Genomic DNA, 49,008 nt, shown 5'->3' with positions numbered 1-49,008 from the left:
CTCCATGCCAGGAGTTGCGCGATCAGTTAGAAGGTCCTGCATCACAAACCTGGTTGATCTTCAGTGCTAGCTCGGTGAGCATGTTGATGGCTTGTGGTGGCAAGCGGCTTGCACTGCGCATGACTCAGGACTGTTCGTTCTGCCGCTGTTTTGCGTATTGCTGTCCGGGCCAGAAAAGTAGTTTGAAGTTTGGATAAATCGACAGGATCCCGAGGGTGATGATCAGCGACTGCACCCCTACAAAAGGGAACACTTCATATCCCGGCATCAGGCTGCTCACAACAGAGATGTAGAGCCAGTTTTTCTTTAAGCGTGGTCCCAGATCTCGCCATCGTCTCCAGGTAATCGGCAGGAATAGAAAGATGTTCAAAATCTCACCAAGCAACCACACTCTGACGGCGTGATCTGTAGCCCATTGTGAGATTGCTGCTGATAACTCTTCGTAAGAGCTGCTGAAATAACCTCTAAAAACAAAGGCAAGAGCAACGAAGAAAATCAGGCCTGCAATCAGCGACCTGAAGATGGCGCTACCCCAGTAATCAATGCGACCCATCTCTCCTTCGAAAGAGAAGAAAGAAGGCTTCTCATGCGTCATATCAATGAGACTTCAGATGAATGAACGCTACCTGAATCAACGCTGACAAGCCCACTGCTGCCTTGCTTGCTGCTTGTTTCTGCGTTGTCGCTTAGGCAGATGTTGCCTGAATCGGCAGAGGCTGTCTGGAGAAGACCGGTATTGAAGCGGTGATTGATGTCTTCTCCCGAGCCACGCTGTCGTTGGACTTTATGGGTCTGCATCACGTCTGGAGTGCTGAGAGACACAGCGCCTATCAGTGTGATGGCGGCGCCGAGTAGGCCTGACTGGAAAGACATGGAACAGTTTGCGGTGGAGGGAACTCCGTTGCCATCACCATCCGCGACCACACCGGTTCACTCGTTGACCTGAGGCAGCCAGACCTGTGATGTTGCTCACAACTGAGCAGTGTGCTCACTGGTCTCCATGGATAGAGGTCAATCGTTGTGCGCCATCTCTGATCCACCCAAGGGCCGCCCACCCGTGGCGAGTTTGTACATTTCCTCGTGAATATCCTCAGACTCTTTTGCAAACCAATTCACGTCATGAGTGGTTGGCATTGCCTTAGGCCCAAGGTCTAAAACTTGATACTCAAGAGTCATGAAATCGAGACCACTCTTGTAACCAAGATCGACAAGAATTTTACCGCTTTTAAATGGTAAGTTGATTCTGGCTTTTTCTTGATTCAAAGAGACTTGTACTATTTTGGATGATATCGAATGATCCCCGCTGATATCTTTCATTCTGATGAAGAGTGCAGATTCAAAGTCCCTTTGGATCATTGACTTGCTTTCATCTCTGATCTTCCAATTGCAGATCAACTGATCGGTATGGACGTTAACTGCAAGAAAGGATACGTGTGAATTGTTCTGCTGATTGGGCTGTTTGCTTTTGCTGGCAAATCCAAGTATGGATAACAACCATCTCATATTCTTGATTTTAATCTTATTTCAGCACTTTATGTGTTGAAGTCGACCTGGATTTCTGATACACACGATACTTAATGCCTGCATGCAGGCTCGGCATGATTGAATCTCACGTGCCATGCCATGAGATCAGTTCATTCAAACGGGCATGAGCCGTCAGGAACTTGAATCCCGATCAGCCATATCGCTGATGCCAAGGGCTTACTGCGGCTCACTGGTTTGTGATTAATGCATGATTTCGTGGAAGCCGGAGGAATAGGGATAGTCAAAGCCTTCATCTAGTTCCTGCACTAGTTCTTCGGCTTTGTATAAATCACCACAAAATTGACATTGCCCGTCTGGATCGCAAACAACAAAGCCCTCGTGATGTTTGAGCAAGGCAGTTCCCCTGGCAGTTCTGGCAAGAAGTGTCTGGACATCCATGGAGTTGGAGCGGGTTGCCTTTTTGTCATGGCATTGGCGAATCAAGCCGTGTCGTAACGATTCCTACCGGAACGAAAATTCAGTTGCAGGACTCATCGCGGCTATTCGTGACGGCAGATCGCGTGCTGATTTTGAGACCAAAATGAAGTTCAGCCTTGGCGAATATCAGAAAGCAACGATTGTTGGCGCTCAATGCGCCTCAAGCCAGGGCTAAGGCTTTCTTGTTTTCGTCTTGCACGCTTGTTTCCACAACCGGTGGGAACAACATGAACACTAGACAGGTGAGAATTTCATCGAGACCGTCGTCATCCAGGGCTTGCCGCGATGATTGTCCGGAGATCGAAAGCCAGGCCAGGAGCGTTGCTCCATCGCTGTGATCCACCCTGGTCATGTCGCCCTGATCGTTGTCGACCGTTTCCATGCCATGACGGTCCTCCAGGATTGCCACCACTCTCTCCAGTAGATGCTGGCGGTTGAGACCCTCCTCCGCCTCCATTTCCACAAAGAGGTCTGCACCCTCGGTTTCAAATCGAACGTTATAGAGCTTCGCTGCCATTCGTCGCTCCTTGAAGGGTCCCTGTGCAGGGTGTGCATGCAGTATCGGTAGGTCCGGCCTTTACGGCAACGGCAGTCGGTGTTCAGCTCAATGTCAGTTCCAGAAAAGCGTCGTCCACCTCAACCATTTCGCTCTCGTCCGCATGGCTGCTGCAGCGGTAGAGCAGGTTGATGATGCGCCCTATCTCAAGGTTTCGATCACCCACCTCTTGCCAGAGCCTGCGTGTCAATTCCTGATCGGCCAGAACAAATTGTGCTTCGACCAATTCACGGGCAATGCAGAAGTAGGTCTGACGGTCATTGCGAGCACGGCATTCCTCTCCTGCCAGGACGGTTTCATTCAGCAGCTCCCGGTCACTGACCAGTTTCTGGGAGACCTGTTCTTCGCTCAGACCTGAGGGCATGGCATCAACCTGTTGGTCTTTCATGCTTGTCTTTCTCTTCGCTCACTCTTCAGTCTGATTGCCTTGCTGGGCGCGAGAATCGGTGTTCCTACTCAGCTCAGCTGTGGTGAAAAGCGACCGAAACCATCTGGTGAGGGTGATTCGCGACGATGGCGTTGAAGACGACCTCACGCGCAGGTGCTTCAGCACGTATGACGAGGCGTATGACGAACTCGAACGTTTTTATGCCGATCTCTGCTGTTCTGATGATCGGGTGGAGTATTCAATAATGCCAGCAGAATTGGAGAGTGATAAGTAGTGAAAATGTCCCTTGGTTAATGAGTTGTATTGATCTTGTTAGCTTTAGTATTGAGTTTCATCTGATGATAGTTTAGATCGATTGTCGATTCTTGTTGTTACTGATTGGTTGTTCTAAATTGATGCAAGAAGCTTTGGCTTGTTCAATATTTTTTCGATTATTGATCTGCTCAACCACACAATCGCAAGTTTTGTTGAGTTGGCTTAGCAGTAATTGTTTGCTTGCCTGCTGATATTGTTTTCGCATCGCTGCGGCGCAGCCGCTGAAGATGATGTTGTTCTTCAAATTAGCTTGAGCAGGGCGTGGCGCAGTAAGTGCAATGACTACAAAGACGATCACTCCCCACCGTGCTTTCATGGCAACGTCATTTTTGTTTCAGCAGCAGCTTAAACCGCAATGTGTGGTGATGGCTGATTCACATTCGGTCGTCAGTTTTTTTCACCAATCACTCACTTGTTGTGGGTATTGGCGTTCTACCTTTCATCGTCAGTGTCATTCCTGACGTGATGCTTGATCAGAAGTGCTGCGATGTCGACGTCTTTCGAAATGATCCTTGAAGGCTCGTCTTGATTTCTCAGATGATGCAAGTCTGCTCACGAGAAGTGCTGCGTCGTGTGCCGACAACTCTCCGTCGATCCCCCACTTCAGGCAAGACAGTGGTGCCGGAGATTGGCCTCTCATCTGCACGACAAACGGTTTGACCTTGTCACCTTAATGTCAGCGAACCCAGACAAATAAGCAGACAAGCTGAAGAAGTGAGGTAATCCCTGGGTATAAATCACCAAGAGATTGGCTTATTTGGCTGAACTGGTCAGCAAAGTCCAGCGAATCGTGCGTCCACGTCCTGCCGGCCCTGCTTGCGTGTTCATGCCTGCCGCCATCTGGCTGGTTTCAATCTGATCGATGCAGCCACAGCACGGTTGCTCAAGCTGGCTTGGCAGCGTGTTGCTGTTTGAGACTTGATGTTGTTTATTCTGGCTGAAATCAAGGCTCGGCCAAGGTTTTCGTCCGCGACCGAGTCTCTCCGCTGTTTGTTTATTGCATTACTGGCGACAATAAAACATGCATTAACAGATACAAGCTGACTCCAATCAGAACGGTAGGGAGCGTGAAACTCATCAAAATCCTCCGACTGTCTCGGCTTTATAGGAGTAATTTGTGTGAGTAGTGGTCTTTGCCACACAAAACTTTGTTCAGGTAATAATGCTTAGGGTTATATGCTTAGCCGTGTTTCTAATGCAGTAAGTCGGCGCTTTCCATCATTCATTTCAAATTTTCTGGTCAATCTTTGCCACTAACTAAGTCTGCAATCCCTTGCTATCGATCACTTGTTTGCCAGTCAAGGACTGATTGTCCTTGATCTCTGAGCGAGATCACTTTTAGAGCCATGTCTTATAGATCTGCGCAGCAGAGTCAAGCGACTCATCAAGCTTTGACGACCTTTCGTTTATTTTACAATCTATCTTTCAGCAAAGTGAGCTGCTATTCACGTCCTATGTCTTTCATCTTTTCTCGAACTAACTCCATCGCTCCACTGTGGTTGCTGTAATCAATGTGCCTGTTGGTGTGATGTTCTTGCTGGTGATTCTGTTCCGTTTGATTAGTTTGCGCTTTGCCAACGCTTCAGATCAATGTCTGGGTTTGTCAAAAATCTTGCTACTCGTCTTATGAACTCAGCTCTATTGCTTTGTCTGAGCCTGGGACTGCTTGTCACGGCATGTTCCAACGCTGGTGTTTCTTTGAACAACAATCCTGTTGTGTTGGAACCCGTCTCAATGGATCAAGCGGAAGCAGACCAGGCACTTGTTGATTTTGGTTCGTTGGATGACGCATGACTGGGCTCTGGTCTCTGAAGCTGGATTTGCAGCCGCTTTCGAAGAAGATCTTGCTGTTTTGAGCTGGTGTGCTGAGTTCCTTCGGGCGTCCTCGTTGAAGTGCGATGTCGTTCATGACACCGCGCGATCACAAGATGCCCTTAGGATCAGCACAAATACTTAGCGTGATCGTTGCTCCGATGCTTTCCTTCCTCGTTTTGGGCACGGTCGTTGGTCTCACCATTTTTCTTCGTGCGACCAGCGACTTGGAATCTGAGGCTTGAACACCGAATGTGGTTAATCACCGTTTAATTGCTGACCGGTTTCACGGTTGTTGCCTTTGCTCTCTGAAAACAAGCAGCGTATTGGTTACTGGCTGATTGGTTTCTCCAAGATTTGCGTTGGCGCGGCTCTGCTGAAATCCAAGGCCAGACTTAGCCTTTAAGTCTTATCGCACGAGTCCCATGGGCCTGATCGGTTGGTTGTTGCAATGGCCTGTGCGTGCTGTGGTTCTGCTGCTCGTGGCGGCGATGCCTCTGGGAGTTGAACTGGCTGGGTTCCAGGCAGCTCTTTCATCGGCCGTCACGATTGGTTTGCTGGGCACTCTCCTGATCCTGCCTCTGAAGTTTGTTTTGGCGCTGCCTTGGGCAGTGACCAGTCTTGGCGGTTTGATTGCCCCGGTTAGCTGGCTGTTCGACTGGTTGATCACTGTGATTCTTTTTGGTTTGGCGGCGTCGTTGATAGATGGTTTTCGTTTGAAAGATGGACTGCGCAGTGCCGTGCTCGGGGCTGTGGCCTACAGCGTCATCAGTGCCGTATTCATCCGTGTTCTCGGTCTGGCTGATGTCGGGGTCATCCGTGCTGCTGCAGGAGGCTGACGCCTTGTTGCCTCGGCTCAATCCGGCTTGATTGGCAAGATAAGCAAATACACCTGGTTACACAGCTTTACAAAGTGCCTAGGCTTCTTTACAGAAGTACATGCACAGTGTCCGATTATTCCGCAGCTATCTACGGCCTCATCGCATTTGCGTCTGTGATTACCGCAGGTGTCGTCTACGTCCTGGCTCAGCCTTCGGATCTTCCTTCGATCAAAAAAGTAAGGAGCTGAGTATGTCGACAGCATTCCTACCCCTCGCTTACACCGTTGCTTGCGCGTTTGTGCTGTTGTCGGCATTTCGCGGCATGGCGTTGGCATTCAGGCGTCAATCCCGGACTGGTGACAGAACTGGTTTGAAGACAACTCATCCTGAGTTGATTGATGAGAATGGTTTCATCACTCAAGAGGAATTATTAGTCGTTCACTTTGGTGGGCTCGACGGTAATTCTCTGTCGGTCAGCTCTTGAAGAGTGGATGGTGATTTGATGGAAGTTCTAACAGCAATTGCAATCCTGCCCTTTGTTGCTGCCCTCGCAATTGGTGCACGTCAGGCCGAGCGTGAAGAAGATTAATTCTGGTTCAATCAATTTGAGGTTGGAGTGCCTAGGCGGATCCAGCAACTTCGTCGAGGTTGAACAATGTTGACTCTTGCGTTCTGTGGGGTGTTGGCATTGCTCAATGTAGGCTTTATTATGTTTGTGCTTTTTGTCGATAAGCTGTTTGTTTGACATCTTCTAATATTGACGTAAATGTTGCCCTTGCTTCTGCACACTTATTCTCAATCTTGGAATTCTGAATACAAGCTAAATGGAATCACGTCAATAAAGCTGATTCCAATGTTTAATGCGATGGATCAGGAAAGTTGCGTCTCCATCGCACTGATGTTTGGCTTTGATCCCTGCAACGAATTCAACTTGATTGGATTTAAAGGATGAACTTGTCATTCTTTGTTCGAAACTGCATCAAACATTAATTTGGGGCTGATCGGCTTTAGGCCCGCACGTCCCATTCATCGGCAGATCGTTGGGTGATCAGGCGTTTCCCGGATTTGACAAATGCTTCACCAAGATCAGATGGTTGGATCGCCATAACAAGACTCGAAACGATCTATGGCCTAACGCAGGTCGTGGTGGCTGATCAGTGCGCATCACCGCACACACACAGCTCAATAAAGAGGGCAAGACATCGTGGTTCCTCTTGCTACGGACATGCCGTTCAGCTTGGACAAGCCAATGGCTTGGAAACTTTTGAACCATCGTTCAACAGCTTCCCGCTCTTCTTCATTGCAACGCTCGAGGATTTCTCGTTGCAGGACTTGTCGAATCTGGGAGTCCATTACAAAACTTTATGCCTGCAGATTCTGGCGAGTTCTCCCCCGGCGCTTCGTTGGCTTGATTACGGAAGGATGTTCAAAATGCTTCTGTGGCCTTGGTTTTGAGCATATCTACTCACCTATGAAGCTCAGGCTGTTGCTCATGTCGATACGGCTATCAGTCAAAGCTTTGCTTTGAGCTGTTCTGTCGTGAGGCTTTTGAGGTGGCTGAGATAGGCCTGTTGCATCATCTCGGCTGGTGTAATGCCGATGTCTTTGCAGTAGGAACGATATTTTGCGAAAACCTGTTCGACCAATGTCTCCTTTTCGGTCATTGAGCCTTCCATATGAGCGTTGAAGAATTCGCTGAAGCTGGGTTTGATCTGCAAAAAAGAAACCCCCGCCAAAGGCAGGGGTTCTGAAAGTTCAACGTGAGTGTGTCCTTGTTTCCACCACGTGAGCTTTTCTCCTCACAAAATGAATTTAGCCACCTGACTGGCACAGTGCCACTTGTTGGCATGCCGGTCTCTTGAATGGCACAAAGGAGCTGCTAGAACTCGGTCAGTTGGTTCTCCTCACAGAGATTCCAACTCCTCACACCCCCTGAAGGCCCTTCGGGCCTTTTTTTTTGCGGTTCCTGAAAATGCTGCCCAGCTCGACTCCGGACAGCTGACCCATGGTCATGCCCCACCACTAGTGCTTTCCAATAAAAAAGCCTGCCACTGGGGCAGGCCGGGTGATGGGGTCTCCAAAACTAGGTCGTTGGGACGCTAGATGCAGAGTTTTGCGCCCGAGTGTTTCAAGACTGTTAATAGTTCATTCAAACCTGAAGGGCAGCTTTAGTAACTCCATATATGCCGTTCACGCACTAACATTTTCTCTAAGTACCACAAGATGTGGTGCAAACGGCCGGGTGATGGGGATCGCTTGGCTTGAGGGGTGAACCGCTTCAGTTCTGGAGCGGTTCTTTTTGTTTGCACCTTTCACCTGATACCTGAAACCACGTGGATCTCCCGAGGGCAATGGTCTTAGGCATGAAGGAGGCCTGTTCAGCGTTGATTAAGCAGCTCGCTTGTCGTCTTTGAGCCAGATGTTCCGCCTGCTGTCAGGAAGGCGCACAACTGATCTCTCATAGCGACTGCGGCAGCTCTGTCTGAGGAGATGTTCCTCCGCTTCTTGCAGCAGGATTATCAGTCTTTGATCCGTCATCACTGAGTCACAAAGGGCCTCATCATTGAGGAGCAGGCTGATTGATTGTCAAGGCATTTGATTGTGAGATTTTTGTTAATTCTCCAGCGAAAGTGATATGGGTGTTGCCCTCGGGATCGATGCTGTGCCTTGAACGTAACGCGATCTTTACAACGTAAAGCGAAAGTTACATGGTTGGGGCTTGCGAATCTTTGCTTCTTTGCGTTGCTCTTTCAGGCCATAGGTGGCCAGAATAATCTCATTCAGGAGTAGGTATGGCCCGACGTCGCGTCTTCCCCAGTCCTGAGACAAGGGCTGCCCAGAAACTTTACGAGTCGCTGATTGCCACTGGGGTTGGCATTGCTTTTATCGGTATGGTCACGACCTGCTATCTGGCCTTGTCTGAAGCTGCCACAGCACCCTTTGATTCCTGGATTGCTGGCAAGACGTTCTTTTAGTGCTCGACTTCCGCGTCTTGCTTGATTGATCACTCTTCATCTCGAAGTCTGTGAGAGGGTTCAGCCCCTGATATTCATCAAAGAGAATAATTTAGATGATTAACATTTGATTGATTGGTGTAATTTCGCAGTTGTAGACCAAGAGATGCGAATCTGCATTTCAATGGCTCAATCCAGTCGCATCTGCCTGACATCAAAGGGATCAACCATCGATGCTCTGGGAGGTGGTCAATACAGAGTCTGCGATCAAAGCCGAAGCTGCACAGTCACAGAAGGTCTTTGGGCTGCTTACGAATCCTTGCGTGAGCTAGAGCAAAAACGCATTCAGTGATTCAGTTGTCGGCTTCGAGTCGTTTGAATTGCTCAGAAATCGGTGCGATCAAAGCCTTAGATTCCTCTTCGCTGAGGTTGAGGTTTGCGGCTGCTTTCTCGATCAGAGCTTCAAGCGCTCGTCTTTTGCTGTTATCAGTCATACAACTGGTCTAGCGAGTTCGCCTGATCGATGCACAACGCGCGTTCATTAGATCGCACCAAGATGTCATTGGTCAATCTTTGATCATCGCCTCAACCTTGGGCTTGAACCGGCTCGTAGCGGAGGTTGAGGTCATCACCCAAGACCATCAAGAAGGCGATCTCTGATTGGTAAGAGAGGAGATGGCAGGTTTGTTCCTGCCCATTTTTCCTGTAGCAATAAGTGTCAAAATCTGAAGGATCTCTTTCAGACTCGAAGATCTCACCACTCCCCAGTACAAATCTTGTCATCGTCTTTTGAACCCTTGCTGGTTTGATAGCCAGAGGGAGTGCCTGAGTCAGGTTTTTGTTCAGACCTGGTTCTGATTCTCTGACAAGCTATGCATCCTGGTTGTTGTCATTACTTGCTTTGAGCTGAGTTTGGGCTGTTTGTGATCAGTGCCGAGTGAGCTGATGGTGTCTGGCCTGCACAAGCAAGACAACCTCCATTAATGCGATACGGGGCCAGATGACCTCGCAGGCAAAACGTTCCTCGAAAAAACAGAACCTGACCCAGCTCGCGAGCATGGGCATCAGTGAGAGGAAGTCGTAGCCAGCGATCCGGCACATGCCCCTTCAATGCATCGCGTTGACGCTTTGCGTCCTCCCGTCTCTGACGTTCTTCACGATCGTTCTTGGCGCAGACACCTTCAACCTGCAGTTCTTTGGAACAGAGCAGACAAGCCGTAATCACTGGTTTTTTGCGGGCTGTGTTGGTTGAGAGTTTGTCTCCGGGCACCTCTCTTTCTCTGCCACAGCTGCAACGACACCACCAATAGGCATTGCCACTTTTAGTGCGGCGTTCGGATGAGCGAATGACGGTCAATCGGCCATAGATTTCACCGACACGATCACGGGGTTTAGATGGCATGCCAGTCTCTAGATCTCAATGCATGGGCAGCGTGCTCAGCGTCATTCTTGATTGGCGTCATTCGTCAGGTCGACGCCGATGTCTTTCATGGCACTGACCGTCTCATTGACTGAGGGAACTACGGCAACTCGCCTTTTGAGTTTGTCTAGCGGTTGAAGCAACCATGTCCACACAGACGATTTTTGATTTTGTTTTCGCGTCTCCACGCTCTCAGGTCATCACTAAAGTCAATTTAGCGCTTCTTTCTCTGGCTGCTGTGAATTTTCCAGCCTCCCTCTTGATTCATCCATTGGGTTGAATCTAAGCCTGATCGCTCTTGATCATCTTGTTAAGGCGGTCATTATTGTTTCTGAGGAGTTAACCTCTGATTTGATCAATCACATTGGTTTTCGCATTCAGAAGACGACCAACAATCCTGGTCGTTTCACCTTCTCCCACGTTCAGATCTGAAAGTTCCTGAAATTTATTGAAGAAGAGTTGATCAATCTCTTCGCAGAAATTGTCGTAAAAGATCGATAGAGCCTTTTTTTTATCTTCGCCGTAGAGTCTTTCCACTGTCATCACTCATGCAATCGAATGATCATTGTATCAAAAGTCAGTCTGGATGATTGAAATTGCTTCGTTGCTCCAGTTGGAATTCATCAAAGAGAGCTGATGCAGCCAGAGGCTGTTTCATGGCTATCAGCTCTTCAATGCGATTGGACCACCAAGACTCCAACCTGTCAATGTCATCTCCTGACCAAACAAAGGTTGGCAGCATCTGTCAACTCTCCTTTTACTTTGAGTTTGCTCCATGCTGCCAACGCTTATGACCGTTGAAGTGTGCTGATGCGATCTTCATGAATGATTTCCCATGTCCCATCGGGATGGGTTATGAGGAAATATTCTTCGGACAGGCGTTGTAATCCGGCTTGATTCAATTTACGTTTGCACAAGCCTTCGCCAGTGTGCCTGTTGATACTCTATGCAGATGTTTTTGGTTTCAAGAACCTCAGTTTTTGAGGAGTTCTTCTGGCTCGATGCATTGCTACGCCCGCTCGGCAACTCACGACACCTGATCTGGTCTCATTCATTTCAGTCCAATCTGTTTGTTTGTCCGATGGTTGAAGTACCGATTGCTGGTCCGCAATTGGATTGATTTGATGAAGGGTGGTTTCTCCATTTAATTCGAATCAAGCAGGTTGTGCTGGTGAGCACTAGGGATGGTTTCACCAGCGCACCTCTTTCACTCGTTTTGCCCCCGTGCGTGGTTCGACAACGGACAGGCATTGATCAAGAGTAAGATGATCAGGTTTTAGTTTGCCTGAAAGTCATGAGTGAAGAAACGTCGAATCAATTTTCCTCTGACTTGTGTTTACTGATTCTGCGCGTTTCAGCAGGTTTTCTCATGATTCATCATGGGTTTGAGAAGTTGCAGGATCCTGTTGGATTCACCTCATTTATTGTTGATCAGTACTTTCCTTTTTTACCGTTTGACCATGTCCTTTGGACATACCTTGCTGCATACACACAAATCATCGGATCTGTTGTTCTTGTTTTCGGCATCGCCACTCGTCCAGCTGTGATTGGTTTGTTGTCGACGATGTTGTTCGCGATGACCTTCCATTTTCTCGACACCGGTCTTCAAGGCGCTCCCTTCGGAGTTGTTGAAGCCCACAACTACGAATACGAGACTTCAGCGCTTTATCTGTTCATTTTTCTGGTGCTTGCCATCGCTGGTTCTGGCTCTCTGAGTCTGTCGAGGCTTTATCGCGATCGTTTCCCACAACCTCTCAAGGCCTGGGTTTGATGAAGCGATCGAGAAGCTGATTCAGAATCTGGTGTGACAGCCACGATTCAGTACTAAGTATTTCTACCATGTGCAGGCCCACCTGCAGAGAAAGCCCTCCTTCTGAGAGGGCTTTTTACTGCGCTTCTGCCAGCATCTGGTCAATGGCGCGTCGTGCTGCAGCATCCGCAGCCTTCAGGGATGGATATTCTCTGCCCAGTTGCTTGAGGTGTCCCTTGGGTGAGCCAAGCACGAGATATCCAGGACCACCGGTCATTTCTTTAATGACATAAGCCATGCCTTTGTGCTCGTATCGACCCTGGAGCATTGAACGAGTTGTGCTCATTAATCATCATTTAGCAGATTTGCCGCTCTTTGACCGTCTCATCTGGTGACCGATTGGAACCTCGGCCCTGTCTGCAACGGACTGGGAGCTGAAGTGCCACCTGAGACTGGTTGGATTTGGTTGATTAAAAATTTTACATATGTTCTCGGAACTTTAGCTGGAAGTTTGTCTTCTATAAAGTCTCTTTGGGGTGCTGGATCCTTATTTGCTGCTGATTCGGTCGAGAATATTGGCTTCAAGCCATTGCCTGGTCATAGCTCTCTTCTTTTTTAATGGTGTTGGATTTTCAAGTGCTCTGAGGTCAATATCACTTTTGTAGACGGATGGTATGTAAGAGTCGTCCATCAATCTGCGTATGAGAGTATTTTTAATATATTGGTCTCTTGCGAAGGTGATGACAACTGAAATGACAAAAGCGGGTGGAATTGTGGCGATGATGATGCTTGAAGGGTCAGACGTTTGGGTGAATTTAGGGAGAATGTAGGCCACATTGAAGATCAGTAAAATCGCAGTATATGACTTATTGCTTAGCAGAATTTCTTCGGTCTTCTTTTTTAGGCCCTGCTGTGAGGGAAGGTTGAACTTCATTGAATTTAAATTTTAAATTAATCTAATTAGATCTTTTTGTTGTTGATGCAAAAAACATCACACTCTGGTCAAACATTGGAGCTCTTCAGCGTTTCTGTTTCCGAAGGGTGCCGCTACAGGCGATGATCAGCCTGGTCGCTTATGTCCATGGCTCTCGATCAGTTGAAGGCGTTTCTGGTTCTGATGCAGAGCGATCCAGCGTTGAAGGATGCTGTTTTGGCCTCATCCACTGCTGATGATGTGGCCAAAATTGCTGCCGGCCTTGGCTATGAATTCGCCGGTGATGAGCTGCTGCGTTTCTCAGGTCAGAAGGTGGGGCGTGTCACGGTGTCGAAACGCCAGCCTCCAGGCGAATACAGCTGAATCAACAGCATTCTTGTTTTCTGACCTGATCCTGTGTTCTCCTTGGCTGATTAACCACGCCGCTCCGCAGCGCATGAAGCAACTGCCTGGGCGCAGTCGCCCCACTTGGCTTCAACAGTTGATCAGCTTTGCTGTTCTGGTCATCGTCACGGTCTGGATGGTGACGCTTTTGCCGGTTCTGCTTGTTGTGGGACTGGTTGCCGCAGTTCTGTTGATTCCTGTGCTCAAGCAGCTCCGTCAGGAAATCGATCAGATCGAGCGAACGCAACAGGGGGATAGCGTTCCACCCCAAGATGTGACGCCTTGGCATCGACGTGTTTGGAATCGCTGGAACAGTCGTTGAATCACTAGGGCAATATTTTTTTGTCGCTGTCTGTTGGCATGATCAGTGCAGACCGCATTCTTTTGTTTCGTGGGCTCCAGTGACCTCCTCACCCAGGCCAGCGCTATTGCTGATGCAATCGAACAGTTGGCGGACCAGCTCACTCCATCAGTGATTCGCACTGCCCGGGCTGATCAGCAGGGACGTGCAGATCTCGATCGGATTGAATACGCCCTTGGCACGATTGGTAAGGCGCTGATCCTCACTGACTATTCGATCGATCAGGAAAAAGACATCGACAAACTTCAGGCCTTTCGAGAATCTCAGCAGCGTTGAGAAGACTCAGACTATTGGCCATTTGAGACGTTCACCATGCCTCTGATCACATTGCGCACCTCGCTTGCTTCTGTGGATCGTCGAGACGAGCTTCTGCTTGAGCTTTCAGCCATGTTGGCCGAGCAGACCGGCAAGCCAGAGGCCTACGTGATGACACTGCTCGAGACCGATGTGCCGATGACCTTCGCCGGTACATCCGCTCCTGCCGCATTCGTTGAGGTCAAGTCCATCGGGGCCCTGCACCCATCTGCGATGACAGAGGCATTCTGTGAGCTGATCACGGCTCGAACGGGGATTCCTGCCGACAGGATCTACATCAGCTTCGATGATGTTCCTGCGAGTTTCTTCGGCTGGAACGGAAGGACGTTCGGCTGACGCATTGTCTGTCTTTCGCACTGGCCGCAGAGTCCAGTTGTCCATAACCTGAACGGCCAGACATTCTTTTTATGGCCGTTCTCGGGCGTCAGGCGATCCTGCGGGCGATCGACAGTGGCGCCATCACCATCACTCCGTTCATTCCTGAGCATGTCGGTCCTGCCTCAGTCGATCTCACGCTGGCTTGCAGTTTTCGAGTCTTTCGCAAAGTTCACGAAATTGTCGATGTGAATGAACACACCGACTACCGCTCGTTCACCGACAAGGTCGACATCGCACGAGGAGACCACATTCTGATCATGCCGGGTGAAACCATCCTCGGGATCACCGAAGAGCGTTTGAGGCTTGGCCCTGGCCTTTGTGGATGGCTCGAGGGGCGTAGCCGATTTGCTCGCCTGGGTCTGATGGTGCATATCAGTGCACCCTTCATGGGACCTGGAATCGACAGTCAACAGGTGCTGGAGATGAGCAATTTCGGACCTGCTCCTCTTGCCGTTCATCCTGGTACAGCCATCTGTCAGTTCATCTTCCAAAGTCTTGATGGCGAAGAGAACTATCAAGGTCGTTTCGCCGGTCAGAACCAGAGCAGTTTCTGAATCAGCGTCTGCCGCTCATCCTGCGATACCGCAAGCGATGCGCGCACCTCCACCGCCGAGTGGGGGAACGTCGCTGTAGGTGTCTCCTCCTGCATGAACGATCAGAGCCCTCCCTCGCAGATCAGCAGTGTTCAGCCGCGGAGCCACAACTTCGGTGGTGGTGCTGCCATCGGCATTGACAATCAGGCGACTGAGATCACCACGATGTCCGTCGCTGAACGGACCGCTGTGAGTCTTGGTGTTGTCGGGATCCCAGTGCCCTTTGGCTGCCAGCCCTGCGATGCTCACGTTCTCATCATTGAAAGCTGCCTGGCAGGACGTGCCGGCATGCAGATGAAAACCATGCTCGCCTTCGCTCAGACTGGTGAGGGATGGTGTGATCACAAGTCCGTTCTGACTGTCTCTGGCCAGAACGGTGCCAATCGATTCGCCGATTCCGTCGTTGGAGATGCTGTGGATGTCAATCTCCAAAGAGCTTGCCTGAACCTTGCCCGGCATCAGCAGGGCGATGCAGAGAGCCAACAGCGAAGCAAGCAGACGCATCAATGACATTCATCTGGGACCATTCTGCTGTTGTGACTTGGTTGCTGTGATCGACGGCTGATTGTCTCAACACCATTCAACTTCGGTGCCTTGCGAAAGGGAGGTTCTTTGCGTGCCTCAACTGTTGGTCTTTCAGGGGGCAGCCATGACTCCTTACCTCAACCTGGCTGGGAGCAACCCCAGCCCATCTTCGAGTTCTTTGGTTCACAACACATCCAGTTCACACCAGCGTGATAATCGTTTCAAGATTGAAGGATTAAGCGATAATCATTATCGTTTACTCGTGCAATTGTGTGACTTTCATTTATTCTCAGGTCGACGAACCTCCATTTGCTGTTAGACCTATCTCAGAAGTGAATGTTCGATGATGGCAACAGCCTTGAAATGCGCATGCCCGCACTGCAACTGCGAAGCTGGCGGTTCGTCTGCTGTTCAAAGAAACGGCCAAAGTTTTTGTTCTGATGCTTGCGCCAATGGGCACCCCAACGATGAGCCTTGTCATGATGCCGCAGGCGCTTGTGGTTGTCGTTGTGGCGGATAGTTCGCCAGTCTGCACTTGATTGCCGCGCTGAGCCTGGGGTCTGTTGTCAGGAGTGAGAGTGATAACCATTATCGCTTTTTAACGCTTTTGTGTAACTCTCAGCCATTTTTCAGTTGCTCAAGATCATTCGGCTGTTAGGACGATTGAAGTCGCGATTAAGCCGATGTGCTGCAACAACCCCAACGCTGAACATCACAAGAATCAGCCTGGTGACACAAAAGCTCCTGCGAAGTGAGCTGACACTTCAAGGGCAAAGGCCTGGACCTTCCCGAGCCTAAAAAGGTGGTCTTTTCTTGAAGCCTTGAAGCAAATCATGCCCCTTCTTGTAAGGGGCCTTTTTGATTGGGTCAAATCCATTGGTGCTTGCAAGGCCTGAACCAATCCACTCAGACGCTGCCCTTGCTTGAATGGCCCTTATGGGTAACAAGCCGTTTTTTCAAGCCAACATTCATTCGCCGGGAACGGGAGTGGCGTTGATTGTGATTGCGATCACTCTGATTCCGGTTGGTGTGGCCTCCCTGGCTCAGCTCAGTTGCTTTGGCAGGCCCAGTTCAGAATCTGCCGCCTGGTCGATTGAGCGCATGAGTGCCTGTCATGGCGGCTGAATGGAGTGGTCTGGTGCTCCAATGCCAACCTCAGCACGGCTCTGTGGTTGAGACGGCAAGGTTCAGTGATGTTTGCTGCTTAACGCTGTCCAACCCAGTGGGTATCCCTATCCACTGGGTTGGCAAACGCCCGAAAGCTCGACGCAAATCGGACTTTGACTATGACGACTGCAGTGATCCCTCTGTGGGTCGCCAATCAGAAAGCTGACCCAAGGCAAAAAAAAAGACCCATAGGGTCTTCAGTGGGTGTGAGGAGTTGGGAATCTCGGTGAGGAGAGCCAACTACAAGAGGTATAGCCACCGCTGTGTGGTTCGGTGCATGGAAAACACACCTGGTTGTATTTGCACAGCAAGTTCCGTCGTCACCATGACGTCCAATCAAAAGACCTCATCGCGACTGCCTGCTTGTCTCGAAATGGAGCTTGAATCTCAAGTTCGTGACAACGGATACAAGAACGCCTACTCCGAGGTGATGATCTCTAGCCTTGTTATATCGGCTCGGGTGATGGAGAATATCCGAAATTCCAATTTCAACCACGACTAACGCTGTGGTTTTTTATTGGCGTCGACGAGATAGTGCAATCACAAAAAAAGAGGTTGGATTGCTCCAACCTCAGATTCATCTCGAACTGTGCTGATGATGCCAGTTGCTTGACGGGATGCAAGTCGAGCTTGGTGTAGATCGAAAGAATCGTGCTGAAGCGAAGCCTCATCGCTTTCTTTTTCGGCGATTCGCCTTGCGCGTTCCTCCGTATCTGTAGCCCGATTGGGTGGCAATTCTTGTCCAGCACTTTGCACACACAAGAGTCCACTCTCTGGTTGCTTCGCTGCGCACCCGGTAGTGCACAGAACCGAGACATTCACAGAGCTCACAACACAATCCTGGTTCGGCATGGATCACCGGCCCAACGCTCCATCTCGCCAGGGATAACGCCCATGCTTGATCAATATGTCGCGGTTTCGCCGGGCCACATCGGCCGTTGCGATATCAACCCATCTCTCCAGAAGAGGGATGGCCTTGTTCACCGTCTCGAGGCATTCGGCGTGCAACAGGGGCATTAACCAGAACTGTCGACGTGGTCTCTGAGGCTCATGCTCCAACCAACGTTGATTCAGGGCCAGATGACTCAAACGCTGTGCAAGGAGATCTCCCTGAAAGGCACGGGCTTGGTCCCGCCAGATCTGTCGAGAGAACTGGTCGAGTAACAACACGAGCGCTAAACACGACGTCTGGTTGACCTCCCAGTCGATCAACTTTTGGTCCTGAGCGGCTTCCGCCAGCACCCCGAATCGTTCACTCACAGAACGATCAAATTCGCTGTCACGCCGAAACCATTGCCAGGGCCTGCAGTCTTCAAACCAGAAGCGAAGGATGTCTTCCGCGAGAGGGAGTCCCTCAGCCAGCATTGCGGACCCGTTTAACGGCAAGACCTGCTTCCGCTGCGGTGATGCCAGCCAGCAACAGAAGACCCAGCAGACCCACCAGCTGATTCTGCTGTTCCGCATCAGCTGCGGCCCCCTGTGCCAGTGCAGCACCGGCAACAAACCAGCTCGTCGCAAGAGCGGATGTGATCCAGTAGGCCTTCCAGCGACGCTGATAGAGATAGCCAGCACCGAGGCCCGGCAACACATTCAGCAGCACGGCCACCCAGCCAGCCGATGCGGCGAGAACCTGGTCACGGTTGGGGAAGGTCATGACTTCTGGTGACTGTGAACTCATGGCTTGTTTTGATTAGCCGCATAGGCCACGGCTCCACCTGCCACCAGGGTGAGCAGACCGGTGCTCAACAAAAATCCCGTGAGCATGATCAAGCCGAGCACAGAGCCGAGCAACGACATCTTGACTCGCAGCAGCTTGGATTTGATCAACAGAATTAGCAACAGTGTCACTGTGGCCTTGAGACCGGCAATCTTCGCGGCGCTGATTGGACAGAACGGAACGAAGGGAGAGAGCATTGAACTGGACTTGCATGAGGGTGCGACCATGTCACTCTGTCGTTCTCTAGGCGCTGTTGTGGATCAACCTCTGCGATGGCTCAAGCTTCTGTGCCGCCGATTGTTCCAGCTCCTGCTGGTGTTGACCATGATCGTCACAGCGGAGCTGCCGGTGTCAGCGGCCTGGATTTGTGACGGTGACCTCCTCACCGCGGAACCCATTCAGTTGGGTCGTGACGCTTTCGGTGCTACGGCTGAGCCGATCCCCAACAGTGCTGACGGCACCGTCCCTGGGGATGTAATCCTGCTCAGTTGGCGGGGCGTCACCCTGCAATTACCTCGTACCAATAATGCTGGGGCTCCCAGTTACACCGATGGTCGCTGGTGGTGGCAAGTCGAGGATCCTGAGCAGCCTGATTTCCGCCAACGCAAGGGGGGAATCGTGAGTTATGCCTGTAGCCCTGAAGAATGAACCCGTTGAGTCAGGCCGCAGGCGCTAACCCCTGTACGAGTGAGTACTCATAGGCCGCAGCCGCCAAGAGAAACACTCCGATCACACCAATCAGCACTCGACCGTCAATGCGTTTCAAGGTGAGCTTGTCTGCTGAGCAGAACCAATGGAGACCCAAGCTAGGGGTGATGCCGTTGATGAGCTACAACTCGCCCGCTCGTCGTCGATGTTCCTCCTCTTCGAACCGGTCAGTCTCCACCAGGGTCCAGCCGTCATCTCGAAGCATGGAGTTGATCACTTGGTCGCGATAGTCGACCTCCAGAGCACCATCAACTCCAAAGGCGGCCATGATCTTGCCACGATCAGCGATCAATTCCTCGCGGTAGATCTCGTAAAGGTCGGGGTTTTCGATCAGGCTTGGATCGGGCTTGCCGTCGAGTCGCCACAGCCACTTGTACAGGAACGGTTTGTATCTCGACTTGGTTTGCACGATGGGCATGAGCTGATCGAGCTTCAGCAGGTCGCACCGGGTTTGAGCATCCCAAATCTGCTCATCGCTCAGGGTTTCTGAGCTCTGCTTGCAGTGATCGAAGAGGGCTTTGAGGAACTGCTGAGCTGTGCACTCAAGGCACCGCTCAGCAGGAGCGATACCCTCCTGTGCCAGATAAACCATTCGGTTTAGGTCGTTCTGGCTGAAGTTTCCCTGCAGTGCATAAGTGGCCGCAGCTTTGCGAATGTCCCAGAACAAGCCGGTGTTCTCAGCGCAGGCACGGGTGATGAAGTCGTCAAAAACTCTCTGATCATCGGCAGTGATGTGAATTGAGAGGGCGTGCACCGCTGAAGCGAATTCTTGGTCCAGCCGATGATCGAAATTCTGCTGATGGGATCGATAGAGATCACTGCTGCGCCAGTCATTGAGGTCTCCCGCCCAGCCCGCGGGTGGAGCTGGATCCCTGAACAGCTGAAATCTCTCTTTGCCCTCCAGGCTCCAGTTGTAAGCCGATAAATCCTCAGCTTTCACTCCTTCAACCAGGTGGATATCGTGACCTTGGCGATTGGAAATCAGGCGTACCACCGCCAAAGTGCTGCGCGGCAGGTCAAGGGTGTCAATGGCAATCACCCCTGTCCCCTCGCTGGACAATTCGATCAGCGTGCCGTTGGCGCTGTGGCTGAAGCTTTGCAGACAGCTCTCCGGTCTGCGATCGCTGCGAATCTTCCTCGTGATTGGATCAATGCCGATCGAATACGACTCGATCGGTGCTCCCTTGATCCCGTTCGGTCGCCAAGAGCTTTCGTCTGAACGGCAGATCACGACCACCCGATTATTCAGCTGGTGCGTCAAAATCCCCATCCCGAGGGCTGGCACCTTAATCGTTTCGACCAGCTTTCAAAGCCCGTGGGGTTTGCTGTCTGATGACCTGCCGTCATGAGTGATTCACGTGGCGAATGGGCAGTTCGTCTCACTCAGATCGATGGGCTGTAACTCGACGATCCGCGTGCCACGGTCTTGACGATCAATCAAAAAGAAACCCCCGCCGAAGGCAGGGGTTCTGAAAACTCTGCGGGAGTGTGTCCTTGTTTCCACCCCGTGAGCTTTTCTCCTCACAGAGCCAAACTAGCCACTTGAGTGGCACTGTGCCAGTTGCCGTTCGGTCAGTCCGTTGAACGGCACAAGCCACGGCGCTTCGTCATGTCGTGGGCTTGCCTCAAGGTGGTCTGCAGCTGCTGAATCCTTGCCATCTGCCCTTGGTGCCTGTGCCCCAAGTCACGAATTCTTGTATAAATCTTTGCTCTTGCCTCAGCGTGCTTCCTTGGGCTGGATCCCGCTAACAACAAGGAGGGGCAGTGGGATGCCCCTTTTTCACTTTTCAGCGTGGACGACTGACTGGCCCACTGACGGGTCGACTGACAGAACCGTCCAACGACATAGCCCTCTTTAGGCAGTTGCTTTCACCACGAAGGTCATCACCATGACGGCTAGAGCAACCGTGCATCCGAACAGGGGGAGCGACAGGTGCAGTTCTTTCATGGGGCTCCTTGCGGTTCCTGACTATGGACGCTTTTTTCTTTTCGACGATTAAGGCTTAATGCCTATTTCTCAATCCCGGCTCGAGCAATGTCCCCAGGGATTGCCCTTGTCACATCAGCCAGAATCATGCGATGAAGCGCAATTGGAGTGACATCGAGCCGCATTGGCTGCGACTGAGCAACAGGACTGCGTTTGATCTCAGTGCCGAGTGCGTGGTGATCGATCAGCAGAACGAAGTCATGCAGACGACTCTTTCAGGGCTCTCGACTCATCTCAGAGTTTCGTCTGCGATGTCGAGTCCACTGGTGAAACAGTTCATTGCTCTCGCAAAAGAACGGGGAGCAGAGAAAGCCATGCACAAAATGCTGATGAACTCCGGAGAGGAATTCGCTCAGTTGTGGAAGGAGGCTCAATCAGACTTGCAGAGAGGAGCCATTACGACGATGGATGATGTTGTTGAGGCTGTTGCAACCGCAAAGAAAGGCTATGACGAATCCCCGAGACGAATTCTGGTTATTCAAGTGAATCAGCGCGATTGTGATGTGCTCTTGGTTGGGCCACCCGATGACGACGAGTCAGATTCGTGGAATGCCTAAGAATTGATCATCGTGCTTAGGGCCAACGGGTTAAGTCATGGGCATCCATGACGTCGGCGCATCAATTCAATTGCTGAAACAATGTGTGACTTATTTAAATGTGGAAACGCCGGTGTTTGATCAGCATCAGTAAACGATGTTGGGTTGCAAGTCTTTGCTCTGGCAGTTGTTCGTCCAGGGGTGGAACTCCGCTCCAGCAAGGCGAACAGAACATATGGCCATGGCGAATCCAATACGTTTCCATCGAGCCTCCAACGGATTGACCACAGATGAGGCATTGAAAAGGCTCGGGCATCATCAACTCAGACCAGCGACCTGTCAGGCGACAGTGCTCTTCTTTGTTGATGACGTCTGTTTAGAATAAGCGTCTTGTTTGGTTGGTGAATCCTCTGGCGACATCGGTGTGCCGAACCAACGCCGCTTGCCGCCGATCACAATGTAATCGTCGTCACTGTTTTGATGCTTGCTTGGCATAGAAACACTTCTGATTGGTTAATCGTTGCGAACCTGTGTTTGATTGCCAGACTCCTTAACCAATTTTCAAATACAGCTGCGCCAGTCGTGATGCCATGGCGTCCCTTCAATCAAGATCTATCGCGATCACCAGGCTCCTCACTGATGCGCTTGGTAGCAATATCAGCACTCCTTGATGGATTCAATGCTGAATAACTCGGCGCTATTCGATTTCTGGGCGTCTCCGCCCCGCATGGATGGTTGCAACTTCTGTGATCTCCTCAATCACCAAGTGCTTTCTCCAGTCTTGTGAGCCATTCAATAATTGATCGAGCTCCTCGGCTGTCATCTTTTTGTCTAGGCCTCCGAGAGTTCCCTTGATCGCGCATTTAATGATGATCTCTTGCTCATACGTCATGATTGGAAGGTTGCTATCTTTAGTCTGCTCAATGAATGAGCATTAGCTTGAGATCTGTCGATTTATTTACCATCTGAATTTTTGAATGGGTTTGGCATCGCCTCGAAGTTTCATTAACTCATCGGCAAAAACAGGTTTGTCAGCGTCTGGTAGATCAAACACGTAGCCGATGTATTGGATTTCTTTCTTCTCGCAGAATCGATTGGTTGTTGCACCCTTGTATTCGATACTCTCGAGGTATCCGCTTGGCTCAAGGGTGAATGCAATGCCTTGGCGAGCCCAGTTTTCGCATGCTTTCTCTGCTTGTAGCACTGACTGATAGTTGTTGTCGCATGCCGTCAAGCTGCTCACTACGAACGCTAGAAAAATTGGAAGAGTTTTCATTGCGTTGAGCTGAGCGTGTGCTTCCTGCAGATCAAGCCTAGTTCTTTGGAAATTCTTGAATGGGATGCCTGTGACTCATGTCTTCTGACCTCTTGGCAAGTCTTATTCCCTTGTCGTTCTTGTCTGTTTCGTCTGACGTTGCGTCGTGTTGTATTGCTGCAGTGAGTGACTGTTGTGTCCAGTTTCGGCAGGCGTGATGCCTTCTTCCCTAGAACGATCTAGGTCTTCTGAGTCTTTGAAGCCTGTCCGTGAGCCAGTCTGATCCATCTATTTTGATGCAGGGATCTCAGGTCTCTTGGGCATCTGCAGCCATCGGGTCACCGTTTGGCCAATGGTTGGTCACACTCCCAGTTGAAACAACCGCTTTCCGTCATGCCAATGGATGTCGATGAACTTGCATGATCCCCGCTGGATCCTGGTTGCTTGGGCTGTTGTGGCTGTTGCTTCTGCACTGCGCTTTTGGCGGCTCACAGGTCCGTTTCGTTCCAAACTGAAGGCTCAGCAGCGGTTGGAATCGCTCGACCCTGATCAGGTGCGCGCCTCACTTGAACGGTCCTGGCTTAAGAGCGACACACGTAACCATCGCTGAATAGCATCAGGGGATGGCCAATTCGATGTCATCTCAGCAGTTGGAGCGGGAGCTGAACCACGCTCGCGAAATGGGTCGCTGGCTGAGTGACGACGAACTTGAGCAGCTTGAGCATGAGCAGCGTTTGATCCGACAGGAGCAGGCGAAGGAGTCGCAAAGACGTCTGAAGCTTGGCCTTTTCACCGTCGTCTGTGTGCTGATTCCGCCCCTTTGGCCTGTTGCTCTGGGGCTGAGCCTTTATCTGCTCTTCCCCCAGACATTCCGTCGACTGCTTTGGTTCGCTGGGGGGAGTGTGTTGTTGCTGGCTCTGTTGGCTGCTGGCGTCAGTCTCACCGTTGTGTCGTTGCTTTGGATGCTGATCAGCTGATCGTTAGAGATAGAGGATCAACCAGGCCAAAGAACATCCCACGAGCAGTGCGACAATGCCCAGGAGAAATCTCCAGAAGCGTGGGTCGTTGGGCTCAAACAAAGATTTTTGGAGTCGTCAGGTCAGCCTGATCGATCCATTGTCAACCTGCTTGAGCAGGTCGCTGCGCAGCTTGAGATCCTGGTCGTCGAGATCCTTCAGCGTGAGCACCGATCGGTAAGCATCCTCGGTGATGCAGCTATGCAGCTTTGCGTTCAGGTAAAGCTCAACCATGGGTGAACCGATCTGAGAAAACCCTAATCGTGCTGGTCAGCCAGTTGTGGGGCTCAGGAGGTTCATTGGACACTGAAAACAGGTGATTTTTAGGCAATGGAGGCCAAGACTGGCGGCATCATCCATTCGGCGCCATGAGTGGAGGCATGTCCTGTTTGAGCACCCAGCAGGTTGCCGCTTTCTGGGTCTGCCAGGCCTGCATGAGTTGTCTGGCTAAGTGACGAAGCTGTTCCGGGTCCTGGGTTGTGTCGAGAGCACGATTGAACTGTTCGATCTGAAATTGCTGCTCGGTGGTGAGTTGGATGCTGCCGTTCATGTCAATCACCAATGCGGGATGGTTGCAAGGTATCGGGATCATTCAAACGTTTTGTTGCAGATCACACGGTTCCCCAGGTTTTTCAGTGATCCCTCGCTTACCGGCCTGGACTGCCGCAAGTGTGGTGTCAGGCTCTGCCAAAGCCCAAAAACACCACCAGGAGGATGACCAGCAAGACCAGCAGGATCACCAGACCGCTTCAGCAAGAGTCATCCACATTCTTTTCATCTCAAGCACAGAGCCATTGTCCTGGAGTTCATGGGCTCGGGTATGTCGGTCGCTGGTTTGAGCACAGCCCTCAGTGGAGAACAAATATGGGGTTGTTGGCAGTCATCAAGGAAAGAGGATTTCGAGCTGACTAGTCACATCCATTGGTCCATGCATTATTCGTCAATTGTTGGCACGAATCAGCGTCGTTAAGCAGATGTCGATCCAGTTCAATGGCTCATAATGAACCTCATTGATTGGTCTGTTTGATCACACTTTCGGGTGAATCATGACCTGTTGTGTCTCAAGTCTTACTGAAACCTTAAGCTCCGCTGAAAAAGAGCTGATTCGGTCTTCATCGCAATCATGGCTTCGTTAGGTTCTAGCCAACTTATGGCTACGAGCCCGCCTCAGTCAGCAAAGGAGCCAATTCCATGGCAAATGAAGAGACCGCGAAGTCCAAAGATTTCATTGTTGTGGGTGGAAGGCGCCGCTGGTTTTCTGTACTGGATCGGGATGAGCGCTTTAGTGAGCTTCAACAACGGGTGATGCAGGAGCGAGACCTTTCCATCCCTGAACGACCTCCAGAAATCAGCTGATAACACTTACTCGAGTTGCAGAGTGCGTTCATCAACCTTCGACAACTACTTCAATGATCCTGATTCGCGAGCGATCAGTGTCAAGACCAATCTGAATTGCAGATCAATGTGAAATGATGTTGCCCTTCTAGCGAGGCTTTTAGTGCCAGACGCAATATCTCAAGCTTTTCACGCTGAACATGAACTTAGGGCTCATCAGCTTTGACTTAGCCAGCCAGCGCGTTGCTGGTTCGTTGACGATGTTGATGGAGTGTGACTCCCGATCTCTCAGGGTTGTTGTGGCCATGTTCATGTGCTCTGGCTAAGACGAAGCGTCGACCAGCCCGGTTGGCATCTTCCACGGACCGGTAATTGCCCACATGGGTGTAATCGAGGCCATCGCTGGTTGCTGACACCGAAAACAGGTTGTTGGTCACGCGCTGAACGCTCCAGTGCATGAAGCAGGACGGTGCCGAATGATGCAGAGCCATGCCACGCCAGAAACCGAATGTGTTCAAACTATGACCAATGCCTGGAGCCAGTTCAGCAGCTTCTTAAATCTCAAATAGGTATTTATTTTTGCTAAAGAATTAACCTTCGATTGGTTGGGGTTTGGTCAATTTTGCGTGATGGTGTTGGCGTCGATCCGGTCTGCGTGGCGGGACGTCATCTGATCAGGTTGGATCAGCGTCTCGAATTGCTGGCCAGTTGCCCTAACTTTTGAGTTGGGTTTGGGCCTTTTCGTGCTCGTTAGCGCTGATGGCTAGGCAGCGAACAGAGCGATCGAGTGTTGTCTCTGGGGTTCGCCCTCGCGATCGCCCCGTGAAAACCTGTCCTGTCTGTGGCAGGCCTTTTCAGTGGCGTAAGAAATGGAAGGACGTCTGGGATGAGGTGCGCTACTGCTCCGAGCGCTGCAGGCGCCAAAAAAAATCCCCGATCACTGATCGGGGAGTCTGAAGCCGGTGATTGAAAGTCCCCAGCACCCGGCTCTGGAATGGGGTAGCGGCGGCTGATGCCGCCTCCCATTCACACTTCTACCAATAGGTCTGGTGTGCGTCTTTGCGCAAGCCCCAGATCTAGTGCCATCGAGCGAGCGGATGGGCTGGTGCGTGGGCCTCTCTGTCGCAGTGTGTCTTCGACCGGCGTTGTCGGCCACTACATGTGGCGTGAGTTCATCGAGTCGTTTTGAGTCGGTGCGCGTAGATCACGTGAATGTGGCTGGAACGATTGATCTGAGTCATCATGTTGTTCGAAGTATTCATTCAGACGGCTCATCTCCGCTGAGATGTATTAATAGAAGTCATGTTTGAGTTTGTCAATGCTCTCATTTTGCCAGTGATGTTGATCGCGCATTGCGCGATTTAACGTCTTATTTGCATCGCAGTGCTATTGAAGTGAAGCCGACGATGCATGATCTGATCGTGGAAGCTATGCACAAGCATGCTCACGATTTTGGTGACTGATTGTATGCTGGCTCGGGCATCATTGCCTGTGCTGTATCTCTTTGTTTGATTGGAAAATCTCAGCTCAATCTCAGGAAAAGTCAGAATCAAATGATGGATGTCATCCCTTAAGGTAGGTATAGAGGTGTCACGCGACGGTGAGCTCGATTTGTTGAAGCGGGGCCTGCCTCTTGTCACTGCCTGGATCAGTCTCTTTTTCATCACGGCTGGCTGCAATAGCTCGACTCGGCTTGGGACTCCCGGTGCGGGGGATCCTTCTCAGGAGGGGCGTGGCTCAGATCGTTCGGCTCAGAGCAGTCGCCCCAAGGTGCTGACGACCTTCACGATCCTCGCTGACATGGCCCGCAATGTTGCTGGCGACAGGCTGCAGGTGGAGTCCATCACCAAGCCCGGGGCGGAGATTCATGGTTATGAATTCACGCCCAGTGATATCGAGCGCGCTGCCGGTGCCGATCTGATTCTTGAAAACGGACTCGGTCTTGAACTCTGGGCCAGGCGTTTCATGGAAGCGGCCGGTGATGTGCCCTCGGTGACGCTCACTAATGGCATTGAACCGCTCTTGATCGGAGAGGACGCCTACGCCGGTCGCCCCAATCCGCATGCGTGGATGTCTCCCAAAGCTGCCCAGCATTACGTCGACCGCTTGGTGGAGGCTTTTTCGACGCTTGATCCCGAGGGTGCGCAGCAATACGAGGCCAATGCAGAGGCATACAAAAGTCGTCTTCAGGAACTGGATGCGGAGCTGCGCAAGAGCTTGAAGGTTCTGCCTGCTGGTCAGCGCCTGCTCGTGACCTGTGAAGGCGCTTTCAGTTATCTGGCGCGCGATTACGACCTTGAAGAGGCCTATCTCTGGCCCGTCAACGCCGAAAGTCAGATCTCACCACGTCGGATGGGCCGGTTGATTGAACGGGTGAAGCGAGATCAGGTCCCTGCCGTGTTCTGTGAAACCACTGTCAGTGACAAGGCCCAGCGCGAGGTTGCCAGGGCATCTGGCAGTCGTTTCGGCGGCAGTTTTTACGTTGATTCCTTGTCGGATCGCAACGGTCCTGCCGCCACCCTGCTTGATCTGCAGCGCCACAATGTGAAACTCATTCGAGCAGGGCTGGGTTCCGCCGCCGATCCAAAGCCATGACGATTCGGATCGCAGCCGATCAGCTCTGCGTTGATTACAACGGCTCTGTCGCGCTTTACGACGCGTCGCTGACGCTGCCTGCCGGTTGCATCTGCGGAATGGTGGGGATGAACGGAGCTGGCAAAACCACCCTGTTCAAGGCACTCACCGGCTTTGTTCGTCCGTCCCGGGGGCAGATCCGCATTAACGGACTCAAGGTGGCTGAAGCTCAGCGGGAGCAGGCTGTGGCCTACGTGCCTCAGAGCGAGGGTATCGATTGCGATTTCCCTGTATCTGTCTGGGATGTGGTGATGATGGGCCGCTATGGCTCGATGAATCTGTTGCGCATTCCTCGCCAGTCCGATCGCCTGGCGGTCCGTAATGCGCTCGAGCGGGTGGAACTGCTGGATTTGAAAGATCGCCCCCTTTCTTCGTTGTCCGGCGGTCAGCGCAAGCGAGCTTTTCTGGCCAGGGCGATTGCCCAGAGAGCTTCTGTGCTGCTGCTCGATGAGCCCTTCTGTGGCGTTGATGTACGCACTGAAAAGCTGATGGCGGAATTGTTTCTGCAATTGCGTAAGCAGTCCTGTTCGATCCTGATCTCGACCCATGACCTCAGTCATGTGCGTGATTTCTGTGATGTGGTGGTGCTGATCAATAAGACCGTGTTGGCCTACGGAGAAACATCGGAGGTCTTCACTCCGGAAAATCTCTCGCAGGCCTTTGGTGGTCTTCCACCTGATGTGCTGCGGGGGCAGACCCAGTGATCTTCACCGTCTGCCGGATGGCCTGTTTGCTGAAACAGCGCAGGGATCAGAGGGGGCACAACATTGCCTGACGTCCTGCTAGAGCCTCTGCGTCATGACTTCATGGTGCGAGCGCTGATGATCAGTGCACTTGTTGGCGGAGTCTGCGGTCTGCTCTCCTGCTACATGACGCTGAAGGGATGGGCCTTGATGGGCGATGCCGTATCCCATGCCGTTCTTCCCGGTGTGGTGTTGGCCTACGCCCTGGGATTGCCTTTTTCCTTGGGAGCCTTTGTGTTCGGTGTGGGATCGGTGGCAACCATCGGTTTCGTGAAGCAGAAGTCGCGCATCAAGGAAGACACGGTGATCGGCCTTGTTTTCACAGGCTTCTTCGCTCTTGGTTTGGTCCTGGTCTCCAAAACGCGCAGCAATATCGATCTCACTCAGATTCTTTTCGGCAACGTGCTGGGGATTTCCGCGGCTGACATCCAGCAGACCTGGATGATCTGCCTCGTCGTTGTTGCGCTGCTGCTGCTGTTCCGACGTGATCTGCTGCTTTTCTGCTTCGATCCCACCCATGCCCGCTCGATCGGGATCAACACCGGTTTTCTTCATTACCTGCTGCTGTCGGTGTTGTCGCTTGCGGCGGTCGCCGGCCTGCAAACCGTTGGCATCATCCTTGTGGTGGCCATGTTGGTGACACCGGGTGCGACGGCTTATCTCCTCACTGATCGCTTTGATCGCATGACCTGGTTGGCGATCGGCAGCAGTGTGCTGTCCAGTCTTCTGGGCGTTTATCTCAGCTACTGGACCGACAGCTCGACGGCTGGCTGCATCGTTTTGGTTCAGACCGGTCTTTTCCTACTGGCGTTCCTGTTGGCGCCGCGTCACGGAATCCTCTGCAGACCGTCCTCCTGAGGCTCGGCCCCGATCGTTTACGCAGCAACGCGCTTTAGCTAAGTAGCGCTTAGTGACGACGCTTTCCATGACTTTGTTGCGACGTTCATCAGTTGCCGCTGCCGCTGTTGCGGTCTCATCCCTTGTTTGTGCGCAGGTTCAGGCCAAGCCTGTGGTTCAGGTGTTCAATACTGCAATCACTGAGGCTGAAGTCGATCAAATCCAACAAGGTTGGTGCGATGGTCTGCTGGCCATCAGTGCCGCCTATCAGAACAGTGGTTACGACGCAGCACGAGCCAAGGCTGCGGCTGTGATTGATGCGGCTTATGCCTTCAACTACGGGCCTGTGGCCTTTAAGCCCACCTATGGCACTGGCGCAGGAACCTTCCGCAGCACGAGGGATGGCGCGTTGGCTTACTTCGTGGGACCCGACCCTTCAATCCCCCTCTTCCGCGATAAAAAGCTGGGTTTCGCCACCTACCGCCATTGGGTCAAATGCGTCATCAAAGACGACGTGGTGCAGCTGTTTGGTAACACCGCTAACACCATGGGTCAGGTGATCCTCACCGACTCCAGCGGGCAGTCCGCAGAGCCTGAGAAGACGTGGACCTTCCTGCGTGAAATCGATGGCTCGGTTCGCATCGTGCTGCATCACTCCTCAGCACCATTTGATGCCCGCTAGTTCGTAAAGGGGGTGCCAATGTCTGGGCTGATGTTGGAGAATGGGACAAACACATCTGCGTTGTCCAGCCTGATGCTCCTCTCCAACCGATCCGTCGTTCAGGGTTCCCTGGCCGCACTGGCCGCACTCACGCTCGTGGGAGCACAATCGGCCCGGGCCCACCATGTCCCTGGCGACGACCACACCGGCACCCTGCTGTCTGGTCAGTCCACGACCAAGACCACTGCACAGGGCAAAAAAGCCATGTTCAGCACCCAAGCTGCGGCAGAAGCCGCTGCCCCAGGCTTCAATTGCACAGGAGCCCACAAGATGGGCAACCAGTGGATGCCTTGTTCATCTCATGGCCACGGCGCTCACTGACCGGTCTTGCCTTCCGATCAGTCGTGCTGATTCAGGCCGTCAAAGCAGTGATGGCCTGAGCCGGCTTGGTCGGTAGCTGAGCAGAAATTTCTGATCTTCGGCTCTCACCGCCGTGATGCAGTCGTCTTCTGTATTCCAGATCCAGACCTGTTGCGGGGCCTGATCTGTGTGTTTGATTGTTGTGCTCACAGGAGACCCATATCGGGTTCTGAGCCCTGCCAGCACTTCTGTCATTGAATTGCTGGGCAAGCTGTACACCAGTTGTTCCAGCCCTTGATTGCCAAAGCGCAGATCCAGCTGTTCAACAGGTATTTCACCGATGTGCTGGTTACTGACGCGATAAATCGCTGACGAATCTGCGTCCAGGGAACGGGCTGTTTCCAGAGACACCTCCAGGCGCTGTTCAACGCTGGAGCTGTCCATACCCCACTGCAAACCTGGAATGCAGGCCATGGCCTGTCCGGGAGACCAGAGCACGGCGGCTGCAATCAGCAAACTCAGTACCCATTGCAGCGAGCGTCGCACTATGAATTCCAAGACGACGTCTTTCTTCGGACGTTAGTGGTGATGGATGCGGATGTCTGTTCTCTGCTTCTGGTTCACCTGCCAAGCAGAGTGATGTCGACATCGCTGACGTTGCTTCCTACGTTGAGCAGCAAACAACAAACGGTTGGAGCTGAAGTGCTCAGGGCTGAATGACGCGTGTCGCAACCGGTTGGGCCATTTTTCAAGGCCTGCTGATCGAGGCACTTCCCTTTTTGATGTTGGGAGTCACCATCGCCGGCCTCGCTCGCTGGCTGGTTCCCCAGTCGGCCTGGGTTCGTCGTCTGCCACGAAATCCCCTGCTCGCACCAATCGTTGGAGCCTTGCTCGGGTTTGCGCTCCCGGCCTGTGAATGCGGCAATGTGCCGGTGGCTCGTCGCCTCCTAGCCAGCGGCGCTCCTCTCGGTACGGGATTCGGCTTCCTTTTCGCAGCGCCGGTTCTCAACCCCATTGTTCTGGCCAGCACCTGGGCGGCATTTCCAGATCAAACCTGGTTGCTTTGGGCCAGGCCTGCTGGGGCCTTTGTGATTGCACTGGCTTTGAGCGCTCTGCTGGGGCTGATTCCTGAATCCCGTCTGCTTCAGGCTGCACTGCTGGAAGAGCGCAGGCTCAGTCAGCCCCTGTCGAGCATCGGGTTGCTCGAGCGCCGCACAGGACTGGTCGGAGCAGGTCCGGCCAAGCCTGCAATGCCAGCCCAATCAACGGCCCTTTTACCGCGTGAACTTCTCTCCCACAGCACCCGGGAATTCCTCGGCCTGCTCACGTTGTTGGTGCTCGGCAGTGCTCTGGCCGCCGTGGTGCAAACCTGGCTGCCGCGCAGTTGGCTGCTGGCACTTGGTAGTGCGCCAACGCTGTCGGTGCTTGCGTTGATGCTGCTGGCGTTGGTGGTCTCGGTGTGTTCGAGTGTGGACGCTTTTCTGGCACTGGGTTTTGCCGCCCAGGTCACGCCAGGAGCATTACTGGCTTTCCTGTTGCTTGGACCGGTCGTTGATCTCAAACTGGCCGGATTGTTTACCGTTCTGCTCACGCCACGAGCCATTGCAATCACAGCGCTGTCTGCATCACTGATGGTTTTGCTGATTGGCCAGTGGGTGAATCTGATTCAGCTCTGATGTGGTGTCTGCTGCGATGAGATCCTTGCGTCACCTGCGTCGGGCAGCTGTTCTCCCCCCTCTGGTGCTCACCCTCTGGGGTTGGGTGCTGGTGTGGAGCAGCCTGTCTTCCCGGTTGGATCTGCTGCTGAATGCGGCCTTTCATCCTGTGGTCGCCGTTGCCGGTGTGGTGCTGATGCTGGTTGGACTGATCCAGCTGCGGCTGGCTGGTCGACGTCGACTGCCTGTTGCTCCACTCGGCTGGCTGTTGTCCGCAGTAGTGGCGTTGTTGATCTTGCTTCTGCCTCCCCGACCATCGTTCAGTGACCTTGCCGCGAGCCGTCCGGACAGTCTTCCGGCGGCACCGAGTCTGAGTTTTTTCCTTCCTCCGGAGCAGCGCACACTGACGGAGTGGGTGCGGCTGCTTCGCAGTCAACCCGACCCGGAGTTGCATGCAGGAGATCCGGTGCGGATCAGTGGTTTTGTTCTGGATCGACCTGGTGAACCCTTGCAGTTGGCTCGCTTGACAGTGCGTTGCTGCCTCGCGGATGCAACGCCAGCCGGCCTGCCCGTGGACTGGCCAGCTGAGGCGAATCCTCAGGCGGACCAATGGTTTTCGATCGAGGGGACGATGATTGTGCAGGAGCGGAATGGGGTTCCGGTCAGTGTGGTGAAGCCGACTCAGATGACACTGATACCAAGGCCTGAGCGCCCGCTCGAGCCATGACCACGCAGGCCTCATCGGCAAGGCCGCGGCTGTTGCTTGGAAGCCTTGCGGCTCTGGCCGGACTGGCTGTTGTGCAGCAACAGATCCTGCTGCGACGACCACCTTGGCTTCAATCCGTGGCCATTCAGCCCTTGCGTTCCGGAGCCGCTGCGCTGGATGTGATCTTCAGCAGACCGATGGATCGCGACACCGTCGCAGCCAGTTCATTGGCTCCGGATCTTCCTCACAGCTGGTTTGGTCGACAGGATCGTCTGCGGCTTCTGGTGGACTCCGGCCAACCGATTACGGGGCCTCTGCGTCTGGAACTGATTGGTCAGGATCTGCGGCAGTTGCCCCTCAAGAAGCAAATGGTCTGGTGGAATCCCAGGCCCCACCTGCTTGCGGTGGTGCCCAGCGGAGAGGGAGAACGCTTGAAGCTGCGCCTGCGAGACGGACGATGGCAGTCGCTTGCACCGGTGCAGCAACGCATTCTGCAGATTGAACCTCTGGGCAATGGCTCTGGTGTTGCACTGGTCAGCGACGACAGTGAGGCACGGCAGCGGGTGCTGCTGCGTCAACTGGATCAACAGGCTCTGAGCATCCATGAGCAAGGTCTTGGTGATCCAGTGCTGGGCAGCCTTGAGGAGCTGGAGTCCGGAGACTCGGGATCGCTGCTGTTTGCTCATCTGAGTAGCAATCAACTGGGTGAATTGCTGGTTCAGCTCGGGGGGTTTGAGCCAGATAGTGATCGCGTCTGGATTCAATCCAGAGGCAAATCACGCCGGCTCCTGGATTTGAAGGCCAGTGGTCCTCTGCGTCTACTCCCTGATGGCAACGGACTGGTGTTGCCGTCTTACGACGGTTTGGAGTTGCTGCCCTTCAATCCTTCCCTGGATGGAGGATCAAGGCAGTCACTGCCTGGAAGTCGGGAGGTTAAAGCCTTCTGCTCCGGCTCCGGGCGCGCTTTGTTAGTGCGTCACTGGCCTGACTACCGCCGATCCCTGGAGCTGGTGATTCCGGCCCGGCCTCCACAACAGGTTTGGCTGGGTGAGGCGGGGGTGATGGCGGCGGCCTGCGATAACGGTGGCGAGCGCCTCTGGCTGGTGTTGCGGGAAGCCGGCCTGCGCACCGAGGACGTGCTCCTGCAGCTCGATAGCGAAGGGCAAGAGATCCGTCGACGCTCCCTGGGGCCATGGCGTTTGAGCTCAGGGTCGGAACTCGACTACGACCCGGTGAGTGATCAATTGCTGACTGTGCTTCAGAAGCCTGCGGCCGACAACGGACGGATTGCTTTGATCTCCGGCAGCACACTCAACCTTGAGGTGCTGGAGCAACCGGCGGTACTGGCGCGTTGGCTGCCGGCCGGAGGAGCATTGACTGACTTTTCAAAGCCATCTCGATAAGTTGGCTGAGAATCGTTCTCACTGCCCATGAGGGTGCCACCCCTCGTTGCGCAAGGTCTATCCGTCGCCTATGGCAACCGAGTTGTTCTTGATGATGTGTCGCTGACACTGGAAGCCGGAACGCTGACGGCTCTAGTCGGCGCCAACGGAGCTGGTAAATCCACCTTGCTGCATTTGCTGCAGGGCCGGCTGATTCCCTCTGCGGGAATGGTCGCTTGCGATGGAATGCCGATTCAGAGCTGCCGTGATCGGGTGGTGCTGATGCCACAGCGTGGTCGGATCGACTGGTCTTTCCCCATCACCGTGCGTGAGTTTGTCGCTCTTGGAGCGATGGGGAACAGTTCATTTGGATGTTGCGACCGGGAAGCGGCATTGCAGCGTGTTGGTCTGGAATCGCTGGCGACGCGTCGCTTGGATGCGTTGTCGGGAGGACAGCAGCAACGGGCGTTGTTGGCACGCACCCTGGTGCAGCCGTCGCGAGTTCTGTTGTTGGATGAACCTTGCGCTGCGATTGATCCGCCTTCCCGGGGGCAGTTGATTGCCCTGATGCGTCAACTGGCTGATGCGGGGCAGACCTTGTTGGTCAGCAACCATGACTGGGGCTCAGCTCTTGATTTGTATGACCGAGTGATTGTGCTGGATGGACGTGTCGTGGCTGATGGCGCTCCGCAGCAGGTGCGCAGCATGCTCGGCAGCAATCTTGCTGTGCAGGAGTTGTTCCATGAGTGAACTCGATCTCTGGTTGGTTCCTTTGTTGATGGCATTGCTGATTGGGGTGCTCTGTCCCATCACCGGCACGTTGCTGGTGACGCAACGGCGCGTTTTGCAAGCGAATCTGATTTCCCATGCTGTTTTGCCAGGCGTTGCCATCGCAGTGGCCTTTGGTGTGGACCCTGCCATTGGCGGGGTGCTCAGTGGTCTGCTTGGGTCACTGGCGGCTGAGCGCATGCAGCGAGGGCAACCGGCTGGACAGGAAGCTGTGATCAACACGGTGCTGGCCGGTTTTCTCGGTCTCGGTGTGCTCTTGATTCCTGTGCTCAACATTCGCCTTGATTTGGAAGCGCTTCTGTTCGGCGATTTGCTGATCGTTGACTGGTCAGATCTGTACAGAGTTCTTGTAGCTGCTGCCGCGATGGCCCTGTTGCTCCTGACCCGCTACCGACAGCTTGTGTTTCTGGGTGTTGATCCAGAGGGTGCCCAGGCTTCCGGATTGCCGGTCCGCGGTTTGCAACTGGTTCAGGCACTGGTCACCTCCATGGTGATCGTGAGCGCCATGGCTGCTGTGGGGGTGATTCTGGTGATTGGCCTGTTGTGCGCACCGGTGCTCCCTGGTCTCTGGAGGGTGAGCAGCTTGCGTGCCGCAATGCTTCAGTCGGCGCTGGTGGGCCTGGGCCTCAGTGCCGTGGGCTTCTTGTTAGCTGTTCCGCTCAATCTTCCACCGGGCCCGTTGATCGGCGTTGTTTGCATGGTTTTGCTCTGCCTGCCCAAGTTGCGACCAGCCCATTCAGCCTGACTTGCATGACGAATGAGAATGATTATCATTTCCGAAGATATTTTGTCGCATCTTGCCTTTCCCTTTCGTCACGGCAGCAGCAGGAACCCTGCTAGCTGCTGCGTCCTCAGCCCCAACGGTTGTTGCAGTTGACGGCGTTCTTTGCGACATCACCAAGAAGCTGGTGGCTGATCAGGCCCGCGTGATTTGCTTAATCCCGCCGGGGTCAGACCCGCACACCATGGCCCTCAGGCCTGCTGATCGCAGCAATCTCAGCAAGGCCAAGCTTGTGCTGCTGAACGGTTACAACCTCACTCCCGCGCTGAAGGGTGTCAAAGCCGGCGGCCCGGTTGTGTCCGTTGGTGAAATAGCTGTTCCCAGTAATCCTTTGAACGATCCGCATCTCTGGCATGACCCTGCGATCGCGGCGTCCATGACCAATGCGGTTGCGGTCAAGCTCAAGCCTGTGTTCAACGGAACTCAGGACGCAGCGATCGATCAACGCAGGGCTGCCATGGATTCAGTGCTGGGTTCGCTCGGAACCTGGACGGGCCAGCAGATTCAGACCGTGCCTGCTGAACAGCGCGTTCTGATTACAGGACACCGCGCCTATTCCTTCTTGGCACGTCGGTTCGGCATTCGCGAACTCCCTGTTATTGATGAATACGCCACCGGCGGCCGCATGCGCCCTTCCAGCCTGAGTGCCATCAGCAAGGCGATCAAGAAGTCAGGTACCAAGGTGATCTTCCCAGAGGCATTGCCCCCGTCCAAGACGATGCGTCGGATCAGCAAGGCAAGTGGCGTTCCCCTCGCCAGCAAGCCTTTGTTTGCAGATGGCCAGGCTCCAGGGAAAAGTCTTGTCCAAACAGCAACAGGCAACATCTGCACCTTCGTTGTTGCCCAGGGCGGACGTTGTGATGAAAACGGTGCAGCTCAGCTTCAGCAGCGTTGGGCCTCAATTCGCTGATTTATTTGCACACTTTTCTGATTTTTTGATCCAATGATCTTTTCTCGTCTTTCGTTTCTGAGTGCCGCAGCGGGGCTTGCCTTATTGCTGGCCGGTGATGCTTCAATCCGCGGGGTCCATGCCCATGGCGGACATGGTGGTGGTGAACAAGTTCCTGAGGGTGAATTCAAGGTCACCCCTGTGATCACAATTGAGGGTCATGGAGGGTTTGAGACCAATCTCGATGGCAAGCCTGAGCACTACGCGATTGATGGCCAGTTTGGTTACGTGTTCGAATGGGGACTTCCCAACAATGGTGTTTTTGCCATTGAAGGATCCATTGGACCTTCGGCTGTTTATGGAGAGGCTGAACACTTCTACGGAATTGTTCATGCTCATGGAGACGGCCATGACGATCACGCCGCCACTACAACTGCTCACGATGATCATGACGATGATCATGACGATGATCATGACCATGAAGATGAGCATGAAGATGAGCATGGTCATGACGATCACGCTCATGACGATCATGGGCACGCTCATGCATCGGGTGCACCGTTTAAGCGAACAGATATTCGTGGCTACTTAGCTGCCCGCTATCAACCCAATGACAGGTTGGCATTGCAGGTTGCTTGGATGCCTTATTACGTGACAGGTAAAGGCGAGGAAATGGGTGAAGGTCTCAAGAATGAGATTGGCGTCAATGTCACTTATGCATTCGGAGATGGCGATGTGAACTTTGCTCTGGGTGATGGCCTGGAAGATGTCATCGACGGAGTTTTTATTTCAGTTGAAAATCGCACGGGTTGGGAAGCCAATGGCACCTACATCGGTAACTACACTGACCTCTGGCCTGGTTTCGGTTTCAATGTTGACCTGCTGAACATCACACTTTCGGGTGGTCCACGTTTCTACTCGCCCGGCAGCTATTCAGGCCTTTCATCGCGCACCGACTGGGGCGGAGAGCTGGAGATGGAATACCCGATTACAGACACCATTGCGCTCTTCGCGCACTGGGAACCGATCTATAGCTCTGAAGATTGGGGCTCAGAGGGTGGCAAGGGCTGGAACCACCACATAGGCACTGGTGTGACCTTCTCGTTCTGATCGATGCAAGGTTGTCTATCCATCCTTGTGTAGACAACCTTCTCCGGTTTGTGGCGCTGCATCAAAGCCCTGTTTAGACATCATTTGAACAGGGCTGTTCTATTTTTTGGAGCAATATTCTGATTCAAATCTTGTCGAGTCGTTAATCAGATAAATTAAATAGTATATGGTTTTTGGCTTGTTTGCTTTTTAGTTTTTTTGGTGCAATTTTAGCTGACTTTCTTGATTTGCATCCACATGATTCTGCTGATATCTATCTTGATCAGGGTTTCCAGGTGTTCTTGCGTTAAAGCTCGGGCATCATTTTCTCGACCCTGGAGTGTGAGCTTTGAGAGTTGACCCATGCACCAGTTCTGTAATGCAGCTGCCTGGTCTCTGCGGCATCTGAGATGACAATGTTCAGGCAGATCCATTGCGCTGGATTCAGTTCAAGTTTTCTACTTGTGCGAATGAATCGGTATGGATTCAAGCTCAACACCTGTACGTAGCGAAATTCACCGCAGCACTGTTCCGGTATCAAATGTGTGAAATTGATTTTGTTGATTGAGCGCTCTTTTGTGTTGCTGTTGTGAGTTGTTGATCGTCATTCTGATTGCAGTTAGGCAGCTTCTGAGCATGCCTTGCATAAATGCTTCGTTGGCAGCTTCATTGCTGGCAAGTGCAGGGCTCTAGGACTGGCCTGGAGAGCTTTACGGGATGCTGTGTCCCGACTTGGAGCAGCGACTGAGCTGACGTCGTTGCTGAGGGATCTGATGAAAATGCTGCTGATGGTGATTTGCAGACGTGTGAAGGTCGTATGTAACGAGGTGCTACGGCTGATCGACGGCTTCTGGCTCGGATCTAATGCGCGTTGCTCATAGCCTTCCGACGGTCGCCCTGATTGCGGTCTTTGCAGCTGCACAGTGGGATCTGGTCGGTTGCGCTGGTGCCATCTGTAACTCGCAGGCCACGTCTTGTTGGTCCTCCAGGTAGCAAATGGCTCAAAGGAACCCCCTACTGCTTCTGAGAATCGCTTGCATGAAGGCAAGTTTTGCTTCTAGAGTCGAGATCGATTCTCAATAGCAGGACGTTATCCGTCCATGACTCTCTCGGCTTACCGGTTTCTCCCCGATGCTCCCGTGGCATTGATGACGATGCCTCGCCACCAGACCGTGTTGATCGACCCGGCTTCTGCTGGCCAAGGCAGCATTCTTGAGGTCCATGAAGGCTTCTGCCGTGTCTATTGCCCCTGTGAAGAAACAGAGGGCATGACTCTTGCTTTCCTTCAAGCAGGTGATCGCCTGAGGACTGATCGTCTTTGCAGCGAAGGCATCTGCGTCGAAGCTCTCACTGATCTTCGTCTCGCCCGCAGCGTTTCCTCCGACGATGAAGTCGGCATGGACGCCGTAAACGAGTGGACATTGCAGCTTCTGCGCATCCGTCACCTCGGACAGGCTGAGCAGAGACTTCATGCTCTCTTCGCTCTGTTGGTCAATCGTCTTGGCAAGCGCTGCAGCGATTGTTTCCAGTTGCCTTTCCGTTTGACTCATGACCGCCTCGGAGAGCTGATTGGAGCCACGCGCGTCACCACGACCCGTCAGGTCTCCAAGTGGAGAAATGTGGATCAGATGAATTGTTCGGGTGGTGAATTCACCATGAACTTCTCGATCGACATGATCAGCACCGCACCTCTGACCCATCTCTGAATGGCTGTGATTCACCGCCAGGGCTGCAATCTCATGGCAGCGCTCTGTCGTGATGCAGAGCGCTGCTCAAGGCGGAGCCTCCAGATCACTCAACAGTGTGATTTTTGCCTGAATCAGACACTGCTCAAGCGATTGCGCTCTGAGCAGTGCCTGATTGCCTTACGCCTCGAGCAACTGCAAATGCTGATTGCAGGGATGGATCGCGAGTCTGTCGTTGATCCGCTGGCATTGAATTTCGCCAGTGAAGTTGCCCGGCGGGCGATTGTCAAAACACGCTCTTTGGCGAACTGACTACTGAAGTTGGGCAGGGAGCGCGACACCTTCCCTCAGTTCGTTGTCGATGACCAGCACGGCGGCAGCCTGACCATCAGCGAACTTGGTCCGACCGAGCAGATGGGCTGCTTCATGTTCAGCTTTGATCTGTCCCTCCACCATTGGTTCAAGGAACACGGTGCTGCGTGTGTCGCAAACTCGTTCTGCTGCCATCAGCAGTTGTTGGAGCGACGTTGTCACGTCCCGTTCCGTCAGGAATGCGGTGCTCATCACGTCGAGGACCGACTCCCAGGATTGATCCGGAGCTTCAAGGGCATGCAGTTCGGGTGTTTGTGCCCTGGCAATCAGGTACTCAGCAATTTTGGCTGCGTGCTCTTGTTCTCCTTTTGCCTCATCGTTGAAGTGTTGGGAGAAGCCGCGTAATTCCCGTTCTCCCATCCAAATGGCAGCGCCAAAATAGGTCGCATGGGCCTGGCGCTCCATGTTGAAGTGCGCCTGAAAGCCCTCTAGCAAAAACAGATCGATTGGCTCCGCCATGGCCCGACCGGCACGGCTAACTGGGATTTGAACGTGCTTGGAGGGGTCTGAAAGCATCGCAACGAGCCGCCTGTGTATCAAATGTAAAAGGGTTGTCGAGTCTTTCGATGGTCGTTGACGTCGTGATTGATCAGCGCTGTATAATGAGATGCATTCTCAGCAGCTTGAATCGTGCCGGTTCATCAGCCTCAGAAAAAGAAAGGTTGTAAGAAGTCCAAGTGCTCGAAGTGGAAGGGTGGTCAGTGCAAGTGCGGGCGAGGTTGAGCGAAGAGTTCGTCTTGTTTGGCTTGGAGTTGAACCAGATTGAGTCGCATCGTTTTCGTCACTGCATCCACGTCGATCAGCTTCTGGCGTTGCATCCAGCCAAGATGCCTACTGATCGTCGGTCTGGTGCTGCTGATGATTTCCCCGATGCGTCGGTGGGATAGGCCCGAAATCAGCGTCTGTTCAGGATTGGCACCTTGATTGCCTTTTGATTTGGCAAGTAGTAAGAACAGTTTGATCAATCGTTCCAAGCTGTCTGCGGGCTGCTTGATTTCGTAGAGGTCGAGAATCCAGTTTTCCAAATAAACGTTGGTGCTCACTGGTTGATCTTTTTGGTTAAATTCAACTTTGGATTCTTCAAGGGCTTCAATCATCAGTCTTCGGTGGTTATTCCAACAAATTGAACTTTCGGTGCCAGCATGAATTAATGCCAATGTCGATTCGGTCGTATTATTTCCAATGTCATTCATGCAGTAAAGGCGAATAAAGCCATCGATTATCTTCAGCTGGAAGCTTCGTTTTTCGCTGTCGTTCGTGATGATCCTGTGTTGACTTGATTTCTTCAGTGTGATGACTGATGTGACCAGTGTCGTCAGATCTTTTTCTGCCTGCGCCATATCAAATGCTGGTGCAGGATTTTAGAAATGCACCTTTATTTACTGTTGTTATAACAGTGCAAGCGTGCCTGTGATTGGTGTTGTTTGATACGCCCTCTTGGAGATTTCGGTGCAGCGCGAGCTGGGTTGAGAGCAATTCGAATCCACTGAATCAGATCCTGACCTTGCCCACTTCTGCGCGAAGCGGTGCGTTTCCTGTGCTGATCAGAATCGGCTGACGGGTGATGATTTCGACGCGGATCCCGCTCCGCCCCACAACGATCAAGGTCCGGCTGATGGCCAGGACTGAGATGACAAGGGCACCTGGCCAGATCAAGGCCATGAACAGCGCAGTCAGATCAGCCATTGTTATGCGGTTGCATTCTGCCCTTGAGATAGCAATGGTCTCCTTGAGGAATGCTTGGTTGGATGGCTCCAACTTCTCGTTCTGGCCTGCAGAGGGATTGGGGGGGTGACGGATTGAGCCAAGCCAGGCACCATGGTCAACCATGTTGAATCCCATGCGTCGCATCGCCTGGCTCCTCGGGGGCGCCCTTCTTCTTGCCCCTCCCGTGTCAGGGGCGGGATTGATGGAGCTGCTCGACAGCATGAAGCCGGCCCGACCTGAGCGGTCAAGGCTGCAGCTTCCGCCGCTTCCGTTGACGCCTGGTCGCGGCAAAAACTGGGTTGGTGACCGCATGCCCAAGCAGGGAAGCTCGATTCTGGTTCTGGCAGGTCACGCTGATTCTCAACGGATTTACGGCTCTGGAACGCCAGGCTGGGCAGTCGGTGTTGCTGGAGCCGCTCCGATGCAATCGGGAATGACGGACGAGCTCTACTGGAATCTGCGCACCGCCAGGGCAGTCGTTGCCGAGGGCAAAAAGCAAGGTCTGAACATCAGCTTCTATGACCCCGGTGTGCGCACCATACGCAATGTGCAGGATCCCCGCACCAACTGGTCCGTGGGGCAACAGCATGCTTCAGAGGGGGGATACGTGGTGGAAATCCATTACGACGCTTACTCACCCCATGGCATCGGCGCAGGAATCATCCCCGCCGTCGCGTTCGGTTTTTCCGTGATGGATGAAGCTCTGGCGAAAGAATTCGGGGCCTATCCCTATGACTACCGGGGCATGTTGGGAGCACCTCGCAGGGGTGTCTCGATGTTGGAAATCGGCATGCTTGAGGGCGCTCTGGAGCGGGGACTTCGCGACCCACGCCAACGCAAGCAGACCTTGGACAGGATTGCTAAACGCGTTGTTTCCGCACTGCGTGAGGGCTTGGAAAAAGGAACTTCACTGAGGGCGATTTGTCGCCCCACGACAGGCATCGCGGCGTATTGCCGTTAATCGCTCAGAGAGTGGTGTTCAAATAGTCCTCAAGCCTGTCCGTGGGTATGTACTGATTGGAGACGGCGTTCCCTAAAGGCAGAAAGATGGGCATGGTGAGTTGTCCTTCGATCACCAGGGGAATCAGCGGCTGACGATCCACCCGCATCTCGGCGCCGATTTTCTGAACGCAGAGCAGTTCAATAACCCCGTCGTTGTGCTGGCGTTGGTAAAGACGTGCATTCTCAATCGTGGCCAGGTTGCAGGGAGCAAAGCCATGGTTGGCGACAACATCACTCAGCCTCAAACTTCAGAGCCCCCTTCTCTTGAGGTCATGAGCAGACCCATGCTCTGTCGGATGCGAGGCGAGATGGACCGAATGGATTGTTCGAGTGCGAGTGCCTGATGCCATTCACCGGCGGCCTGAGCCGCATCCTGCTGATCCCAGAGGAGAAGGCGTTCACTGAGCAATTGCAGCAGTGATTCTGAGTCGTTGATCGTGTTGGTTCGGTTGTTGTTTTGCGTATTTTGCATACTGATACTGTCCATGATTGAAACCAGAACATCAACGCAATGAAGGGTGTGATTGCCGAGCTGAGATGTTCGGTTCACCGCTTGGATGTTTTGGCCTAAACCTGCAGCACTGCATGCAAGTCATGGCCAGGCATGCGAATGTCAAAGCCGTTCAGCAACGATCAGCAGCATGAATCTGATCCTGCTTTATGCCGACGACATCTGGTCTGGATCCAGCTGTTTCTTGGCGAACGGTCGCCGCACCCAACACATCCGTGCTGTTTTGCAAGCGGTGGTCGGCGACACGCTTCGGGTTGGGTTGTATGGCGGTGCTCAGGGGAACGCTCGTGTTGATGTCATCGACGACGCTGGTGTGACGTTGTCTGTGCAGTTGACGCAATCACCGCCGCCAAGGCATCGCTTCGACATCGTTCTGGCACTTCCTCGTCCAAAAATGCTGCGGCGGATTTTGCGCACCGTCGCGGAATTTGGTGTGTCAAACCTGCATCTGATCAATAGTGCCAGGGTCGACAAGAGTTACTGGCAGTCACCTCTGCTGTCGCAGGTCAAGCTCAATGAAGCTTTGATTGCGGGGATGGAACGCTCACAGGACACGATCGCTCCAGTGGTGCACTGTCATCAACGCTTCCGTCCTTTTGTGGAGGATGAGCTTCTTCAGCTTTGCAACGGTCGGCCTTGTTGGATCACCGACAAGGGAGCAGCGACTGCCCTGTCGCAAACACCTGCAAGACCTGCTTTGGTGATGATCGGTCCAGAGGGAGGTTTTGTCCCTTTCGAGGTCGAGCTTGCGACCTCGGTCGTGGCAGAGCGGGTCCATCTCGGTGAACGCACTCTCAGCGTTGATACTGCCCTGCCGGCGGTCTTGGCACAGGGTCTGGCGCTGTAATTAACTCCAGATCATCTCCAGGTGAAGCGATGGATCAAGGCTGCGTTTCACAGGACATTGCTCGGCCACGCGTTGCAGCAGTGAGCGCTGTTCGTTGCTGAGCTGCTGGGGCAGTTTCAGGTGCACTCGCAGCTTTTCTACCTTGCGGGGACCTGATTGGGTCATTTGTTTCTCCACATCTGCAGTGCTCCCCTCGATCGACCAGTTTCTGCTCTTGGCAGTAATTCCCATTATGGTGAGCATGCAGGTTGCGACGGATGTGGCCAGAAGGTCGGTAGGGGAGAACTCTTCGCCTTTGCCGACGTTGTCGATTGGAGCATCGGTGATCAATACGGCACCAGAGCCATGGTGTGTGGCTTCACAGCGCAGCTCACCGCGATACCGACAGGAAATAGTGGGCATGAAGTCCCTTCGAATGGTTTGTTCAAGTTGACAGCACAATCCTTGACTGGTCAGTTCTTTGTGGTGTGCTCACAATGAGTTCATGTTTTGTCGCTTGTGGAACTGTTGTTGTTTTAAATCTCGTGTCAGTGATTCATCTCTGTTTAAGGGTCTGATCTGATGATTTGATAATCGAATTGTTGTTGGTCGGTGGTCATCATTGAGATGTCTTTGTCTTTGCTGCTGTACTTGGTTTCGTGAGTTGAGCTGCAGAAACAAATCGATTCGCTCAACGTTCTGGCTCAAGGGTTTCCGCTGACAGGTGAGCTACTGGCTCTTTGTCGACTGATTGTCACGTCATCTGATGGCTATAACCCTGTAGCACTTCAGCATTGATGCCGTCCTTCGTGGACAATGACGACATGACAAACAACAGCGAACTTGCCGGATTGCAGGCTCTTGTCGCCGACGTTGGCGGCGGCAATGTGATTGATGCTGAACTGCTTGAAGGATGCACGGTTCAGGCGCATGAGCTCGATGAGATGGATGAGGATCAGGCTGCTCGTGTGGCGGCTCACTGTTTCTCCGTTCTCTTTGATCACAAGGTTGAGCAGCTGGAGGGTACGGCTGCTGATGCTGCGATAGGGGTCTGGCGCGGCAAGGTTGACGGCTTTGCTTTCACCATCAGCCGTGAGGATCTCGGTGACCTGGTGCTTGATTTCAGCGTTCCTGATTGATGACTGTCGATGAGCTGCGTCAGGACCTGTCCCAACGGATCTGTCGACCTGTTGAACTGCTTTTGACGCGCGATGGCGAAGCAGTCATCGAGTTATCCGATCTCTACCAACCCTCTCCTGCTGGTTTTGGAGGACGGTTGCGTCTTCGTGATGGAACGGCGATGACCTGGGAGCTGTGGCTGGAGGACGGTGACAGCTGGAACTTTCATAGTGCGCCGTTAGTGGAGTCATGACGACGTGCATCGACTCAGTTGGTGGCTTCGCGGTGATGGCTGTTGTGGCTATCTGGACTTGATCGTTGCCATGCATGGCTCCCTGATGGGACTGGGACGGCAGTTTGCGAGAACAAGATGGATCTTTGTTGCGCTAATTGTTGAGTATTGTGTTTTTGTTGCTGGGTCTTGATGAGATTTGTTGTGAGAGTTTTTGTTTGCTGAATTTATTGTTCTATGCATGTCCTTCTCCCGCATATTGGCAGCTTGATTGCTGAGGTGCGCAGGTGGCTGAAAGTCCTGGTCAAAGTGGCGACTTGCCGTTCAAAGAGCCTGTTGATGCTGCCGAACTGAATCTCGGGCTTGACCCCATTGAGGCTGAAGAAGTTCAAAATGTTGAGATTGCAAAGTCTCCATCGGATCCTGTTGAAGCTCCATCATCCTTGGAGTCAGAAGATCATGGAGATGAACTCTCTGTCTCTCACCTCCTCCAACAGCTTTCGCTTGGATTGGATTCGCTGAAACAGTTGAATCTTGAGGGCTTTAAGCAGATTTACCCGATCTTTCTGATTGTCTTCGGCTCTGTGATTCTCGGCTTGTTGTTGTCGTTTGTCAGCACGTTTTTGAGCTCAATGAATAATCTGCCGGTTGTCGGTGGCTTGTTCCAGGGCGTCGCTGAGCTGATTGGCCTGGTTGCTGTCGTGCGATTGATTACATCGAATTTGTTGCTGCAGCATCGACGAGCAGAAGTGTTCGCGCGAATCGCCGCATTGAAAAAGGATCTACTGGGAGGGCAGGAATGAATGGGTTGTTTGGCTTGACCAACCTGACCCGTCCTATTCCTCGATCACAAATCCAAAACTTTCAAAAATCTCGTCGTTGGCGTGGATGATCTTTCTGGCACCTTCTTGCTGTTTGACAGCGAATCCAGTTTGAGCAAGACGCCTCATCAGAGCAGCTGTGTTTTCGAATCGTTCAGCCATGTCTTCAAGGGTTCCGCAATCTGCGGAGAGGGTGGATTCATTCCAGGTGAAGGAGGCCATAGCGATTACGGAAGAGGGTGAACCAGTGCTGCGTCAATGCAGAATTGACACGAGTTTAAAGCTTTTGTCTGAGCAGTGCTGATGCCAAGGGTCTGCTGGACCCTGCCACTGGTTCAGTTGGCGCTGACGCTCTGCGCCAGTTCTTGGCCGAATTCCTCATGCAGCCCCAAGCGTCCATCGATGTCAGAGACACGATCGGCCTTGTCTGCCAGCGTCAACATCTCCTGCTTCGAGCGAGGTGGTGCTTCGTTGGCTAGCACCACATGCAGAGGGCAGTGCAAGTTCTGAACCTGTGCCAGCCACCAGCGGGAGTCGGAGGCCGCATCCAAACCCCCGCTCACAAACGCCACGCTCGCAAAACGAGCTCCCGGCTGCCGACTGATCTGTTGCTGCTCACGCAGGCGTTGAGGCGTTAGAAGGTTGCGATTGACCCAGACATGGCGACGCAGCATCAGTTTCAGGATCGCTCGACTGGTGTTTAGTCGATAGAGAAGCGGTCCGATCAGTGGCAGTTCCACCAGCCGTCTGACCCAGTTGAAGCTCTGCCCTGCTCGTCCGGTCATGGTTGGAAGCGGACCTCGGAAGGTGGGTGCAACCACCACGATCTGTGCCCATTTCCGAGAGCATTGCTCGGCGAGGCCGAGAGCGATCGGAGCACTGTGGCCCGCCGCCATAACATTGATCTTGTTCAGATCAGCACCTTGAAGGTGTTGAAGAATGCCGTTTAAAGCCTCACGCAGAGCATTGGCGTTGTAAGCCATTGCTGGACGTTCACTATCTCCAAATCCCGGCCAATCGAAGCTCACCAGCTGACATCGTTCACCCATCGCATCAGCAAAGTCATGCCACTCGCCCCGGCTCGACACGGTGCTTAAAGCTGGTAGCAGCAGCCAGAGCTCGCCGTTCTCTGGACCGCGACGTTCCAGTGTGACGCGAACGTCGCGGCCATTCAGGTTGACGTGGAGATTTTCGGGTATACCACCGATCCGGGAACGAAGGTTCATGGTGACGTCGAGGTATTCGACTTCGTGCATGGTTCCAGCTTCGCTCTGAAGCAGTGGTCTCCCAATGGATGTTGCAAAGATTTGCCGTGCCTCGCTCCATCAGTAGTGCTGGTTCGAAAGGCCACCAGCAATGAGCGAGTGGCCTGATCAGTGGATTGAACAGTGGCCCTATGGACCACAACCTCAGGGTTGTAAGGCTCTTCGCTCCAGGTCGCAGTCACCGTTAGGGGACGTGCCTTGACGGCGCATGGCCTGGACTTCCGCTCTGGCGGCTCGCAGATCAGCGCGGAAGACCGGATCGTTCTGCAATTGAGCCACGGTGCTTGAGGCGATGATCTGGCTGGCTTGCACATCACTCAGCCAGTGCACGTTGCAGATGTAGCGGCTCTTCCCGTACTCAATGCCTCTGGCCAGGATTGCATCGCGACGTTCCGGTGCGAGCTCACTGAGAACCAGTGCCCATGCCCATCCTGCAGCGGTGTGGCCGGATGGGTAGGAGCCATCGCCTCTCAGCAGGGTTTCCTCGTCGGGCGTGCAGATTGGCTTGCCGTTGACCATGAACGGCCTGGGGCGTTGATAGTTGTTTTTGGCCTTGTAGGTCGCCAGACCGGCGTCGGTCAGTGTGCGTCGCAGCAGGTTGTAAAGCCTTGGTGTTCCTTCCTCGGTGATCGGCACGCCCAGAGCGCAGGAGTAGATCGCTGCGGCCTCAGGGAAATGCAGATTGGCATCAATCGCTGCCACTTCCCAGCGTGGGCCTCCCTGTAGCGGGAAGGTTGATTCGGCATTGGCCACATCCAGGTCGTAGGCCATGGACCCCTTCATGGGATGCGCCGGCAGAAGCTTCAGCGAATCGGGTACGGCATTGGGAGCCAGATAGCCCTCGAGCAGCCCATGCTTGATGGTCTTGAGATTCGTCGGTGAACCAACATCAGGTTCGCAGTAAGTCGGTGTCTGTGCTCCTGCTGGCAGGCCTGCAACGCTGATGCCTGCAATCAACCCGATCGCAGCGCAGCTGTAAGCGAATCGACTCATTGTTAGTTGTTGTTCGTTCGTTCACGGCTTAGCAACTCGGGAGATTCAGTCCCAACAGTCATGGCGTCAGGTTTGCACTCCGTGGATCAGCCGGTTCGCAAGGGCTCTTCAACTTCGGGGCTTCATCAGAAGTGTGAGTCCTGATGCTGTGATCACAACGGTGAGCACTCCCAGCAGCGCTGGATAGAACGACTGCAGATTCAGCCAGCCGAATCTGCCGGTGTGAATCTTGAGTAACCAGAATGCATCAATTCCTTGCTCCAGCAAAACGCTGTATAGCGACCCGCTGATTGCCGTGAGCAGGAGTGGTGCCGCTGCAATGGGAACAAGCCAGCGGTGAACGCGTCGTGCCTGACGCTGTGAATGAAGGACGCGCTTCATTGCTGACGCAGTTGTTGATGCAATTCACGCTCATCTGCACAGGGCATCCAGCGACCGTTGTTTTCATGAACAGCCTTGCAGCCGATCTGTTTAGCGCGTTCACGTGCTTCGGCTTCTGTTGCGTAGAGGCCTTTGCTGTGAGCCAATGCAGGCTCAGGCATCACCAGGCCAGACATCACAACAGCAGAAATGCAGGCAACGGTTGTGCATGCAATCGCCAAGGCAGAAAAAACCATGATTCAGATGCAGGTTCAGCGCCTCTCGCAGTGTGCAATCAGCTTGAGCTGAATCAAGTTTGCCGGTGCTAAGTGTGCGCTGGTTGTTAAGGAAGGGGTCGAAGCTTCTGGCTAGAGGCGCCCTGGGGCCATGCGCTCTAGGT

Annotated in this window: 71 protein-coding genes; 38 read left to right on the top strand and 33 right to left on the bottom strand. The window is 53.1% G+C overall.

Annotated elements, in window-relative coordinates:
- Nucleotides 1-124: 124 nt before the first annotated feature.
- Nucleotides 125-595 carry a DUF805 domain-containing protein gene (locus DXY37_RS11150; protein ID WP_115126743.1) on the bottom strand — a complete coding sequence of 157 codons (471 nt, stop codon included), beginning with the start codon at nt 593-595 and terminating at the stop codon, nt 125-127.
- A 156-nt stretch (nt 596-751) separates the two neighbouring features.
- Here DXY37_RS11150 and DXY37_RS13115 point away from each other — a divergent pair, with 156 nt between their 5' ends.
- Nucleotides 752-946 carry a hypothetical protein gene (locus DXY37_RS13115; protein ID WP_136975607.1) on the top strand — a complete coding sequence of 65 codons (195 nt, stop codon included), beginning with the start codon at nt 752-754 and terminating at the stop codon, nt 944-946.
- A 65-nt stretch (nt 947-1,011) separates the two neighbouring features.
- On the opposite strand, the gene DXY37_RS11140 is transcribed toward DXY37_RS13115, so the two are convergent.
- The 4 genes from DXY37_RS11140 to DXY37_RS11125 form a co-directional block, all read right to left on the bottom strand.
- Nucleotides 1,012-1,494 (bottom strand): hypothetical protein, encoded by a 483-nt coding sequence (locus DXY37_RS11140; protein WP_136975606.1) that lies wholly within the window; start codon nt 1,492-1,494, stop codon nt 1,012-1,014.
- A 231-nt stretch (nt 1,495-1,725) separates the two neighbouring features.
- Nucleotides 1,726-1,923, bottom strand: a complete 198-nt coding sequence (locus tag DXY37_RS13110; RefSeq protein WP_136975605.1) for a hypothetical protein — start codon at nt 1,921-1,923, stop codon at nt 1,726-1,728.
- Between the two features lie 199 nt (nt 1,924-2,122).
- Entirely contained in the window at nt 2,123-2,479 is a 357-nt protein-coding gene (locus DXY37_RS11130; RefSeq protein WP_067098364.1) for a hypothetical protein, read from the bottom strand.
- Between the two features lie 82 nt (nt 2,480-2,561).
- The gene (locus DXY37_RS11125; protein ID WP_244277102.1) at nt 2,562-2,906 is read right to left on the bottom strand and encodes a hypothetical protein; all 345 of its coding nucleotides are present in this window, start codon (nt 2,904-2,906) and stop codon (nt 2,562-2,564) included.
- An 82-nt stretch (nt 2,907-2,988) separates the two neighbouring features.
- Here DXY37_RS11125 and DXY37_RS11120 point away from each other — a divergent pair, with 82 nt between their 5' ends.
- On the top strand, nt 2,989-3,180 hold the full coding sequence (locus DXY37_RS11120) for a hypothetical protein (protein WP_136975604.1): 192 nt from the start codon (nt 2,989-2,991) through the stop codon (nt 3,178-3,180).
- Between the two features lie 72 nt (nt 3,181-3,252).
- Here the strand turns inward: DXY37_RS11120 and DXY37_RS11115 are convergent, their stop codons facing one another.
- A complete protein-coding gene (locus DXY37_RS11115) occupies nt 3,253-3,537 on the bottom strand; it encodes a hypothetical protein (protein WP_136975603.1) in 285 nt (94 codons plus the stop codon).
- Between the two features lie 1,921 nt (nt 3,538-5,458).
- On the opposite strand from DXY37_RS11115, the gene DXY37_RS11105 reads away from it, so the two are divergent.
- Nucleotides 5,459-5,872 (top strand): phage holin family protein, encoded by a 414-nt coding sequence (locus tag DXY37_RS11105; RefSeq protein WP_115126736.1) that lies wholly within the window; start codon nt 5,459-5,461, stop codon nt 5,870-5,872.
- Between the two features lie 232 nt (nt 5,873-6,104).
- Nucleotides 6,105-6,338: a DUF2973 domain-containing protein gene (locus tag DXY37_RS11100; protein WP_115126735.1), complete on the top strand. Its 234-nt coding sequence runs from the start codon at nt 6,105-6,107 to the stop codon at nt 6,336-6,338.
- A gap of 1,027 nt (nt 6,339-7,365) precedes the next feature.
- On the opposite strand, the gene DXY37_RS11090 is transcribed toward DXY37_RS11100, so the two are convergent.
- Complete coding sequence (locus DXY37_RS11090) at nt 7,366-7,590, bottom strand: hypothetical protein (protein ID WP_136975602.1); 225 nt, start codon at nt 7,588-7,590, stop codon at nt 7,366-7,368.
- A gap of 1,056 nt (nt 7,591-8,646) precedes the next feature.
- On the opposite strand from DXY37_RS11090, the gene DXY37_RS11085 reads away from it, so the two are divergent.
- Nucleotides 8,647-8,829 carry a hypothetical protein gene (locus DXY37_RS11085; RefSeq protein WP_115126732.1) on the top strand — a complete coding sequence of 61 codons (183 nt, stop codon included), beginning with the start codon at nt 8,647-8,649 and terminating at the stop codon, nt 8,827-8,829.
- 332 nt (nt 8,830-9,161) lie between these two features.
- Here DXY37_RS11085 and DXY37_RS13425 read toward each other — a convergent pair whose 3' ends face one another.
- Together DXY37_RS13425 and DXY37_RS11070 are read right to left on the bottom strand one after the other, a co-directional pair.
- The gene (locus DXY37_RS13425; RefSeq protein ID WP_170951869.1) at nt 9,162-9,302 is read right to left on the bottom strand and encodes a hypothetical protein; all 141 of its coding nucleotides are present in this window, start codon (nt 9,300-9,302) and stop codon (nt 9,162-9,164) included.
- Nucleotides 9,303-9,700: 398 nt separating this feature from the next.
- A complete protein-coding gene (locus DXY37_RS11070) occupies nt 9,701-10,210 on the bottom strand; it encodes an early protein (E6) (RefSeq protein ID WP_115126730.1) in 510 nt (169 codons plus the stop codon).
- Nucleotides 10,211-11,522: 1,312 nt separating this feature from the next.
- Between DXY37_RS11070 and DXY37_RS13705 the strand changes: the two genes are divergently transcribed.
- Entirely contained in the window at nt 11,523-11,999 is a 477-nt protein-coding gene (locus DXY37_RS13705) for a DoxX family protein (protein WP_115126729.1), read from the top strand.
- 115 nt (nt 12,000-12,114) lie between these two features.
- Here the strand turns inward: DXY37_RS13705 and DXY37_RS11055 are convergent, their stop codons facing one another.
- Nucleotides 12,115-12,324 carry a hypothetical protein gene (locus tag DXY37_RS11055; protein WP_136975601.1) on the bottom strand — a complete coding sequence of 70 codons (210 nt, stop codon included), beginning with the start codon at nt 12,322-12,324 and terminating at the stop codon, nt 12,115-12,117.
- Between the two features lie 201 nt (nt 12,325-12,525).
- Nucleotides 12,526-12,912, bottom strand: a complete 387-nt coding sequence (locus DXY37_RS11050; RefSeq protein WP_115126728.1) for a hypothetical protein — start codon at nt 12,910-12,912, stop codon at nt 12,526-12,528.
- Between the two features lie 147 nt (nt 12,913-13,059).
- Between DXY37_RS11050 and DXY37_RS11045 the strand changes: the two genes are divergently transcribed.
- From DXY37_RS11045 to dcd, 5 genes are all read left to right on the top strand, one after another.
- Complete coding sequence (locus DXY37_RS11045; RefSeq protein ID WP_115126727.1) at nt 13,060-13,275, top strand: Nif11-like leader peptide family natural product precursor; 216 nt, start codon at nt 13,060-13,062, stop codon at nt 13,273-13,275.
- A 73-nt stretch (nt 13,276-13,348) separates the two neighbouring features.
- Nucleotides 13,349-13,618 (top strand): hypothetical protein, encoded by a 270-nt coding sequence (locus tag DXY37_RS11040; protein ID WP_115126852.1) that lies wholly within the window; start codon nt 13,349-13,351, stop codon nt 13,616-13,618.
- Between the two features lie 69 nt (nt 13,619-13,687).
- The gene (locus tag DXY37_RS11035) at nt 13,688-13,933 is read left to right on the top strand and encodes a hypothetical protein (protein ID WP_067098324.1); all 246 of its coding nucleotides are present in this window, start codon (nt 13,688-13,690) and stop codon (nt 13,931-13,933) included.
- A gap of 36 nt (nt 13,934-13,969) precedes the next feature.
- Entirely contained in the window at nt 13,970-14,308 is a 339-nt protein-coding gene (locus DXY37_RS11030) for a phenylpyruvate tautomerase MIF-related protein (protein ID WP_067098322.1), read from the top strand.
- 71 nt (nt 14,309-14,379) lie between these two features.
- Nucleotides 14,380-14,904: a dCTP deaminase gene (gene dcd / locus DXY37_RS11025; RefSeq protein ID WP_115126726.1), complete on the top strand. Its 525-nt coding sequence runs from the start codon at nt 14,380-14,382 to the stop codon at nt 14,902-14,904.
- Between the two features lie 15 nt (nt 14,905-14,919).
- Here the strand turns inward: dcd and sodC are convergent, their stop codons facing one another.
- A complete protein-coding gene (gene sodC / locus DXY37_RS11020) occupies nt 14,920-15,447 on the bottom strand; it encodes a superoxide dismutase family protein (RefSeq protein ID WP_115126725.1) in 528 nt (175 codons plus the stop codon).
- A 364-nt stretch (nt 15,448-15,811) separates the two neighbouring features.
- Here sodC and DXY37_RS11015 point away from each other — a divergent pair, with 364 nt between their 5' ends.
- Both DXY37_RS11015 and DXY37_RS11010 read left to right on the top strand, forming a co-directional pair.
- A complete protein-coding gene (locus DXY37_RS11015; RefSeq protein WP_115126724.1) occupies nt 15,812-15,988 on the top strand; it encodes a conjugal transfer protein TrbI in 177 nt (58 codons plus the stop codon).
- Between the two features lie 407 nt (nt 15,989-16,395).
- Nucleotides 16,396-16,593: a hypothetical protein gene (locus DXY37_RS11010; RefSeq protein WP_136975600.1), complete on the top strand. Its 198-nt coding sequence runs from the start codon at nt 16,396-16,398 to the stop codon at nt 16,591-16,593.
- Nucleotides 16,594-17,490: 897 nt separating this feature from the next.
- Here the strand turns inward: DXY37_RS11010 and DXY37_RS11000 are convergent.
- The 3 genes from DXY37_RS11000 to DXY37_RS10990 are packed head-to-tail and all read right to left on the bottom strand — an operon-like array spanning nt 17,491 to nt 18,549.
- On the bottom strand, nt 17,491-18,021 hold the full coding sequence (locus tag DXY37_RS11000) for a DUF924 family protein (protein ID WP_244277099.1): 531 nt from the start codon (nt 18,019-18,021) through the stop codon (nt 17,491-17,493).
- Nucleotides 17,990-18,289 (bottom strand): hypothetical protein, encoded by a 300-nt coding sequence (locus DXY37_RS10995; protein ID WP_115126851.1) that lies wholly within the window; start codon nt 18,287-18,289, stop codon nt 17,990-17,992. The genes DXY37_RS11000 and DXY37_RS10995 overlap by 32 nt, the downstream gene beginning before the upstream one ends.
- Nucleotides 18,290-18,309: 20 nt before the next feature.
- Nucleotides 18,310-18,549, bottom strand: a complete 240-nt coding sequence (locus DXY37_RS10990; protein WP_115126850.1) for a hypothetical protein — start codon at nt 18,547-18,549, stop codon at nt 18,310-18,312.
- A gap of 28 nt (nt 18,550-18,577) precedes the next feature.
- On the opposite strand from DXY37_RS10990, the gene DXY37_RS10985 reads away from it, so the two are divergent.
- A complete protein-coding gene (locus DXY37_RS10985) occupies nt 18,578-19,000 on the top strand; it encodes a hypothetical protein (protein WP_371638136.1) in 423 nt (140 codons plus the stop codon).
- A gap of 181 nt (nt 19,001-19,181) precedes the next feature.
- Here DXY37_RS10985 and DXY37_RS10980 read toward each other — a convergent pair whose 3' ends face one another.
- Nucleotides 19,182-20,345, bottom strand: a complete 1,164-nt coding sequence (locus DXY37_RS10980; RefSeq protein WP_136975599.1) for a hypothetical protein — start codon at nt 20,343-20,345, stop codon at nt 19,182-19,184.
- An 875-nt stretch (nt 20,346-21,220) separates the two neighbouring features.
- On the opposite strand from DXY37_RS10980, the gene DXY37_RS10975 reads away from it, so the two are divergent.
- A complete protein-coding gene (locus DXY37_RS10975; RefSeq protein WP_136975598.1) occupies nt 21,221-21,604 on the top strand; it encodes a hypothetical protein in 384 nt (127 codons plus the stop codon).
- 318 nt (nt 21,605-21,922) lie between these two features.
- On the opposite strand, the gene DXY37_RS13415 is transcribed toward DXY37_RS10975, so the two are convergent.
- Together DXY37_RS13415 and DXY37_RS10960 are read right to left on the bottom strand one after the other, a co-directional pair.
- Nucleotides 21,923-22,078, bottom strand: a complete 156-nt coding sequence (locus tag DXY37_RS13415) for a hypothetical protein (protein WP_170951867.1) — start codon at nt 22,076-22,078, stop codon at nt 21,923-21,925.
- Between the two features lie 463 nt (nt 22,079-22,541).
- Entirely contained in the window at nt 22,542-22,859 is a 318-nt protein-coding gene (locus tag DXY37_RS10960; protein ID WP_067098291.1) for a hypothetical protein, read from the bottom strand.
- 382 nt (nt 22,860-23,241) lie between these two features.
- Here DXY37_RS10960 and DXY37_RS10955 point away from each other — a divergent pair, with 382 nt between their 5' ends.
- Both DXY37_RS10955 and DXY37_RS10950 read left to right on the top strand, forming a co-directional pair.
- Nucleotides 23,242-23,448 carry a hypothetical protein gene (locus DXY37_RS10955; protein ID WP_115126717.1) on the top strand — a complete coding sequence of 69 codons (207 nt, stop codon included), beginning with the start codon at nt 23,242-23,244 and terminating at the stop codon, nt 23,446-23,448.
- A 25-nt stretch (nt 23,449-23,473) separates the two neighbouring features.
- Nucleotides 23,474-23,815 (top strand): hypothetical protein, encoded by a 342-nt coding sequence (locus DXY37_RS10950; RefSeq protein WP_244277097.1) that lies wholly within the window; start codon nt 23,474-23,476, stop codon nt 23,813-23,815.
- Between the two features lie 117 nt (nt 23,816-23,932).
- Here the strand turns inward: DXY37_RS10950 and DXY37_RS13410 are convergent, their stop codons facing one another.
- Together DXY37_RS13410 and DXY37_RS10945 are read right to left on the bottom strand one after the other, a co-directional pair.
- Nucleotides 23,933-24,088: a hypothetical protein gene (locus tag DXY37_RS13410; RefSeq protein WP_170951866.1), complete on the bottom strand. Its 156-nt coding sequence runs from the start codon at nt 24,086-24,088 to the stop codon at nt 23,933-23,935.
- Nucleotides 24,089-24,206: 118 nt separating this feature from the next.
- Nucleotides 24,207-24,404, bottom strand: coding sequence for a hypothetical protein (locus tag DXY37_RS10945; RefSeq protein WP_115126848.1), 198 nt, complete (start codon nt 24,402-24,404; stop codon nt 24,207-24,209).
- Between the two features lie 641 nt (nt 24,405-25,045).
- Between DXY37_RS10945 and DXY37_RS13405 the strand changes: the two genes are divergently transcribed.
- Nucleotides 25,046-25,210: a hypothetical protein gene (locus tag DXY37_RS13405; protein ID WP_170951865.1), complete on the top strand. Its 165-nt coding sequence runs from the start codon at nt 25,046-25,048 to the stop codon at nt 25,208-25,210.
- A 206-nt stretch (nt 25,211-25,416) separates the two neighbouring features.
- Here the strand turns inward: DXY37_RS13405 and DXY37_RS10940 are convergent, their stop codons facing one another.
- Entirely contained in the window at nt 25,417-25,707 is a 291-nt protein-coding gene (locus DXY37_RS10940) for a hypothetical protein (protein WP_115126715.1), read from the bottom strand.
- Between the two features lie 241 nt (nt 25,708-25,948).
- Here DXY37_RS10940 and DXY37_RS10935 point away from each other — a divergent pair, with 241 nt between their 5' ends.
- The 6 genes from DXY37_RS10935 to DXY37_RS10910 all read left to right on the top strand — a co-directional run bounded on the left by DXY37_RS10935 (nt 25,949) and on the right by DXY37_RS10910 (nt 30,445).
- Nucleotides 25,949-26,146 (top strand): DUF2256 domain-containing protein, encoded by a 198-nt coding sequence (locus DXY37_RS10935; protein WP_115126714.1) that lies wholly within the window; start codon nt 25,949-25,951, stop codon nt 26,144-26,146.
- 603 nt (nt 26,147-26,749) lie between these two features.
- Nucleotides 26,750-27,784 (top strand): metal ABC transporter substrate-binding protein, encoded by a 1,035-nt coding sequence (locus tag DXY37_RS10930; RefSeq protein ID WP_115126713.1) that lies wholly within the window; start codon nt 26,750-26,752, stop codon nt 27,782-27,784.
- 2 nt (nt 27,785-27,786) lie between these two features.
- A complete protein-coding gene (locus DXY37_RS10925) occupies nt 27,787-28,527 on the top strand; it encodes a metal ABC transporter ATP-binding protein (RefSeq protein ID WP_115126847.1) in 741 nt (246 codons plus the stop codon).
- 102 nt (nt 28,528-28,629) lie between these two features.
- Complete coding sequence (locus DXY37_RS10920) at nt 28,630-29,424, top strand: metal ABC transporter permease (RefSeq protein ID WP_067098433.1); 795 nt, start codon at nt 28,630-28,632, stop codon at nt 29,422-29,424.
- Nucleotides 29,425-29,491: 67 nt separating this feature from the next.
- Entirely contained in the window at nt 29,492-30,085 is a 594-nt protein-coding gene (locus DXY37_RS10915) for a hypothetical protein (RefSeq protein ID WP_371638131.1), read from the top strand.
- 72 nt (nt 30,086-30,157) lie between these two features.
- Nucleotides 30,158-30,445: a DUF3721 domain-containing protein gene (locus DXY37_RS10910; RefSeq protein ID WP_115126846.1), complete on the top strand. Its 288-nt coding sequence runs from the start codon at nt 30,158-30,160 to the stop codon at nt 30,443-30,445.
- A gap of 39 nt (nt 30,446-30,484) precedes the next feature.
- Here the strand turns inward: DXY37_RS10910 and DXY37_RS10905 are convergent, their stop codons facing one another.
- Nucleotides 30,485-30,970: a hypothetical protein gene (locus tag DXY37_RS10905; protein ID WP_136975595.1), complete on the bottom strand. Its 486-nt coding sequence runs from the start codon at nt 30,968-30,970 to the stop codon at nt 30,485-30,487.
- Between the two features lie 170 nt (nt 30,971-31,140).
- Here DXY37_RS10905 and DXY37_RS10900 point away from each other — a divergent pair, with 170 nt between their 5' ends.
- The 9 genes from DXY37_RS10900 (at nt 31,141) to DXY37_RS10850 (ending at nt 39,712) form a co-directional block, all read left to right on the top strand.
- A complete protein-coding gene (locus tag DXY37_RS10900; protein WP_115126711.1) occupies nt 31,141-32,100 on the top strand; it encodes a permease in 960 nt (319 codons plus the stop codon).
- 16 nt (nt 32,101-32,116) lie between these two features.
- Complete coding sequence (locus DXY37_RS10895; RefSeq protein ID WP_115126845.1) at nt 32,117-32,806, top strand: TIGR03943 family protein; 690 nt, start codon at nt 32,117-32,119, stop codon at nt 32,804-32,806.
- The gene (locus DXY37_RS10890) at nt 32,803-34,188 is read left to right on the top strand and encodes a hypothetical protein (protein ID WP_115126710.1); all 1,386 of its coding nucleotides are present in this window, start codon (nt 32,803-32,805) and stop codon (nt 34,186-34,188) included. Before DXY37_RS10895 ends, DXY37_RS10890 begins: the two co-directional genes overlap by 4 nt.
- A 27-nt stretch (nt 34,189-34,215) precedes the next feature.
- A complete protein-coding gene (locus DXY37_RS10885) occupies nt 34,216-34,917 on the top strand; it encodes a metal ABC transporter ATP-binding protein (RefSeq protein WP_115126709.1) in 702 nt (233 codons plus the stop codon).
- Nucleotides 34,910-35,701 (top strand): metal ABC transporter permease, encoded by a 792-nt coding sequence (locus DXY37_RS10880; RefSeq protein WP_115126708.1) that lies wholly within the window; start codon nt 34,910-34,912, stop codon nt 35,699-35,701. The genes DXY37_RS10885 and DXY37_RS10880 overlap by 8 nt, the downstream gene beginning before the upstream one ends.
- Before the next feature lie 52 nt (nt 35,702-35,753).
- Entirely contained in the window at nt 35,754-36,647 is an 894-nt protein-coding gene (locus DXY37_RS10875) for a metal ABC transporter substrate-binding protein (protein WP_115126707.1), read from the top strand.
- Between the two features lie 33 nt (nt 36,648-36,680).
- The gene (locus DXY37_RS10870) at nt 36,681-37,736 is read left to right on the top strand and encodes a hypothetical protein (protein WP_115126706.1); all 1,056 of its coding nucleotides are present in this window, start codon (nt 36,681-36,683) and stop codon (nt 37,734-37,736) included.
- Between the two features lie 1,079 nt (nt 37,737-38,815).
- The gene (locus DXY37_RS10855) at nt 38,816-39,421 is read left to right on the top strand and encodes a Crp/Fnr family transcriptional regulator (protein ID WP_114992061.1); all 606 of its coding nucleotides are present in this window, start codon (nt 38,816-38,818) and stop codon (nt 39,419-39,421) included.
- Complete coding sequence (locus DXY37_RS10850; RefSeq protein ID WP_115126703.1) at nt 39,422-39,712, top strand: hypothetical protein; 291 nt, start codon at nt 39,422-39,424, stop codon at nt 39,710-39,712.
- On the opposite strand, the gene DXY37_RS10845 is transcribed toward DXY37_RS10850, so the two are convergent.
- The 3 genes from DXY37_RS10845 to DXY37_RS13615 all read right to left on the bottom strand — a co-directional run bounded on the left by DXY37_RS10845 (nt 39,713) and on the right by DXY37_RS13615 (nt 41,623).
- Nucleotides 39,713-40,231, bottom strand: coding sequence for a ferritin (locus tag DXY37_RS10845; RefSeq protein WP_115126702.1), 519 nt, complete (start codon nt 40,229-40,231; stop codon nt 39,713-39,715).
- Between the two features lie 239 nt (nt 40,232-40,470).
- Nucleotides 40,471-41,112, bottom strand: a complete 642-nt coding sequence (locus DXY37_RS10840; RefSeq protein ID WP_115126701.1) for a helix-turn-helix domain-containing protein — start codon at nt 41,110-41,112, stop codon at nt 40,471-40,473.
- A 151-nt stretch (nt 41,113-41,263) separates the two neighbouring features.
- Nucleotides 41,264-41,623, bottom strand: coding sequence for a hypothetical protein (locus DXY37_RS13615; RefSeq protein ID WP_244277095.1), 360 nt, complete (start codon nt 41,621-41,623; stop codon nt 41,264-41,266).
- On the opposite strand from DXY37_RS13615, the gene DXY37_RS10830 reads away from it, so the two are divergent.
- The gene (locus DXY37_RS10830; RefSeq protein ID WP_115126700.1) at nt 41,613-42,440 is read left to right on the top strand and encodes a dehydrogenase; all 828 of its coding nucleotides are present in this window, start codon (nt 41,613-41,615) and stop codon (nt 42,438-42,440) included. The two genes, DXY37_RS13615 and DXY37_RS10830, sit on opposite strands and share 11 nt — an antisense overlap.
- Before the next feature lie 4 nt (nt 42,441-42,444).
- Here DXY37_RS10830 and DXY37_RS10825 read toward each other — a convergent pair whose 3' ends face one another.
- Both DXY37_RS10825 and DXY37_RS10820 read right to left on the bottom strand, forming a co-directional pair.
- Complete coding sequence (locus DXY37_RS10825) at nt 42,445-42,726, bottom strand: hypothetical protein (RefSeq protein WP_115126699.1); 282 nt, start codon at nt 42,724-42,726, stop codon at nt 42,445-42,447.
- Entirely contained in the window at nt 42,723-42,953 is a 231-nt protein-coding gene (locus DXY37_RS10820; RefSeq protein WP_170951864.1) for a hypothetical protein, read from the bottom strand. The genes DXY37_RS10825 and DXY37_RS10820 overlap by 4 nt, the downstream gene beginning before the upstream one ends.
- A 169-nt stretch (nt 42,954-43,122) precedes the next feature.
- Between DXY37_RS10820 and DXY37_RS10815 the strand changes: the two genes are divergently transcribed.
- Complete coding sequence (locus DXY37_RS10815) at nt 43,123-43,839, top strand: 16S rRNA (uracil(1498)-N(3))-methyltransferase (RefSeq protein WP_115126843.1); 717 nt, start codon at nt 43,123-43,125, stop codon at nt 43,837-43,839.
- On the opposite strand, the gene DXY37_RS10810 is transcribed toward DXY37_RS10815, so the two are convergent.
- Entirely contained in the window at nt 43,840-44,241 is a 402-nt protein-coding gene (locus DXY37_RS10810; RefSeq protein WP_115126697.1) for an OsmC family protein, read from the bottom strand.
- Nucleotides 44,242-44,615: 374 nt separating this feature from the next.
- Between DXY37_RS10810 and DXY37_RS10805 the strand changes: the two genes are divergently transcribed.
- From DXY37_RS10805 to DXY37_RS10795, 3 genes are all read left to right on the top strand, one after another.
- Complete coding sequence (locus DXY37_RS10805) at nt 44,616-44,957, top strand: hypothetical protein (protein ID WP_244277094.1); 342 nt, start codon at nt 44,616-44,618, stop codon at nt 44,955-44,957.
- Nucleotides 44,957-45,190 carry a hypothetical protein gene (locus DXY37_RS10800; protein ID WP_115126696.1) on the top strand — a complete coding sequence of 78 codons (234 nt, stop codon included), beginning with the start codon at nt 44,957-44,959 and terminating at the stop codon, nt 45,188-45,190. Before DXY37_RS10805 ends, DXY37_RS10800 begins: the two co-directional genes overlap by 1 nt.
- Nucleotides 45,191-45,456: 266 nt before the next feature.
- Nucleotides 45,457-45,972, top strand: coding sequence for a CAAD domain-containing protein (locus tag DXY37_RS10795; RefSeq protein ID WP_115126695.1), 516 nt, complete (start codon nt 45,457-45,459; stop codon nt 45,970-45,972).
- Between the two features lie 33 nt (nt 45,973-46,005).
- On the opposite strand, the gene DXY37_RS10790 is transcribed toward DXY37_RS10795, so the two are convergent.
- The 5 genes from DXY37_RS10790 to DXY37_RS10770 form a co-directional block, all read right to left on the bottom strand.
- Complete coding sequence (locus DXY37_RS10790) at nt 46,006-46,212, bottom strand: hypothetical protein (RefSeq protein ID WP_115126694.1); 207 nt, start codon at nt 46,210-46,212, stop codon at nt 46,006-46,008.
- Nucleotides 46,213-46,325: 113 nt separating this feature from the next.
- Entirely contained in the window at nt 46,326-47,246 is a 921-nt protein-coding gene (locus DXY37_RS10785; protein WP_115126693.1) for an alpha/beta fold hydrolase, read from the bottom strand.
- Nucleotides 47,247-47,399: 153 nt separating this feature from the next.
- On the bottom strand, nt 47,400-48,248 hold the full coding sequence (locus tag DXY37_RS10780) for a phosphatase PAP2 family protein (RefSeq protein WP_115126692.1): 849 nt from the start codon (nt 48,246-48,248) through the stop codon (nt 47,400-47,402).
- A 108-nt stretch (nt 48,249-48,356) separates the two neighbouring features.
- Nucleotides 48,357-48,629 carry a hypothetical protein gene (locus DXY37_RS10775; protein ID WP_115126691.1) on the bottom strand — a complete coding sequence of 91 codons (273 nt, stop codon included), beginning with the start codon at nt 48,627-48,629 and terminating at the stop codon, nt 48,357-48,359.
- Nucleotides 48,626-48,805, bottom strand: coding sequence for a DUF3721 domain-containing protein (locus DXY37_RS10770; RefSeq protein WP_371638170.1), 180 nt, complete (start codon nt 48,803-48,805; stop codon nt 48,626-48,628). Before DXY37_RS10770 ends, DXY37_RS10775 begins: the two co-directional genes overlap by 4 nt.
- Nucleotides 48,806-49,008: the final 203 nt, after the last annotated feature.

The sequence above is a fragment of the Synechococcus sp. GEYO genome, from assembly GCF_900473955.1.
Taxonomy (GTDB): domain Bacteria; phylum Cyanobacteriota; class Cyanobacteriia; order PCC-6307; family Cyanobiaceae; genus Synechococcus_C.
This window is presented reverse-complemented; position numbering and strand designations above follow the sequence as displayed.

Bases quoted from the DNA above. Each gene is read 5' to 3' on its own strand.
- DXY37_RS13425 (WP_170951869.1), bottom strand. From the start codon at position 9,302: ATGACTGATAACAGCAAAAGACGAGCGCTTGAAGCTCTGATCGAGAAA.
- DXY37_RS11150 (WP_115126743.1), bottom strand. From the start codon at position 595: ATGACGCATGAGAAGCCTTCTTTCTTCTCTTTCGAAGGAGAGATGGGT.
- DXY37_RS13415 (WP_170951867.1), bottom strand. From the start codon at position 22,078: ATGCCAAGCAAGCATCAAAACAGTGACGACGATTACATTGTGATCGGC.
- DXY37_RS10895 (WP_115126845.1), top strand. From the start codon at position 32,117: ATGAGATCCTTGCGTCACCTGCGTCGGGCAGCTGTTCTCCCCCCTCTG.
- DXY37_RS10885 (WP_115126709.1), top strand. From the start codon at position 34,216: ATGAGGGTGCCACCCCTCGTTGCGCAAGGTCTATCCGTCGCCTATGGC.
- DXY37_RS10815 (WP_115126843.1), top strand. From the start codon at position 43,123: ATGAATCTGATCCTGCTTTATGCCGACGACATCTGGTCTGGATCCAGC.
- DXY37_RS13115 (WP_136975607.1), top strand. From the start codon at position 752: ATGTCTTCTCCCGAGCCACGCTGTCGTTGGACTTTATGGGTCTGCATC.
- DXY37_RS10780 (WP_115126692.1), bottom strand. From the start codon at position 48,248: ATGAGTCGATTCGCTTACAGCTGCGCTGCGATCGGGTTGATTGCAGGC.
- DXY37_RS10820 (WP_170951864.1), bottom strand. From the start codon at position 42,953: ATGCAAAATACGCAAAACAACAACCGAACCAACACGATCAACGACTCA.
- DXY37_RS11130 (WP_067098364.1), bottom strand. From the start codon at position 2,479: ATGGCAGCGAAGCTCTATAACGTTCGATTTGAAACCGAGGGTGCAGAC.
- DXY37_RS13405 (WP_170951865.1), top strand. From the start codon at position 25,046: ATGGCAAATGAAGAGACCGCGAAGTCCAAAGATTTCATTGTTGTGGGT.
- DXY37_RS10900 (WP_115126711.1), top strand. From the start codon at position 31,141: ATGACGCGTGTCGCAACCGGTTGGGCCATTTTTCAAGGCCTGCTGATC.
- sodC (WP_115126725.1), bottom strand. From the start codon at position 15,447: ATGCGTCTGCTTGCTTCGCTGTTGGCTCTCTGCATCGCCCTGCTGATG.
- DXY37_RS13615 (WP_244277095.1), bottom strand. From the start codon at position 41,623: ATGCGACGCATGGGATTCAACATGGTTGACCATGGTGCCTGGCTTGGC.
- DXY37_RS11125 (WP_244277102.1), bottom strand. From the start codon at position 2,906: ATGAAAGACCAACAGGTTGATGCCATGCCCTCAGGTCTGAGCGAAGAA.
- dcd (WP_115126726.1), top strand. From the start codon at position 14,380: ATGGCCGTTCTCGGGCGTCAGGCGATCCTGCGGGCGATCGACAGTGGC.
- DXY37_RS10770 (WP_371638170.1), bottom strand. From the start codon at position 48,805: ATGTCTGGCCTGGTGATGCCTGAGCCTGCATTGGCTCACAGCAAAGGC.
- DXY37_RS11085 (WP_115126732.1), top strand. From the start codon at position 8,647: ATGGCCCGACGTCGCGTCTTCCCCAGTCCTGAGACAAGGGCTGCCCAG.
- DXY37_RS13110 (WP_136975605.1), bottom strand. From the start codon at position 1,923: ATGGATGTCCAGACACTTCTTGCCAGAACTGCCAGGGGAACTGCCTTG.
- DXY37_RS11040 (WP_115126852.1), top strand. From the start codon at position 13,349: ATGAAGCAACTGCCTGGGCGCAGTCGCCCCACTTGGCTTCAACAGTTG.
- DXY37_RS10845 (WP_115126702.1), bottom strand. From the start codon at position 40,231: ATGGCGGAGCCAATCGATCTGTTTTTGCTAGAGGGCTTTCAGGCGCAC.
- DXY37_RS10920 (WP_067098433.1), top strand. From the start codon at position 28,630: ATGGTGCGAGCGCTGATGATCAGTGCACTTGTTGGCGGAGTCTGCGGT.
- DXY37_RS11055 (WP_136975601.1), bottom strand. From the start codon at position 12,324: ATGAGCACAACTCGTTCAATGCTCCAGGGTCGATACGAGCACAAAGGC.
- DXY37_RS10840 (WP_115126701.1), bottom strand. From the start codon at position 41,112: ATGGCGCAGGCAGAAAAAGATCTGACGACACTGGTCACATCAGTCATC.
- DXY37_RS11045 (WP_115126727.1), top strand. From the start codon at position 13,060: ATGGCTCTCGATCAGTTGAAGGCGTTTCTGGTTCTGATGCAGAGCGAT.
- DXY37_RS10830 (WP_115126700.1), top strand. From the start codon at position 41,613: ATGCGTCGCATCGCCTGGCTCCTCGGGGGCGCCCTTCTTCTTGCCCCT.
- DXY37_RS10870 (WP_115126706.1), top strand. From the start codon at position 36,681: ATGATCTTTTCTCGTCTTTCGTTTCTGAGTGCCGCAGCGGGGCTTGCC.
- DXY37_RS11015 (WP_115126724.1), top strand. From the start codon at position 15,812: ATGATGGCAACAGCCTTGAAATGCGCATGCCCGCACTGCAACTGCGAA.
- DXY37_RS10855 (WP_114992061.1), top strand. From the start codon at position 38,816: ATGACTCTCTCGGCTTACCGGTTTCTCCCCGATGCTCCCGTGGCATTG.
- DXY37_RS10880 (WP_115126708.1), top strand. From the start codon at position 34,910: ATGAGTGAACTCGATCTCTGGTTGGTTCCTTTGTTGATGGCATTGCTG.
- DXY37_RS10810 (WP_115126697.1), bottom strand. From the start codon at position 44,241: ATGCCCACTATTTCCTGTCGGTATCGCGGTGAGCTGCGCTGTGAAGCC.
- DXY37_RS10805 (WP_244277094.1), top strand. From the start codon at position 44,616: ATGCCGTCCTTCGTGGACAATGACGACATGACAAACAACAGCGAACTT.
- DXY37_RS11115 (WP_136975603.1), bottom strand. From the start codon at position 3,537: ATGAAAGCACGGTGGGGAGTGATCGTCTTTGTAGTCATTGCACTTACT.
- DXY37_RS10910 (WP_115126846.1), top strand. From the start codon at position 30,158: ATGCTCCTCTCCAACCGATCCGTCGTTCAGGGTTCCCTGGCCGCACTG.
- DXY37_RS13410 (WP_170951866.1), bottom strand. From the start codon at position 24,088: ATGGTTGAGCTTTACCTGAACGCAAAGCTGCATAGCTGCATCACCGAG.
- DXY37_RS10890 (WP_115126710.1), top strand. From the start codon at position 32,803: ATGACCACGCAGGCCTCATCGGCAAGGCCGCGGCTGTTGCTTGGAAGC.
- DXY37_RS10990 (WP_115126850.1), bottom strand. From the start codon at position 18,549: ATGCTCTCTCCCTTCGTTCCGTTCTGTCCAATCAGCGCCGCGAAGATT.
- DXY37_RS10915 (WP_371638131.1), top strand. From the start codon at position 29,492: ATGACTTTGTTGCGACGTTCATCAGTTGCCGCTGCCGCTGTTGCGGTC.
- DXY37_RS11010 (WP_136975600.1), top strand. From the start codon at position 16,396: ATGGCCCTTATGGGTAACAAGCCGTTTTTTCAAGCCAACATTCATTCG.
- DXY37_RS10790 (WP_115126694.1), bottom strand. From the start codon at position 46,212: ATGGCCTCCTTCACCTGGAATGAATCCACCCTCTCCGCAGATTGCGGA.
- DXY37_RS10945 (WP_115126848.1), bottom strand. From the start codon at position 24,404: ATGAACGGCAGCATCCAACTCACCACCGAGCAGCAATTTCAGATCGAA.
- DXY37_RS10850 (WP_115126703.1), top strand. From the start codon at position 39,422: ATGGCTGTGATTCACCGCCAGGGCTGCAATCTCATGGCAGCGCTCTGT.
- DXY37_RS10930 (WP_115126713.1), top strand. From the start codon at position 26,750: ATGTCATCCCTTAAGGTAGGTATAGAGGTGTCACGCGACGGTGAGCTC.
- DXY37_RS10985 (WP_371638136.1), top strand. From the start codon at position 18,578: ATGTCACTCTGTCGTTCTCTAGGCGCTGTTGTGGATCAACCTCTGCGA.
- DXY37_RS13705 (WP_115126729.1), top strand. From the start codon at position 11,523: ATGAGTGAAGAAACGTCGAATCAATTTTCCTCTGACTTGTGTTTACTG.
- DXY37_RS11100 (WP_115126735.1), top strand. From the start codon at position 6,105: ATGTCGACAGCATTCCTACCCCTCGCTTACACCGTTGCTTGCGCGTTT.
- DXY37_RS11030 (WP_067098322.1), top strand. From the start codon at position 13,970: ATGCCTCTGATCACATTGCGCACCTCGCTTGCTTCTGTGGATCGTCGA.
- DXY37_RS10935 (WP_115126714.1), top strand. From the start codon at position 25,949: ATGGCTAGGCAGCGAACAGAGCGATCGAGTGTTGTCTCTGGGGTTCGC.
- DXY37_RS10950 (WP_244277097.1), top strand. From the start codon at position 23,474: ATGTCATCTCAGCAGTTGGAGCGGGAGCTGAACCACGCTCGCGAAATG.
- DXY37_RS11050 (WP_115126728.1), bottom strand. From the start codon at position 12,912: ATGAAGTTCAACCTTCCCTCACAGCAGGGCCTAAAAAAGAAGACCGAA.
- DXY37_RS10955 (WP_115126717.1), top strand. From the start codon at position 23,242: ATGTCGATGAACTTGCATGATCCCCGCTGGATCCTGGTTGCTTGGGCT.
- DXY37_RS10800 (WP_115126696.1), top strand. From the start codon at position 44,957: ATGACTGTCGATGAGCTGCGTCAGGACCTGTCCCAACGGATCTGTCGA.
- DXY37_RS10995 (WP_115126851.1), bottom strand. From the start codon at position 18,289: ATGACCTTCCCCAACCGTGACCAGGTTCTCGCCGCATCGGCTGGCTGG.
- DXY37_RS11105 (WP_115126736.1), top strand. From the start codon at position 5,459: ATGGGCCTGATCGGTTGGTTGTTGCAATGGCCTGTGCGTGCTGTGGTT.
- DXY37_RS10785 (WP_115126693.1), bottom strand. From the start codon at position 47,246: ATGCACGAAGTCGAATACCTCGACGTCACCATGAACCTTCGTTCCCGG.
- DXY37_RS10960 (WP_067098291.1), bottom strand. From the start codon at position 22,859: ATGAAAACTCTTCCAATTTTTCTAGCGTTCGTAGTGAGCAGCTTGACG.
- DXY37_RS10775 (WP_115126691.1), bottom strand. From the start codon at position 48,629: ATGAAGCGCGTCCTTCATTCACAGCGTCAGGCACGACGCGTTCACCGC.
- DXY37_RS11070 (WP_115126730.1), bottom strand. From the start codon at position 10,210: ATGCCATCTAAACCCCGTGATCGTGTCGGTGAAATCTATGGCCGATTG.